Raw genomic sequence first — 55186 nt, 5'->3', positions numbered from 1 at the left:
GCCCGGCATCGCGCTCAGGACCCTTGGCCACCGCCATCAGCGAGACCTCGGTCAGCCCGAGATTCTGGAAGATCTCCCGGACCGCGTTGAGCTGGCCGCGGCCGCCGTCGATGATGACGAGGTCGGGCCATTGCGGGAACGAATCGTCATCCGCTTTCGTCTTGGCTGCGGCCTCGCCCTCCGGCGGCTTCAGCAACCGCTTGAAGCGGCGTTCCAGCACCTCGCGCATCATTCCGTAATCGTCGCCCGGCGTCAGCCCTTCGGACTTGATGTTGAACTTGCGGTACTGGTTCTTCATGAACCCGTCGGGTCCCGCCACGATCATCGCGCCGACCGCGTTGGTGCCCTGGATGTGGCTGTTGTCGTAGACCTCGATCCGCTTGGGTGTGTGCGGCAGGCCGAGCGTCGAGACCATGCCCTCCAGCAGCCGGCTTTGCGTCGCGGTATCGGCGAGCTTGCGCCCGAGCGCCTCGCGCGCGTTGGTGAGCGCGTGGCCGATCAGCTCCTTCTTCTCGCCGCGCTTCGGCACGGAGACCTCGACCTTGGATCCGGCCTTGACCGACAGCGCGTCGGCGAGCAACGCGCTTTCCTCGATCTCGTGCGACAGCAGGATCAGCTTCGGCGGCGGCTTGTCGTCGTAGAATTGCGCGAGGAACGAGGACAGCACTTCTTCGGGCGTGAAGCTCTTCTCGGCCTTCGGGAAATAGGCGCGGTTGCCCCAGTTCTGGCCGGTGCGGAAGAAGAACACCTCGACGCAGGAATAGCCGCCCTCCTGGTGGATCGCGAACACATCGGCCTCTTCGACCGTGCGCGGATTGATGCCCTGCTGCGACTGGATTGCCGACAGCGCCGCGAGACGGTCGCGGTACAGCGCCGCGGTTTCGAACTCGAGCTCGCCGGAGGCCTTCTCCATCTCGGCCGCGAGCAGCTCCTTCACGGCGTGGCTGCGGCCGGAGAGGAATTCGGTCGCCTCGCGCACCAGTTCGCTGTAGCCGGGGAAGTCGATCTCGCGCGTGCAGGGGCCGGCGCAGCGCTTGATCTGATAGAGCAGGCAGGGCCGGCTGCGGCTTTCGAAGAAGCCGTCGGTGCAGGAGCGGATCAGAAACGCGCGCTGCAGCGCCGTGATGGTGCGGTTGACTGCGCCTGCGTTGGCGAACGGGCCGAAATAGCGCCCGGGCCGCGACTGCGCGCCGCGATGCTTGAGGATCTGCGGCGCCCAATGGTCGCCGGTGATCAGAATGTAGGGAAACGACTTGTCGTCGCGCAGCTGCACATTGAAGCGCGGACGGAGCTGCTTGATCAGATTGGCTTCGAGCAGCAGCGCCTCGGTCTCGGTCATGGTCGAGACGATCTCGACCTGCGTGGTCGCCGCGATCATGCGCAGGATCCGCGCCGGCAGCGGCGCGTTGGCCCGCGCGTAGGACGACAGCCGCTTTTTGACGTTCTTCGCCTTGCCGACATAGAGCACGTCGTTGGCAGCGTTGAGCATGCGGTAGACGCCGGGCGAGGTCGGGGCGAGGCGGACCGCGTTCTCGATCGCGGCATGCCCGACCGAGAGCGTGCCCTCGGCGACCGCCTCGGCGGCGTCCTCCGAAGTCTCGGGCAGGCGCGCCTCGTCCTCCTCCTCGGCGGCGGAGGTTTCGGGATCGACGTCACTTGTATCGAGCGTCAGATCGTCCTGCGGCAGGTCGGACTTCGAACCGCGCCGTGGTTTGGGGGCAGCCTTGGAGTCAACCTTGGAGTCAACCTTGGGGGCCGGCGTCGGGCGCTCGGGAGAATCGTGAACCATGGGCCGTAAACTAAGTGCTTGGGCGAGCGGTCGCCAGCGTTGACGGCACCTACAAAAAGCACCTCGATTGCAGGAGGTTACCGGCCCCGCACGGGCGCCGGGAAGGGGTGCGTAACACCTTGTTAAGACTGATGAGCGGGCCGGTAACCGGGCTTAACAGCCCTTTAACTTAAAACTCTCGATAAACCTTAGCGAAAAAAGTGGAATTCCGTAACCACGCCGGCCCTCGCCGGCGGGCTGCGGCAGTTGCGTTCTGGAGAGTACCAATGACCCGGTTTGTTGCGCGTGCGCTGGCACTGATCGTTGCAGGCTGGACGACCTCGGCCGCGTCGGCCGACCTCAATTACGGATCGCCCTATACCGTCTATCAGCCGCTCAATGCCTATAGCTGGGCGGGCCCCTATCTCGGCGGCAATGTCGGCTATGGCTGGGGCTCGGTGGAGAACAACCCGACCAAGCCGTCCGGTTTCGTCGGCGGTGTACAGGCCGGCTACAACTTCCAGAACGGCTCCCCCTGGGTGTTCGGTATCGAGGCCGATATCCAGGGCACCACAGCCGACGACCGGTTCGCGCCGTGGAAGTTCTCCAACCCGTGGTTCGGCACGGTGCGCGGCCGCGCCGGCTATGCGGTCAATAACGTGCTGTTCTACGCGACCGGCGGTCTCGCCTTCGGCGAACTGCGCGGCGAGACGTTCGGCATCACGGAGAGCCACACCAATGCGGGCTTCACCGTCGGTGCCGGCGCCGAAATGGGCTTTGCCCCGCACTGGAGCGCCAAGATCGAGTATCTCTACGTCGACCTTGCCAACAGCAATTTCACGATCACCGGTGGTGTGTCGAACGGCTACAGCTTCAGCCTGGTTCGCGCCGGCATCAACTATCACTTCTGAGAACAAGAAAACGTCGACCATCAACTCCCGGCCGCGCCTAGCGCGGCCGGGTTTTTCTTTGTGTTGATGATCTCAACGTCGCGCATGCGACATGCATGCCGCGGCGTGCGCGAATCCAATCGGTGGGCCGCACGTGTGGGATATGCGGCTCCGCCGGTCGCGTCCGCATCATGCAGGTGGTCATCCAGCGAGCGCCAGCCACGCGCTCGGCAGCCAACTCACACGCAACGCCTCATTCGGTGTTCATTCCGAGCCGCGCATCGCGAGCGCTCGTCATGAGACCACCAGGTTGACCGCCTTCGGGCCCTTGCCCTTCTTGTCGGGCTCAACCTCGAACGTAATGCGTTGTCCTTCAGTCAGGTCCTTCAATCCTGCACGCTCGACAGCTGTGATGTGAACGAACACATCGCGGCCGCCATCATCAGGCTTGATGAAGCCGTAGCCACGCTCTCCGTTGAAGAACTTGACTGTCCCAGTCATGGCCATCGGGAAACTCCTCCCCCGTATTGCTCCACCGCTACGCGCACGCCGCGTAGCGGTTGACCGACATTCGCTTGTCGGAAGCTTGGCCACCTGAACAGGCCGGCGTCACGCCGCCGGTCTGCCTGGATTTATTTCGGCCTTGTCACTCCGCCGCAACCATTCGCGGAAGCGGAACGTAAAGCCAGTCGTAACAGGATGAGCATAATACGGTTCCGCGCAAATTGCCTATGCTCAAAATTGAACTTTTCAGTAGGAGGTTGTCGATCATGGTTTAGGCGTCTCGAGTCTGAAGCGTCCCGCGCCGCCTTGACCGAGCGGCTTCTCGAGTTCGGGCAGGATGACCTTCAACTCATTCGCCAGCGTCCACGGCGGATTCACCAGCAAAAGCCCTGTGGAAACGAGGCCTGCGCCTGCTTCTTGCGGTGCCACACTGAATTCCAATCGCAGGCATTTGCCGGCGGGCCGGCTGCTTGCTGCTGCAGCAGCCACACTGCGCGTTAGCTCATCGGTGGCTCTCCGGGTTTTTACGGGGTACCACAAAAGATACGAGCCGGTCGGCCACTTCGCGTACGCTTCCGTGAAAGCACTGGCCAGCCGCTCGAACTCGTCCTTCGCTTCGAACGGCGGATCGATCAGCACCAGGCCGCGCCGTTCGTTCGGCGGCACGAATGCGGGCAGCGCCATCCAGCCGTCGAGATCGACGACGCGCGCTTGCGCGTCGCGTCGCAGCGCGTCGATCAGTTGTTTGCGCGCCGACGGTTCGATCTCGCAGGCGGTGAGGCGATCTTGCGGACGCAGCAGCGCCCGCGCGATCAACGGCGAACCAGGATAGGCTTTCAGCTCGCCTTTCGGATTGAATGCTCTGACGATGTCGAGATAGGGCGCGATCAGCGGCAATGCCTGGTCGGAGAGCCGCGCCTGCATCAGCCGCGCGATGCCGGTGAGCCATTCGCCGCCGCGCTGCGCTTCGCTCGACGTCAAATCATAGAGACCGGCGCCGGCATGGGTGTCGATGACGCGGAACGGCGCCGGCTTGTCCTGCAGATAGGTGAGCATGCGCACCAGCACGATGTGCTTGATGACGTCGGCAAAGCTGCCGGCATGAAAGGCGTGACGGTAGTTCATGTGATGATCGTGCTGCGCTCCCAAAGGGTGCGCATGTTGTACTCGTCATGCCCGGGCTTGTCCCGGCCTTCGCTAAAGCTTCGGCGGGGGTAACGTCCGAGCTCGGCGAAGCCTTGGCGTAGCCGGGGCTCCCGGGCATCTGCGCCTTATCTTGCTTGTTTCGCGATGGCGCAGGTGGCCGGGACATGCTGCGCGACGACGCGCAGCGCGGGTCTGCCGGCCATGACCCAGAGTTTCAGCCGCCGCGAACCGGCGGCATCAGCACCTGATCGCGGCGGCAGGCGCGGCGGTCGATTTCCTCGCAGGAGCGGAATTCCAGATCCTTGCTGAGGCAGATCCGCACCTCGCTGAGCCGCTTGCTGTCGCAGGTCACCGAGATCGCGGAGTTGCTGAGGCCCGGATTGACCTTGATGAATGCCGTCTCCAGCTCGTCGGGCGCGACCGTCTTCGGCTCCGACAATTGCAGGAATTCCTCGGGGATCTTCACCGTGGCGCGGGCCTTGCGGATGGCTTCGAAATAGGCGCGCTCGCCGAGACCGGAGCAGGTGCCGTGCTTGTCCCACTCGTTGTAGATCAGCCCGGGCGCCGGCATCAGGTCGAGCATCGAGCTCATGATGCTGCGGGCGAGTCGCGGCGAAGGCCGCTGGCAGTATTCCGGAAAGCCCCGCTCATATTGCGGCCACAGGCCGTGCACCACGAAGGAATATGGCCGTCCGCCGCATTGCGCCTGCGTGCCGCGGCCGTTGTTGCCGCGCTCGCTCGCCGCCTCGCAGAACGAGGGCGACCACGACAGCGACAGCACATAGAAATCGAACTCGCCGGGCGCATTCTGGCGGCGATCCTGGGCCGACGCCCCGACCGCACCGCACAGAATAATGGCAACCGAAATCAAAAATCGGGAAATCGTGTCCAACCGAGGCATCAAACGCTCCCTCACTCGACCGCCCAGAGCCTAGCAGGCCGCGAGAACATTTCAAGAACAAAAAGCCGCCGTCCAAATGGCGGCGGCTCCTGCTTTAGCAATCTGGTCGGAGATCAGGGCCGCGCGGCCTTGCAGGACGGGTTATAGGTCCAGTTGCGGTCGAGCCCCGCGACGCACCATTCGACGCCCTGATTGATGCTGGCAAAGCCGCCGTCCTCGATGATCGAATAGTGCACCTTGCGCACTTTGCCGTCGCTCAGCATCGCCTCGCCCGTGCAATAACGGCGCGGGATATTGTCGGACTGCCAGGGGCGGAAGGCGGTTTCGTGAATCCCGTTGAAGCCGGTGATCACGAGCGGCGAATTCCAGAAGGTGGCTTCCTTTTCCTGGAATTGCGTGCTGATGACCGTCAGGGCCTTCTCGCATGGGGCCACATTGCCGTCATAGCGCGGGCCGGACAGCCAGAAGTTCATTTCGAGCGGATTGGCGGCTTGGGCCGTACCCCCGAAAGCCAGCAGGCCGACCACGAGTGCGGCGCCGAGGCCGAGCTTGCGGCCGAGTTTATTGCGGGAGTTGAACAGGTTGCGCATGGGAATCCACCCGATTATCCGATGCCGCGGACGGTGCCGCGAAGCCCCGGCAAGGTCAAGTGCAGGGCGGCAACACCTGCGGAGAAGTCCACTTTGGGGAGCCGGCTCGTTCTTTTCACGGTCGCCGGCGCACTCTATGTTGGCTCGAAGCGAAATGGAGTCTGCGATGCGAAGGAAATTGGCCGCGTGCCTGGTTGCCGTTTGCGGGATGCTGGCCGTTGTGCCGGCGCGGGCGGATTGGATGCAGCCGGTACCGCCGTTCAAGGGCAATGATACCGGCGGTATCATCGCCTATACGCTGGCGACCCAGAGCGACGCCCGGCAACTCGCAGTCGATCACTGCGCCTCCTACGGCAAGGTGGTTAAGTTCCTTGCGATGCAGAACTATCCGGGCGGCTACATCTCTTTCGCCTGTCGCTGGGTGCCCTATGGCGCAGCCCAGAGGCCGCTGCGCACGCTCTACTGAGCGCGCACCGGATCTTTCGATCGTTCAGCCGGGAGCCGACCGCATGACCCGACAGCTTGCCTTGCTTGGTTCGGCTGTGTGCCTTGTCCTGTCCGCTGGCGCCGCAAGTGCCGTCGACCTGCCGATCCGCAAGGCCGGTCTGTGGGAGATGAAGATGGTGCGCACCGGCGGGCCGATGCCCGAAATCACCATGCAGCACTGCACCGACGAGACCACCGACAAGGAGATGAGCGCGGCGGCCTCGCCGATGGCCAAGGAAGTCTGCTCGAAGCAGGATATCAAGAAGACCGCGACCGGCTATGTCAGCGACAGCGTCTGCAGCGTCGCCGGCATGACGATGCAGAGCCATGCCGAGATCGTCGGCGATTTCAATTCCGCCTACACGGTGAAGAGCACCTCGCATGCCGAGGGCGGCGCGGCCGGCTCGCGCGACACCACGATGACCATCGAGGCGAAATGGCTCGGCGCCTGCAAGAGCGACCAGAAGGCCGGCGACATCATCATGCCCGGCGGCATGAAGATGAACGTCAAGGACATGGAAAAGCTGAAGGGCCTCATGCCCAAGCAGAAGTAGCGCGCAGCGCATCCGGCTGTTGCCGGGCGCCCGAATGCATCGCCTCGCATGCTGAGAGGCTGCGCAGCTTGCACCACCATCACTTCGAGTAGCTCGCGACAAAATTGCAAAGCAATCTTGCGCTGAGGCGATGTGAAATCCATCCGATCCCTCCCCGTCATCTCCGCGCAAAGGCGAAGCCTTTGCGCGGAGATGACGGTTCACCGCGTTCGTGCGCTCCTTGGCGCGCGATGACGTCGACGGATGCAACATCATCGAATGATCGCCGCGTGCTCCCGCGTTCGAGACTCTCTGCGAGAGACGACGCGCATCGCATTCGCATTCGTTGTGTCGAAAGCCTGACGCGCCAACATGTCGTTTTGAATCGTTCCAGCGTTGCGCATCTTGAATCACTCCAGTGTTGCGCTTCGTTTCTGCTTCCATCGATTCTATTTTGCGCGTGTGGAATTTCGATCATCCCGCCGATAGAAGTCCGCCCCAATCGATGCCGGCCTTGTCGCAAACGCGGCTCGATCGATGTCGGCGTAAGGCAATGTGGGGATTTGTTCGGTGGGAATGGCTTCGTTGCGGAGCAAGCGCGGCTTGCTCGCATCAACGGCTGCGATCAATGCGGCGCTACTCGGTTCGGTCATACTTGTGTCAATGGGTGCAGACGTCGCCAGCGCTCAGGCGCAGACAAGTCCTCCGCAGAGCAATGTCAGCGAACTTCCCGCAGTGACGGTGGATGAACCTGGCGCCGCAAGGAAGCGCGGTGCCGTCGTTTCAAGCCAGAACACCAGGACTTCGCGCGCGGTCGCGGCGAACCGGCGCCGCAGTGCCGCGGCGCCCGCCCGGAGCCAGGCTCCGCGGTCGCAAGGCACAGGAGGCGCGATCGGTACGACCACGGGGTACGTCGCAACCGCGAGCACGGCCGGCACCAAGACCAGCACAGCGCTGATCGAAACGCCGCAATCGCTCTCGGTCGTGACGCAAAAGGAGCTAAGGGATCGCAACGTTCAGACGCTCAAGGACGCCGTCAGCTACACGCCCGGCGTGACGACCACGGCGTTCGGCTATGATCCAAGGTTCGATAGTTTCTACATCCGTGGCTTCGACGCGACCTATACAGGGATCTATCGCGACGGCCTGCGCCAGGGCGGCGGCAACTTCGCAATTCCCAAGATCGAACCTTACGGTCTCGACAGCGTGTCGATCCTCCGCGGACCAGCCTCGGGCCTCTATGGCCTCGGCTCTCCGGGAGGCATCGTGGATGTCACGACCAAGCGGCCGCCTTTGACGGCATTCGGTGAGGTGCAGCTGCAGGGCGGCACCTACGACCGTTACCAGGGCAGTTTCGATGTCGGTGGTCCGGTGCCCGGCAGCGATCAGCTGTACTACCGGCTGACGGGCCTGCTTCGCGACGCAAAGACCTGGTACCCCGGCAACGACGACGATCGCGCCTATATCGCGCCGGCGCTGACCTGGCGGCCGGACGCCGACACGTCCTTCACCATCCTCAGCGAATATCAAAAGAGCCGAACCGCCGCCAGCATCGGCAATTTCCGCACGCCTGACGGACAGTTGACCAACATCTATTCGAATGATCCGGCGTTCAGCGCCATGGATCAGAAGCAATATCGCATCGGCTACGCGTTCGAGCACAATGTCGACGACGTGTGGACGGTGCGGCAGAACTTCCGCTTCTATCAGGTCGACGTCGACGCGAAATACACCCAGATCGATTCAATCGACAGCAGCACCAATCTGGCGTCGCGGTCCGCGTGGCGGATCCTGGACAGCTTCAACATGGTGACGCTCGACAATCAGGCCGAGGCCAAGTTCATGCTCGGCGCGATCAAGAATACCGTGCTGTTCGGCGTCGACTACGGTCACTCCTACTACAACGACAAGATCGGTTACGGCCCGGCGCCCGATCTCAATCTCCTGAGCATGAACTACGGCGCCCAGGCCATCGCGACGCCGGCATTCTCGATCTTCAACAAGCAGTCGACCGACGAGGTCGGTGTCTATGCGCAGGAGCAGGCCAAGCTCGGAGGCTTTATTCTGACGCTCAACGGCCGCCAGAGCTGGGTGTCGCAGACCACGACCGCGGGTCTCGACGGCGTGCCGTCAACGCAGAAGGCGACCGCCTTCACGGGCCGTGCGGGCCTGAGCTACGTCTTCGACAACGGCATTGCGCCCTATATCAGCTACGCGACGGCATTCGCCCCGCAGGTCGGCGTCGACGCATCCGGACTGCCGTTCAGGCCGACCACCGGCGAGCAGAAGGAAGTGGGCATCAAGTACCAGATGCCGAACGTTCCGGTGCTGTTGACCGCCGCGGTGTTCGACATCACGCAGGACAATGTGCTGCGTACCGATCCGAACAACATGGCATTCCAGGCAGCGACCGGGCAGGTCGAATCCAAGGGTGTGGAGCTCGAGGCGAAGCTCGCGCTCAAGCAGGGATTTGATCTCACCGCCGCCTACACCCATCTCAACGTCGTGATCACGCAGGGCAATCCCGATACGACCGGCAATGAGCTCTCCGGCATTCCGGGGAATTCCTTCGCCGCCTTCGGCAAGTATACGTTCCAGTCCGGCGTGCCCGTCGAAGGCCTCGGGCTTGGTCTCGGCGTGCGTTATATCGGCACGAACTTCGGCAACGACCAGAACACGTTCCAGAACGCTGCGACGACGTTGTTCGATGCGGTGATCGATTACGATCTGGGCAAGCTGGACCGGCGCTTCCTCGGCGCCACGATGCGCGTCAACGCGACCAATCTGTTCGACACGCACTACCAGACCTGCCAGTCCGGTTACTGTTATGCCGGCGAACGGCGGCAGGTCATCGGCACCTTGTCCTACCGCTGGTAGGTTACACCGGCACCCGCACGACGGCGCGCAGGCCGCCCATCGGGCTTTCGCTGAGCATGATGTCTCCGCCATGCGAGCGGGCGATGTCGCGGGCGATCGCAAGCCCGAGCCCGGTGCCGCCTTCGTCCTGGTTGCGGGCATCGTCGAGCCGCAGGAACGGCTTGAACACTTCCTCGCGCATGTCGGCGGGGATGCCCGGCCCGTCGTCGTCGACCGTGACGTTGAGATAGCGATGGTCGCGATGGCCGGTGATCGAGATCGTGTTGGCGTGGCGCGCGGCGTTGGAGACGAGGTTGGCGAGACAGCGCTTGAACGAGGCCGGCTTCACCGTGACGACGGGCAGGCCGTGGAACGCAACGGTCGCGGTGTGGCCGTGGCGCTCGGCGTCGCTGCGCAATTCCTCCAGCGCCAACGCCATGTCGGTCGGCTGCGCGACCTCGCCGGAATCGCCGCGCGCGAAGGCGAGATAATCCTCCAGCATCATCGACATCTCGTCGACGTCCTTGCGCATCGCCTCGATCTCGGGGCCTTCGCCGATCAGGGCAAGCTCGAGCTTGAACCGGGTCAGGATGGTGCGCAGATCGTGCGATACGCCGGCGAGCATCGCGGTGCGCTGCTCGATCGAACGTTCGACGCGCGCCTTCATCTCGATGAAGGCCTGCGCCGCGCGCCGCACCTCGCGCGCGCCGCGCGGCCGGAAGTTCGGTGCCTCGCGGCCCTTGCCGAAACTTTCGGCGGCGTCGGCGAGCCGCAGGATCGGCTTGATCTGATTGCGCAGGAACAGCACGGCGACGATCAGGAGGATCGTCGAGGTGCCGAGCATCCAGAAGATGAAGATCTCCGAATTGGAGGCGTAGGCCGCGCTGCGCTGGGCGAAGATCCGCATCACCGAATCGTCGAGCTGCACGCGGATCTCGACCAAATTGGATTTACCGACGGTGTCGATCCAGAACGGGCGGCTGATCTGGCGGCCGAGCTGCACCGACAGCGTCTGGTCGAGCAGCGAGAAGAACGGCTTCGGCCCCGGCGGCGGCATGTCGCCGGCGGGAAGGAAGTCGACCACCAGCTGCAGTTTCTGGGCGATGCGGCGAAGCTGCGCGCGGTCCTTGTCCTGCGGGTAGCTCTTGTAGACGTCGATCAGCGCGGCGATATCGGACACCACCGCGGCCGACAGGCGCCGCGTCACCGTGTTCCAGTGCCGCTCCATGAACACGAACGCCACCACGGTCTGCAGGATCACCATCGGCACGATCATAATCAACAGCGCGCGGGCATAGAGGCCGGTCGGCATCCAGCTCTTGAACGCGTTGCCCATCCAGCCGTTCGCCTTCGAGACGCGCTGCGAGGCGTTGCGGATCAGGGTCAGGCCGGAGTCGAGCGTGCTCATGTTCGATACTTATAGAGCGATGGGATTTCGTAGCCCGGATGAGCGAAGCGATATCCGGGGCTTGCTAACCCCGCATATCGCTTCGCTCATGCGGGCTACTTTCTGGGTCATGCTCAGGGCGAAGCCACCAGGCGATAGCCGATGCCGCGCACCGCCTGCAGAAACAGCGGATTGGCAGGATCGTGCTCGATCTTGCGGCGCAGGCGGTTGATCTGCACGTCGACCGCGCGTTCGTTGACGGTACCGCCGGAGGTCAGCTCGGCGCGCGGCACGGTCTCGCCGGGCGCGCTGGCGAGGATGCGCAGCATCTCGCGCTCGCGATCGGTGAGATGGATGATCTCCTCGCCCTGACGCAGTTCGCTGCGCTCGATGTGGAAAATATAGGGGCCGAACGCGATCTGCTCGACGACCGCGACCTGCGGCGGCGCGGTGCGCTTGAGGATATTGCCGATCCGGAGTACCAGCTCGCGCGGCTCGAATGGCTTGGCGACATAATCGTCGGCGCCGATCTGCAGGCCCTCGATGCGGGCTTCCGCCTCGTGGCGGGCGGTCAGCATGATGATCGGCACCGTCGAGGAGCTGCGGATGAAGCGGGCGAGGTCGAAGCCGTTCTCGCCGGGCATCATCACGTCGAGGATCAGCAGGTCGAAATGCAGCCCGAGCAGCTTGGCGCGCGCATCGGTGGCGCTCATTGCCGTCGTGACCCGGTAGCCTTCGCCTGAGAGAAAGCGCGACAACAGGTCGCGAATGCGGCGGTCGTCGTCGACCAGCAGAAGATGCGGCGCGTCGTCGGCCGGCTCGACCGGCGCGCGCATCATGGTTGCAGCCTGCACCAGCTCACTCCCTCGTTTTTCTGCCGCCGCCGAAGATCGCTTCGAGCACCTTGTCGGGATCGTCGCGGTCGATCATCGCGCGGAGGAATTGGCGAACCGTCTCGACGCCGGCCGGATCGATGCCGGCGACCGCGCGGTTGATGCGGTCGGTCTGCAGCCCCGCGAGCTTGGCGACCAGCGCCTCGCCCTTCGGTGTGGCGTAGAGCAGGCGCTGCCGGCGGTCGTTGTTGCCGGTCTTCTGCACGATATAGCCCTCGTCCAGGAGCTGCTTGAGCACGCGCCCGAGCGACTGCTTGGTGATGCGCAGGACGTCGAGCAGGTCGGCGACCTTCAGCCCCGGATAGCGGGTAACGAAGTGGATGACGCGGTGGTGGGCGCGGCCGAAGCCGAACGCCTCCAGCTCCTGGTCGGCATCGCCGACAAAGTCGCGGTAGGCGAAGAACAACAGCTCGATGATATCCCAGCGCAGGTCGCGCGCCCCCGCCGCCGGGGCGTTGTCGTCTCCCTGCGAATCGGGCTTGGCAGCCATGCCTGAGAAATTTATGTCAGTCATATTGACGTATCTTGGGTTCAATGTTACAAAACTGCCTGTCACGACGAAACATTAGGTCGTCTTGTCCTCGACAGCGTTTAAGGCGGCCTGAACGAGCCTGTGAGGCGGTTTGGGCCGCAAATTGGACTACCGTGCGATTGTCGAGCGGCATTTCGGCAAACATACTGGACTTCAGCATTCCGCAAAAGCATGTCTAAACGGCATGTTGGCGATGGAAGCCGGCGGCGCGGCCGGCGGTGGTGAAGTTCGGGCCAGCCGAGCCTGATGGCTCCGGGGGAAACAGGCCGGCGCCGGGTATCGCGCCGGTTCCGACAGCGGAAAGCAAGAAAAATGACTTTGAAATTTGACATCCAGCCTTCGCCGAATGCGACATCCGACAAGGATCGCGCGGCGAAGCTCGTGGACCCCGGCTTCGGCCGGGTCTTTACCGATCACATGGCGATCGTCCGCTACAGCCAGGGCAAGGGCTGGCACAGCGCCCGCATCGAGGCCCGCGCCAATTTTCCGCTCGATCCGGCCGGCGCGGTGCTGCACTACGCCCAGGAAATTTTCGAAGGCCTCAAGGCCTACAAGCGCGACGACGGCGGCGTGAACCTGTTTCGGCCGGACGCCAACGCCCGCCGCTTCCATGATTCGGCCGAGCGCATGGCGATGGCGCCGTTGCCCGAGGATTTGTTCATCGATGCGGTCGAGCAGTTGGTGCGGATCGATCGCGCCTGGATCCCGGGCGGCGAGGGCAGTCTCTATCTGCGGCCCTTCATGATCGCGAGCGAGGTCTTCCTCGGCGTGAAGCCGTCGGCCGAATACATCTTCTCGGTCATCGCCTCGCCGGTCGGTTCCTATTTCAAGGGCGGCCCTGCGCCGGTGTCGATCTGGGTGTCGGAGAATTACACGCGCGCCGCAATCGGCGGCACCGGCGCCGTCAAATGCGGCGGCAACTACGCCGCCAGCCTGCGCGCGCAGGCCGAGGCGATCGAACGGGGCTGCGACCAGGTCGTGTTCCTCGATGCGGTCGAGCGCCGCTACATCGAGGAGCTCGGCGGCATGAACGTGTTCTTCGCGTTCGACGACGGCTCGCTGCTGACGCCGCCGCTCGGCACCATCCTGCCCGGCATCACCCGCGACTCGATCATCGCGCTTGCCAAGGATGCCGGCACGCGTGTGCGCGAGGAGCCCTATACGATCCAGCAATGGCGCGCTGACGCCGCCAGCGGCAAGCTGAAGGAGGCGTTCGCCTGCGGCACCGCGGCCGTCATTTCGCCGATCGGCAAGGTGTGCTCGGCGAGCGGCGATTTCCAGATCAGCGGCGGCGTGGCCGGCCCGGTCGCCATGGGCCTGCGCAAGAAGCTGGTCGACATCCAGTACGGTCGCACCAACGACCCGCATAACTGGATCAGGAACGTCGCCTGACGCGCGGGCTGTACGGTAGGCACTCTCTCTCGCTCCCTCGCCCCGCTCTTGCGGGGAGAGGGTGGGGTGAGGGGCTGCTTGCGCAAACATGGTAAGAGCACGGCTCGCGGAGAGTCCCCCTCACCCGGAATTCAAGCTACGCTTGAATTCCGACCTCTCCCCGCAAGCGGGGCGAGGTAAGAGCGGCCGGATACCTTGCTCCGCGCCGCCTCGGCTGGTAACCCGGCGTATCTTTGTAAGCTACCGCGGCTTACAGACCTTGCAGCGCATGACATGGCCGAGAAACCCAAAAAACCCCAGAAACTGAAGGCGCGCCTGCCGCGCGGGCTGGAAGATCGCGGCCCGGCCGCGATCAATGCCACGCGGGCGATGGTCGAGAAGATCCGCGCCGTCTACGAGCTCTACGGCTTCGAGCCGGTGGAGACGCCGGCGATGGAATACACCGACGCGCTCGGCAAGTTCCTGCCCGACCAGGACCGGCCCAATGAGGGCGTGTTCTCGTTCCAGGACGATGACGAGCAGTGGATATCGCTGCGCTACGACCTCACCGCGCCGCTGGCGCGCTATGTCGCGGAAAACTTCGACGCGCTGCCGAAGCCTTATCGGTCGTATCGGTTCGGCTATGTCTTCCGCAACGAGAAGCCCGGTCCCGGCCGCTTCCGCCAGTTCATGCAGTTCGACGCCGACACGGTCGGCTCGGCGACGCCGGCGGCCGACGCCGAGATTTGCATGATGGCGGCCGACACGATGGAAGCGCTCGGCATTCCGCGCGGCTCCTATGTCGTGAAGGTGAACAACCGCAAGGTGCTCGACGGCGTGCTCGAGGCGATCGGCCTCGGCGGTGAGGAGAATGCGGGCCGCCGTCTCACGGTGCTGCGCGCGATCGACAAGCTGGACAAATTTCCCGCCGACGAGGTTCGCAAGCTGCTTGGTCCCGGACGATGGGATGGCGGCGAAGAAGGCAAGGGCGACTTTACCAAGGGCGCCGACCTGAGCCCCGCGGATGCCGATATCGTCCTGGCCGTCACGCAGCAGCGCGACGATTGGCGAGAGGCGATTGCTGCGGCGGAGACCTATCTGGCGAAGAGCGAAGTTGGTCAGGCCGGCGTGAGCGAGCTCGAGGAGATCGCCAAGCTGGTCGCGGCGTCCGGCTATGGCGCGGATCGCATCCGCATCGATCCCACCGTTGTTCGCGGCCTCGAATACTACACCGGCCCGGTCTACGAGGTTGAGCTGCTGCTCGACACCAAGGACGAGAAGGGGCGCCCGGTGCGATTCGGCTCGGTCGGTGGCGGTGGCCGCTATGACGGCCTGGTCTCGCGCTTCCGCGGCGAGCCGGTGCCGGCAACGGGCTTCTCGATCGGGGTGTCGCGCCTGCAGGCGGCGCTGACGATGCTCGGCGAGCTCGACACGCGGGCCGAGTTCGGCCCTGTCGTCGTCACCGTGTTCGACCGCGATCGTGTCGCCGACTACCAGAAGATGGTCGCGCAGTTGCGCCAGGCCGGCATCCGCGCCGAGCTCTATCTCGGCAATCCGAAGAACATGGGCAACCAGCTCAAATATGCCGATCGCCGCAACTCGCCCTGCGTGATCATCCAGGGCTCGGACGAGAAGGCGCGCGGCGAGGTGCAGATCAAGGATTTGATCGAAGGCGCCAAGGCCGCAGCTGCGATCGCCTCCAACCAGGAATGGCGTGAGACGCGTCCGGCGCAGTTCTCCTGCGCGGAGGCCGATCTGGTCGCCAGGGTCCGCGAGGTCCTGGCGCGGCATGACGTGGCGTGGGGATAGCCATTCGCTTGTGACGTCATGCCCGGCCTTGTGCCGGGCATCCACCTCTTGTTTGATGCGCGGCGACGTGAATGGCCGGGAGGAGCCCGGCCATGGCGACAACAAGAGGGAGAGCAACAATGCCTGAGATCACCGTGAGCATGGCCGCCGGCCGCACCGACGAGCAGAAGCTCGGCATGATGCGCGACATCACCCAGGCACTGGTGAAGAATCTCGGCGTCGATGCCGACGCGGTCGTGATCCAGATCAACGAAGCGCCGCTGCATCACAAGATGAAGGGCGGCAAGTCGTTCGTCGAGCGCGCGGCTGCGGCGAAGAAGTGACGCGCGAAAGCGCGTCATCCCGGGGCGCGCATTAGCGCGAGCCGGGGATCTCGATCAAAATCTCCAGATTCCGGGTTCACGCTTCGCGTGCCCCGGAATGACGAGCAAGGCATCCATGGACGCACGCGACTTCATCAGGATCGGCATGAGCGCCGAGCGCATGCTCGTGGTGCCGCCGGAGCGCACCGTCGGGCATTTCGTGCCGGGCATGCCGATGGTCTATGCGACGCCGATGATGATCCTCGAAATGGAGATGGCGTCGGGCGATGCCATTCGCGCCGCGCTGCAGCCCGGCTGGGTCACGGTCGGGACCGAGGTCGATATCCGCCATCTCGCCGCCGCGCTGGTCGGCGCCACCGTGCGGACGACCTCAAAAGTGATCGCGGTCGAGCGCCGCGTGATCCGCTTCGAGGTCGAGGCCTTTGAGGGCACGCGCAAGCTCGGCGAAGGCCGCCACGCCCGCGGTCTGATCAATGTCGAAAGCTTCAACAAGCGGCTGGCCGGGACGTCGGGTTCGGCGCAGTAGGCGGCCTGTGTCGTTGGTCCGGCGAACTCGTCATGCGCGGGCCTGACCCGCGCATCCATCAAGGAAGAAAGCGTCCTTGTTCGATGGATTGCCGGGTCAAGCCCGGCAATGACGGTGCATGCGCTACTTCGCCAATTCCCTTGAGCGCCTTGCCGCGGCGGCAATCGCGCGGGTCATCAGTGGCTGCATGCCGTCATTGGCCATCAGCACCTCGAGCGCCGCGGCGGTGGTGCCGCCGGGCGAGGTGACGTTCTGCCGCAGGGTCGCCGACGGCAGATCCGAGCGATGCAGCAACTCGCCGGAGCCGGCGACGGTCGCCCGCGCCAGCGTGGTCGCAAGCTGCTCGGGCAGGCCGGCCGCAACGCCGGCGCGCGCCAGCTCCTCGGCGAGCAGGAACACATAGGCAGGGCCCGAGCCGGAGACCGCGGTCACCGCGTCCATCAGGTTCTCATCGTCGACCCATTCGACGAGCCCGGTCGCTTTCAGCAACGCATCGGTCATCGCGCGCTGCGCGGCGGTGACGTGCTTCGACGGTACAGCGACGGTGATGCCGCGGCCGATCGCCGCCGGCGTGTTCGGCATCGCGCGCACCACCGCGCCGCCGACAACCTCTTCCAGCGCTGACATGGTCGTGCCGGCCATGATCGAGACGACGAGTGTCGAGGGACCGACGAAGGATTTCAGTGCGGCGCCGGCGTCGCGGAACGATTGCGGCTTCACCGCGACGACAAGCGTGTCGACCGTGCCGAGATCCTTCGCCTGCGGATTGAGCCGCACGCCCTTTGCGGCAAGCGCGGAAATCTCCGGCGAGAGATGCGGGTCGATCACCGCGACGCGCTCGGGTGCAAGGCCCTGCGCGAGCCAGCCGGTCAGCATGGCGCCGCCCATCTTGCCCGCGCCCGCGAGCGCGATGGTGCCGGAAGTATTCGTCAGTGCGCTGCTGGATGTGCTCACAGGTGACTCCGCAAACTCTCACGTCGTCCCGGCGAAGGCCGGGACCCATAACCACAGGCGGTTCTAGTGAGGCACGCGATCAGCCACAAGCAGTTTGCTTAAGCCCAGGGGCCGCGGAGTATGGGTCCCGGCCTTCGCCGGGACGACGCCGAGCGTGTGGGAGCGCTGGAGCGAAATCCTTACGCCTCGCCCTCGGTATCGAACATCGCCGCGGCCATCGCCTCGGCGGTCGACTTGCCGGCCCACACCACGAACTGGAACGCCGGGTAGTAGCGCTCGCAGGCGTGGATCGCGTTGACCACCATGGCCTCGCACTGCGCGGTGGAGGCGGTGAGGCCGCCGGGCAGCACCAGCGCCTGACGATGCATCACCATGCCGGTGTGGGTCCACAGATCGAAATGGCCGACCCACAATTGTTCGTTGATCGCAGCGACCAGCCGCTGCACCTCGGCGCGGCGCGCCTGCGGCATCTTCATGTCGAAGGCGCAGGCGAGATGCAGCGCCTCGATCTCGCCCATCCAGGTGAACGAGAGCTGATAATCGATCCAGTCTCCCTTGGAGACGATCGTCACCTCGTCTTCGCCGGAACGCTCGAACGCCCAGTTGTTGTCGGTGGCGATATCTTCGACCACCGCAAGCGGGTTATTCCGGGAATCGATAATGCTTTCGAGGAGGGACATGCCGTCTCGGACCTTGTTCTTATGATCGCTTGATACGCACACGGAAGCCGGCACTTGCGACATACTGCGTCGTGGCCGAGTGCAGTTCCTGATGCGGGCTTCCGGATGCCCCTGGACCTGACGCCGATGAAGTGATGTGATTTGCGGAATCCGCGCAACCGCACGCCGAGTCCGTCCACAGCCAAAGCGCGCATCGTCCACAGCTGATCTCCGCCACATCTGTGATTTTGAGAACAAATCGGAATCTAAGCGTTCGCGTAACGCTTTGTTAACCATTTGCCGGCGCTTCGCCGCGCCCGTGAATCAGCCGTCGGGCCCTCGCATCAACCTTGCAGAGCCGCAACGCGCTCATGGGGACATGCCGTTTCCCCATGCCAAAGGCCTTGCCCGGCTGTCGCGCTTTGGTCATATTTCGTCTCAGGCACGTCCATCCCGGGCGTGCCGAGTTCTCAGGGCGGGGTGAAAATCCCCACCGGCGGTAAGGGTGATGAGCCCAAGCCCGCGAGCGCCTTCCTCCGCGAAGCCGGGAGAAGGGTCAGCAGATTCGGTGCAATTCCGAAGCCGACGGTTACAGTCCGGATGAAAGAGAACGGTTGCGGCAGCCAACGCGATTTTCGCGTGGGCTCGTGTCGTTGTCCGTGTGCCCTGATTCTGGTCCTGAAAGAGGAAAGCCATGAATCAGATGTTGCAAGACCAAGACGTTCAAGCTTCTCAAGTCCAAACCCCCCAGGCAGAAAGCGCTCCCGATACGCCGGCCATTCCGCCGACGCCGGAGCATCCGCACTTCGCAAAGCCGCAGCGTGTTGCCTTCGTACAGTCGTCCTGGCATCGGGACGTGGTGGAAGAGTGCCGCATCTCCTTCCTGAAGGAGATCGAGGCGAGGCACATCACCAATGTCGATGTGTTCGAGGTGCCGGGCTCGTTCGAGATCCCGCTGCATGCCCAGCTGCTGGCGAAGACCCGCCGCTACACCGCGATCGTCGCGGCCGGGCTCGTCGTCGATGGCGGCATCTACCGCCACGAATTCGTCGCCGACACCGTGATCAAGGCGTTGATGGATGTGCAATTGCGCACCGAGGTGCCGGTGTTCTCGGCGGTGCTGACGCCGCAGCAATTCCACGAGACCGAGGTGCATTACGAGTTCTTCCGCAAGCACTTCGTCATCAAGGGGATCGAGGTCGCGGAAGCCTGCGCCAACACGCTGCTCAGCCTCGAGCGTCTGCGCGGCCAGGTCGCGGCGGGGATTCCCGGCTAGCATCGGCGGAAAAGCGATTCCGGCATGCGTGCCGGGATCGCTCTCGCCCGCGGCGCGTTCGGTTATGCTTGCGGCATAAAACCAAAACGCGCGGGAGGCGCCCCATGACCGAACAACATTCCTCCGACTGGCTCGGCCTGTCGGGCCGCGTTGCCGTCGTCACCGGCGGAGGCGGCGGTATCGGCCGCGCTACCGCGGTCAGTTTCGCGCGGGCCGGCGCCAGGGTCGCCGCGCTCGATCGCGACGAGCGCTCCCTCGCGGAGACCAAGGCAAAGCTTGGCGAGTTCGGCGACGGTCATCTCGTCGCGACCTGCGACACGACCAGCGAGGACAATGTCGCGGCAGCCGCCGACGCCGTCGCGCGCACGCTCGGCGCTTGCGACATCCTCGTCAACACCGCGGCGGTGCTGCGCCCGGGCGGGCTCGACACGCTGCCGCTCGCGGAGTGGAATGCGGTGCTGGCGGTCAATCTCACCGGCTATTTCATCTGCGCCCAGGCGTTCGGCCACCAGATGCGCAAGGCCGGACGCGGCAGCCTCATCCACGTCGCCTCGATCGCTGCCAGCAATGCGCAGGGGCAGAGCGGCGCCTACAGCGTCAGCAAGGCCGCGGTCGTCATGCTCTCGCAGCAACTCGCCGCCGAATGGGGGCCGCATGGCATCCGCAGCAATGTGGTGAGCCCCGGCCTTGTCGTGACGCCGATGAGCCAGGCCTTCTACGACACGCCAGGGGTCACCGAGCGGCGCACCGTCGTGGTGCCGATGCGCCGGATCGGCGCACCGCAGGACATGGCGGACGCGACCCTGTTCCTAGCCAGCGACCGCTCGTCATACGTCAATGGTGAGGAGATCATCGTCGATGGCGGCTATGCGCGGACGCTGATGAGCCACGTTCCACGGCCGGGGTTCTAACGCGTCTGGCGCCACATACTTGGTGTCGTCCCTGCGAAGGTGTTTGGTCCCTGCAGATTGGTTGGATGGAATCGGTGTAGAACGAGGCGTGGCCTTTGTTAGGGAGCGCCTCGTGTCATGGAACTGAGCTTGCACGCGAACGCCACGACGACGCCGAAGACGCGTGCCTACATCCAGCGCAGCAGGAAGTCGGTCGCCCAATTGGCGGCCGAGCTGGGGGTCAGCGAGACCACAATCTATCGCTGGCGCGGTCGCAGCACGGTCGAGGATCGCTCGCATCGGCCGAAGCACCTCACGACCAGCCTGTCCGCCCTTGAGGAACGGGCAGTGTGTGAGCTGCGGACATCGCTCCAATTGCCGCTGGACGACATCGTCGAGGTGATGCGGCGATGCATCAACGCCAAGCTGTCCCGTAGTGCGATCCACCGCTGCCTGCAGCGCAATGGCATCAGCCGGCTTGCCAAGCCTGACAAGCCCAAAGCCGGCGTCTTCGAGAATGCCAGTATCGGCTTCATCCATATCGACGTGAAGTATCTGCCGGCACTGCAGCGCCGCACCAGCTATGCCTTTGTCGCCATCGACCGCGCCACCCGCTACGTCTTCGTCGAGGTCCATTCCAGGCGGGACGGAGCGACCGCGACCGGTTTCCTTAAGCGCTTCCTGGCTGATTTTCCGCACCAGGTTCACACTATCCTCACCGACAACGGTGCCGAGTTCACCGACCGCTTCGCCGTCGACAAGAAGAACAAACCGGTCGGGAAGCCTTCCGGCGACCACCCCTTTGATCGGCTCTGCCGACAGTGCGGCATCCAGCATCGCCTGACCAAGCCCTACCATCCGCAGACCAACGGCCTCGTCGAACGCTTCAACCGGCGCATCGCCGAAGCCATTGGCCGCGAAACACAAACGGGGCAGCGCGCGCCGTACCTTTGTCAACCACGCCGACCGCGACACCTTCATCGCCAAGTTCGTCCACGACTACAATCGGACCCGCCTCAAATGCCTCGGCTACCTGGCGCCAATCCAGGCCCTCGCCAATCACACGGGACCGAACACGAAAGCAGGGACCCATAACCACGAATGTTTGTTGTCACGAAAGCTGGGGCCACAGTGGCTCTCCACAATGGAGGCCTGTGGTTATGGGTCCCGGCTTTCGCCGGGACGACAGTGGGGCTTAATCGAACAGGCTGGAAACCGACTCTTCCGCCGCGGTGCGGCCGATCGCTTCGGCAATCAGTCCGGCGATCGAGATCTGGCGGATGTTCGGTGCCTTGTTGACGGCTTCCGTCGGCAGGATCGAGTCGGTGATGACCAGTTCCTTCAGACGCGACGAGGCGATGCGCGCGGCGGCGCCGCCGGACAGCACGCCGTGGGTGATGTAGGCCGAGACTTCCTTGGCGCCGTGCGCGATCAGCGCCTCGGCCGCATTCACCAGAGTGCCGCCGGAATCGACGATGTCGTCGACCAGGATGCAGTTGTAGCCGGCGACGTCGCCGATCACGTTCATCACCTCGGACTCGCCGGGGCGCTCGCGGCGCTTGTCGACGATGGCGAGCGGGGTGTTGATGCGCTTGGCGAGGCCGCGGGCACGCGCCACGCCGCCGACGTCGGGCGACACCACCATCACCTTGGCGAGGTCGAACTTTTCTTTGATGTCGCGCACCATCAGGGGCGCCGCGAACAGGTTGTCGGTCGGGATGTCGAAGAAGCCCTGGATCTGGCCGGCATGCAGGTCGAGCGTCATGACGCGGTCGACGCCGGCGTGCGAGATCAGGTTGGCGACCAGCTTGGCCGAGATCGGCGTACGCGAGCCGGACCTGCGATCCTGCCTGGCATAACCGAAATAGGGCACCACCGCGGTGATGCGGCGCGCCGAGGAGCGGCGCAGCGCGTCGGTGATGATCAACAGTTCCATCAGATTGTCGTTGGCCGGAAACGACGTCGACTGCAGGATGAACATGTCCGAGCCGCGGACGTTCTCCTGGATCTCGACGAAGATCTCCATGTCGGCGAAGCGCCGGACCACGGCCTTGGTCAGTTCGATGCCAAGTCCCTTGGCGATGTCCTGCGCCAGCGCAGGATTGGAGTTGCCGGCGACGAGTTTGATTGATCCGTTCTTTGCCGACATCGATGCTTCCCCCCGCGCCTTGCTGGATACGACGTTCAGCATCTCAAGTCCTTACAGAACCGGCGGGTTTTCGGTGCGCGAGGGAATATCAGGCAGGCGCATCCGATGGCAACCCATTAGCCGGGCTTGGCCGCCGTTTTCCTGGGCAAAAAACGCATTTCCCCGGGCGATAACGGGGTTTAGTCGGCGGAATAGCCGAGCGCCACGGTCTCGGGCGCGGCGGCGGCCGGGGCGCTTGCCACCGTGGGCCCGCGGAGGTCCGGTGCCGGGGCGGGCGCGGGGCCGTCCGCCGGGCCGCCATTGATCATGCCGGACAGGCCGCTGAGGCCGGCCTGGGCGATCTTGCGCAGCACCAGGTCGTCGGCGGCGGCCCACGCGTCGCGGCCGGCCTTGCCGGCGGGCTCCTCGCCGGAGAGCCGCAGCGCGCGTTGCTGGTTGCTGTCGTAGACGTCCCACACCCACGCGATCATGGTGCGGCCGCGCACCACCTGAGCCGACAGATAGCTGCGCACGCGATAGGCGGCAGCGCCCTGGCGCGACACGATCGACAGGCTGCGCAGCTTGGACTCGCTGTCGAGCACGCCGACCATGCGGTCGAACACCTGGGGCGGCGGGCCGTCGATCGATTCGAACGCAACCGTTGCGCCGCTGCTTGCCGGCGTGGCCATGGCGTAGGAATCGGCCACGTTGCCGCCGGCCGCGCAGCCGCCAAGCGCGCACGCGATCGCGAGCCACGAGCATGCGATCGCGGCACGCACGGCTGTCCCAGTTTGAAACTGGCGGTTCGACGCTTCCCTCATTGCGTCCTGCGATATCGTTAAAACGGCTTAACGTCTAGGGCAGGACGGCCACAGCACTTAACCGATCCGGGCGGCGCGCCGCGAGGTTTCGGATTTCCCTGCTCAGTCAGAGAGATGGTGCCGCATGGCTGCAGTGATCCAGGCCCATTCGCGGTTCGGGCTCGCGTCCGGCGATTGCCCGCGCATGATGGCGACGAGCTCCCAATAGCGCGCCGCACGGGCGTCGTGCAGGGCATATTTGCCGCGGATCCAGTTGCGGAATTCCAGATCAGGTTTTCGCTTCAGCAATCGCGCCGATGTTTCCAGCCAGTCGCGGGCCAGCGCCTGGCCCACCTCCGACGTCGGGCCGAGGTCGGTCGCGATAATCTCCTTGGCTCTCGCCAGCACGGTTTCGTTGGCCGCTTGCCAGGCGGTGAGATCCAGCACGTGGTGATTCCAGACGTCCTCCGCGTTGGCGCGGATGTTGGCGACGAGGGAAGGGTCGTTGAGCATCTCCGAAAGCTCGATCCAGGCATCGCACTGCTCGGGCGTCGGCTCGTCGGGCAATTCGGGCACGCTGGTCTCGATCATCTGCCGGATCCATTTCCGGTCGATGTTGATACCGTCGGACACCTTCTCGAAAAAGCGTTCGACGACGTTGCGGCGCTCGGCGCGGGACAGCTGCGTCATGGTCAAAAATCTCCTCAAGTCTGCTTCGGTGAGTTGCGGTGAACGCAACGCAGCCCGCAGGGCCGAGGCGACGCGGCGCTGTGCCGCGATCTCCGCTTCCAGCGTCTCGAGGCGAAGCTGCAGCGCCTCGACCAGCGAGAGTTCCTTGGTCAGGACCTCGCGGATAGCATCGAGACCGAGCCCCGCATCGCGCAGACAGCGGATCAGGTCGAGGCGAACCAGTTCGTCGTCGGTGAAGACGCGATAGCCGCTCGCGGTGCGGCCGGCCGGCGGCAGCACCCCCTGGTCCGAATAGAAGCGGAGCTTGCGGACGGAAATTCCGCTGAGCCGTGCCGCCTCGCCGATGCTGTAGGTGCGTTGTGTCATGCGCCGCTTGTCCGGTCTCCAGCAGGTGGAGAGTCAAGACGCTTGTCGCACAAAAATCGCCAGATTTTATCTTGACGCGTTTTCTTCACCGCGAACCGGTATCCACTTCGCGGGAAAACGCGTTGGATGCCCGGCGTCAGCCTTCCAGCGCGATGGCGTGAACGAGTCGGCCGTAATCGGCTTCCTTGCGGTGCACGGAGCGGCGGTAGCTGAAGCAGCGCTCGTCGGAATAGGTGTCGATGCCGAGATCGTCGATCATCAGCACGCCGGCATTTTCCAGCCGCATGCGGATGAAGCCGGCAAGATCGAACATCGCGTGTCCGTCGCGTTCGGCGGGCATGAAGAACATGCCGTTCTCCGCATCGGCCTCGATGAAGCGTTCGACGAATTCGTTGCCAACCTCGTAGGATTCCTTGCGGATCAGCGGGCCGATGGCGGCGACGATGCCGCCGCGCTCGGCGCCGAGCTTCTCCATCGCGTCGATGGTCGATTCCAGCACGCCGGTCAGCGCGCCCTTCCAGCCGGCATGCGCCGCGCCGATCACCCGCGCATTGGGATCGACGAACAGGATCGGGCCGCAGTCGGCCGTCGTGACCGATATCGCAAGGCCCTCGGTGCGGGTGACGAGCGCGTCCGCCTTCGGGCGCGCGGCGCCATTCCATGGACCGGTCACGGCCACGACGTCAGGCGAGTGAACCTGATGCACGCTGACGAGGTGATCGAGCGGCACGCCGAGCTGCGCCGCCATCCGCCGCCGGTTCTCCGCGACCTTGGCTGGATCGTCACGCGAGCCGAGCCCGCCATTCAGCGCGGCATAGATGCCCTCCGACACGCCGCCCTCGCGCGAGAAGAAGGCATGGCGCAGGCCCGGAATGGCCGACAGCAGCGGTGATCCCAATGTCATTGTTCGGTCTCGTCAGGCTGATCGCTCAATCCGGCGATCGAGGTGAGGCGCGGGTCGGAGATGGCCATGACCTTGAACATCGAGCCCATCCCGCCGCGCCCGGAATCGGTCAGGCGCTTCAGCGCACCGGCAACGTCGGCGGAGACTTCGGGGCTTGCCTTCGCCATCAGCCCGGCCGCACGGGCCTCGACGCCGAGACGCTTGAGGAAGTCACCCTGCGTCGCCGGTCCGTGGACGCGCGCGCCGACATCCTCGGCGGCCCGCGCCAGGGCCTGGAAATCGACATGCGCGGTCACGTCGGCCTGTCCGGGGTTCTTCAGCGGGTCGGCGAAGCTGTGGCGCGCGATCGCCTGGAAGGTGTCGCCGGCGTCGCTGCGCAGATGGCCGTAATCGATGATCAGCGCGGCGCCGTCCTGGTCGCGCAGCCGCGTGGCGAGCTTCATGATCTCGTTGTCGGGCCGCCATTCGAACACTGCCCCGAGTGGCGCGGCGCGCACCAGCGGCGGCAGCAGCACCTCGAAATGCGGTGTCGGCTCGGGCGCGGGCGCGAAATACAGGTTGCCATTGGCATCCATCCCGACCGTCCGCTCGTGCCAGCCGGTCTCGCGGCGGACCATCTGGTGGATCGGCAGCACGTCGAAATATTCGTTGGCGAGGATCACCGCCGGTCCCTCGGGCACGTCGTCGATGTTGTCGTGCCAGGTGATGTTGCGCACGCCCGTCAGCGTGGCGTACTGCTTCTCGCGCAGCACCGGGTTGACCTCGACGAGGTGGATGCTGAGCGACTGGTAGAGCGGCGGCAGCACGCGCAGCGCACGCAGCGCGTCGGACATCATGGTGCCGCGGCCGGGCCCGAGCTCGATCAGGCGGAACGTCTCCGGCGAGCCGATCGCGCGCCAGATCGAGGCGCTCCACAGCCCGAGCAGTTCGCCGAACATCTGGCTGACCTCGGGCGCCGTGGTGAAATCGCCCTCGCGGCCGAGCGGATCACGCGACAGATAGTAGCCGTACCGCGGATGCATCAGGCACAATTCCATGTAGCGCCAGACCGGCATCGGCCCGGACAGCTTGATCAGCTTCCTGATCTCATCCAGCAGCGGGGAGGGTTCGTTCACGGCCTTCCTTGGATTGCACTTGCTTTAGATTGAACTTGTTCAGGTTGAACTCGGTGCCGGACCGTTCGCCCTGCGGCGGACGGCGGCCGTGATGATGATAACGCCCACGATGATCATTGGCACCGACAGCAGCATGCCCATGGTTAGTCCGCCCCACAGGAATCCGAGTTGCGGGTCGGGCTCCCTGAAGTGCTCGCCGATGATTCGGGCAACGCCATAGATCGTGATGAAGCTGCCGAGGATCAGGCCGGGACGCTTGAGCGCACCCATCCGGATCATGATCGCCAGCGCCGCGAACAGCACGATGCCCTCGAGCCCGGCCTCGTAGAGCTGGCTCGGATGCCGCGGCAGCGGCCCGCCATTAGGGAAGATCATGGCCCAGGGCAGGCTCGGATCGGCGTGACGGCCCCATAATTCGCTGTTGATGAAATTGGCAAGCCGGCCGAGGAACAGCCCGATCGGCGCGACCGCGGTGGTGATGTCACCGAGCGACAGGATCGGGATGTTGTTGCGGCGGGCAAACAGCATCACCGCGGCGACGCAGCCGAGGAAGCCGCCGTGGAACGACATGCCGCCCTTCCACAATTCGAGGATTTCGGCCGGATGCGCGATGAAGAAGGGCAAATTGTAGAACAGCACATAGCCGGTGCGGCCGCCGACGATGATGCCGATGGTGACCCAGAGGATGAAATCGTCGAGCTGCGGCAGCGTGATCGGCGCCGGGCCGCCCCACAGCCGCTCCTTCTTGATCAGCGAGCGAGCGTAGATCCAGCCCAGCACGATGCCGACGATGTAGGCAAGCGCATACCAGCGGATCACGATCGGCCCGAGCGAGAGCGCGACGGGATTGAACACCGGAAAGTCGATCAGCAGGAACGGCATCGTGCGTCTTGAGGCTCAGCCCACGAGGTTGCGCCGGTAAAGCGCGAGGAGCCGCTCCCAATGGCGTTCGGCGGCGTCGCGGTCATAGACCGGACGCTTGGGGAACGCAAAGCCGTGATGCGTGCCGGGATAGATCTCGACCTCGTTGTTCGATCCCTTCATGCCGGCCTTCACCTGCTCGATGATGTCCTGTGGCGCGTAGATATCGGTCTCGGCGCAGGCGAAATAGAGTTCGGCCTTTGTCTTTTGCGCGGCAAGATGCGGACTGTCGGGCTGGTCGGTCGCCAGATGCGTGCCGTAGACCGAGGCGGCGGCCTTCACGCGATCGCCGAAATGCGTCGCCGCGTTCACCGCATAGCGGCCGCTCATGCAATAGCCGACAGTGCCGATGATCCTGGTGTTGGCGGCCTTCTGCGTCTCGGCATAGGCGAGCAGGCCCTTGGTGTCTTCCATCACCAGCGGGATGTTGAGCGAGTGCATCAGCTCGAACATGCGCTTGCGCTCGGGCGATTCCGGATCGGGATTGATCGGGCCGAGCTCCATCACGCCGGCGCGGTAATACATATTGGGCAGCATCACATAATAGCCTGACGTGCCGAGCCGGCGCGCCATGTCGCGCAGCTCCTCGCGGATCGCCGGCGCGTCCATGTAGAAGATGACGACGGGGAAGGGGCCGCCGCGCTCGGGATGGGTGATGAAGGTGGTGGTCTTGCCGTCCTTGGTCGGGATCTCGACGGTCTGGTCGATCATGGCGTTTCTGCTCGCGTTATATGTGCGATTTCTGTTGTGAGTTCATACGATTGCAAGGAAACCGGAGCATGACAAGGCAAGCCTCGGGAGGCCTGCCATTCGCGGCGGACTTGAACCGGATGGCTGAGATCGCCATTGTCTTTGGCGCGAGGCAGTGAACGCGGAGAGTTTTGCGAAATGACCCAGACCAGCAACCGGTTTTTCGATGAGATCGGCCGTCTGATGAACGATGCCGCGGGCGCCGCCCAGGGCGTCAAGCGCGAGGTCGACACGGTCATGCGCAACCAGGCGGAACGGATCTTGCGCGACCTCGACGTGGTCAAGCGCGAGGAATTCGACGCGGTCAAGGACATGGCCCGCCTGGCGCGCGAGGAGAACGAGGCGCTGAAGGCGAGGATCGCGGCGCTGGAGGCCAAGCTCGGCGGTACGGTCGGCTGATACGGCCCGGAGCGCAGCCCCGTAGCGGATGGAGCGAAGCGCAATCCGGGGCCGGCCCGCGGAGGCAGTGGTCCCGGATTTCGCTTCGCTCCATCCGGGCTACGATCCTCGCTCGGTAACCCAAGAAAAATCCCTTCATTTCCTTGTCATTTCGGCCCTTTGGGGCTAAAAGCCCGCCACGTCCGCGGCCCCCGCACCCCTGGAGGCTTGCTGTGGACCTGAGCATGGGCCGCGCTGCGGCCTTTAACTTTTTAAATACAAGGACTTAACGCTATGGCGACCGTCAAGGAATTGAAGGCGACCGCGCGTCCGAAGAGCGGCAAGGGGGCCGCCCGGGCAGAGCGTCGCGCCGGGAGAGTTCCCGGAGTGATCTACGGAGACAACCAGCCCCCCGTCACCATCTCGGTCGACGACCGTGAACTGCGCCAGCGCATCCTGGCGGGCCGGTTCCTCACCACGCTGTTCGACATCGATCTCGAGGGCAAGAAGCATCGCGTGATTCCGCGCGACTACCACCTCGACCCGGTGAAGGACTTCCCGGTCCATGTCGACTTCATGCGGCTCGGCGAAGGCGCCACCATCCGCGTCAGCGTGCCGCTGCACGTCGTGAACGCCGAAACCGCCCCCGGCGTCAAGCGCGGCGGCACCGTGAACATCGTCACCCACGCGCTCGAGCTCGAATGCGCGGTCGACAACATTCCGCAATACATCGAAGCCGACGTCGGCAGCCTCGAGATCAGCCACTCGCTGCATCTCACCGACATCAAGCTGCCCAAGGGCGTGAAGTCGCTGACCCGCGAGGACGCGACCCTGGTCACCCTCGTGCCGCCGTCCGGCTACGCCGAAGAGCAGAAGGCCGCGGCTGCGGCTGCTGCCGGTGGCGCTGCTCCGGCCGCGGGTGCTGCAGCTCCGGCCGCTGCGGCGGTTCCGGCTGCGGGTGCTGCGGCTCCGGCCGCGGGTGCCAAGGCTCCCGCCGGTGGCGACAAGAAGAAGTAATCGATCAGGTCGGCGCGCGATCGTCTGATGGCGCGCCGACGCGGGATGCCGCGCCATGCGCCTCTTTGTCGGTCTCGGTAATCCCGGCGCGAAATACGCCAGCAACCGGCACAATATCGGTTTCCTGGCGGTCGATGAGATTGCACGGCGTCATGGTTTCGGACCATGGCGCCGTCGCTTTCAGGGCGAGACCTCCGAGGGCGTCGTCGATCGCGAGAAGGTCGTGCTGCTGAAGCCGACCACCTACATGAACGAGTCCGGGCGCGCGGTGCAGGAAGCGGCGAACTTCTTCAAGCTCGCGCCCTCCGACATCATCGTGTTCCAGGACGAGCTCGAACTGCCGCCCGCCAAGGTGCGGGTCAAGATCGGCGGCGGGATCGCCGGCCACAACGGCCTGCGCTCGATCTCCGCGCATATCGGCAACGAGTATCGGCGGGTGCGGCTCGGGATCGGTCATCCCGGCGTCAAGGAGCTCGTGCACAGCCACGTGCTGTCGGACTTCGCCAAGAGCGACCGGGCGTGGGTGGAGGCCTTGTGCCAGGCCGTCGCCGACAATGCCGGCCTGCTGGCTGCGGGGCACGACGCGTCGTTCGCCAACAAGGTGCATCTGACGATGCAGGCCAAAGGATTTTTCGACAAGGGTGAGAACGGCGGCGAGAAGCCGGCCTGATCTCCCTTTCGTCATCGGCACGAGCCCGCCATGACGAACCAGAGATTATTGAGGAAGACATGGGATTCAAATGCGGGATCGTCGGGCTGCCTAACGTCGGCAAGTCGACGCTGTTCAATGCGCTGACCGAGACGGCGGCCGCCCAGGCGGCGAACTATCCGTTCTGCACCATCGAGCCGAATGTCGGCGAGGTTGCGGTGCCCGATCCGCGGCTGGAGAAGCTCGCGGCGGTCGCGAAGTCGGCGCAGATCATTCCGACCCGGCTGACCTTCGTCGACATCGCGGGCCTCGTCCGCGGCGCGTCGCAGGGCGAAGGTCTCGGCAACCAGTTCCTCGCCAACATCCGCGAGGTCGACGCCATCGCCCATGTGGTGCGCTGCTTCGAGGATTCCGACATCACCCATGTCGAAGGCAAGATCGCGCCGCTCGCCGACGTCGAGACCATCGAGACCGAGCTGATGCTGTCCGATCTCGACAGCCTCGAGAAGCGCGTCGACAACCTCTCGAAGAAGGCCAAGGGCAACGACAAGGAAGCCAAGGAGCAGCTCGAGCTGGTCAACCGCGCGCTGGTGTTGCTGCGCGACGGCAAGCCTGCCCGCGGACTGGAACGCAAGCCGGAGGAGGAGCGTGCGTTCCGCATGCTCGGGCTCTTGACCTCGAAGCCCGTGCTCTACGTCTGCAACGTCGAGGAAGGCTCGGCCAAGGACGGCAACAATTTCTCCAAGGCAGTGTTCGAGCGCGCCAAGGAGGAGGGCGCGGTCGCGGTCGTGATCTCGGCCAAGATCGAATCCGAAATCGCGACGTTGTCGCGTGAGGAACGCACTGACTTCCTGGAGACGCTGGGTCTGGAAGAGGCCGGCCTCGATCGGCTGATCCGCGCCGGCTACCGGCTGCTCGATCTCATCACCTATTTCACCGTCGGCCCGAAGGAAGCCCGCGCCTGGACCATCGACCGCGGCACCAAGGCGCCCGCTGCCGCCGGCGTGATCCATACCGATTTCGAGAAGGGCTTCATCCGTGCCGAGACCATCGCCTATGCCGACTACATCGCCGGCAACGGCGAAGCCGGCGCGCGCGATGCCGGCAAGCTGCGGCTTGAAGGCAAGGAGTACGTCGTCGCCGACGGCGACGTCATGCATTTCAGATTCAATACCTGAGCATCGATTTCGAGAGAGCTTTTTCCCCACGTCGTCCCGGCGAAGGCCGGGACGACGCTGAATGTGCGGGTGCCGCTCTTTCCCACGTCGTCCCGGGCAAGCGAAGCGCGACCCGGGACCCATAACCACAGGGTCGCGTTGTTGAAGCGAGCTGTGGCCTAGCTCGCTCCATCCCGGCGTCCTGTGATTATGGGTCCCTGCTTTCGCAGGGACGACATCGAGTATGGGGTGGCGCTTAGATCACCTATCCGCACGGCCGATCACGTCCATCAACTCGGCGATCTTGCGCCGCTGGTCGGCCTTGTCGCCGGACGAGATCGCATGCTCGACGCAATGCGCCACATGATCGCGCAGCACCTCTTCCTCGACGCGGCGCAGCGCCGCGCGCGCGGCCGCGATCTGCGTCACCACGTCGATGCAATAGCGGTCGTCCTCGACCATGGCGGCCAATCCGCGGATCTGACCTTCGATCCGTTTGAGCCGTTTTAAGCAGGATGTCTTGACCTCGTCTCTCATAGGTCTCATATACCCCCCTAGGGTATCTAAATCAAGAGGTCGGATTACCGGCCGGGAAGAGTTTCGTGGCACACGCAAAGCACGACCATTCGCACGCGGATCATCACCACAATGGCGCGGCCGCGCATTCCTGCTGCGGCGGCAAGCATGATCACGACACGCCGCCGGCCGAGACGGCGTTCGCGATCGATCCGGTCTGCGGCATGAAGGTCGACCCGGCGACCGCCAAGCATCGCTTCAGCTACCAGGGCGAGGAGTACCTGTTCTGCAGCGGCCGCTGCCGCGAGCGTTTCGAGGCCGACCCTCAGAAGTATCTCAAGCCGCGTGAAGAGGAGCCGCCGGCGCCCGCGGGCACCATCTACACCTGCCCGATGCATCCCGAGGTGCGCCAGGTCGGCCCCGGCAGCTGCCCGATCTGCGGCATGGCGCTGGAGCCCGAGCAGGTCTCGCTCGACGACGGTCCCGATCCTGAACTGATCGACATGACGCGGCGGTTCTGGATCGGTCTCGCGCTGACCGTGCCGGTGTTCGTGCTCGAGATGGGCAGCCATCTCGGATTGATGCAGCTGGTGCCGCAGCACTGGTCGAACTGGGTCTCACTCGTGCTGGCGACGCCGGTCGTGCTGTGGGCCGGCGCGCCGTTCTTCGTGCGCGGCTGGCAGTCGCTGGTCACCCGCAATCTCAACATGTTCACGCTGATCGCGATGGGCACCGGCGTTGCCTATGTCTACAGCGTGGTCGCGACGCTGGCGCCGCAGCTATTCCCGCCCGCGTTCCGCGACATGCATGGCGCGGTCGCGGTGTATTTCGAGGCGGCGGCGGTGATCACGGTGCTGGTGCTGCTTGGCCAGGTGCTGGAATTGCGCGCCCGCGCGCAGACCTCGGGCGCGATCCGCGCGCTGCTCGCTCTCGCGCCGAAGACCGCGCGGCGCATCACCGATCATGGCGACGAGGACATCGACATCGATGCGATCAAGGTCGGCGACCGCCTTCGCGTGCGGCCGGGCGAGAAGGTTCCGGTCGACGGCGTCGTCGTCGAGGGCAGTGCGGTCATTGATGAGTCCATGGTCACAGGCGAGTCGATGCCGGTCACGAAGGCCGAAGGCGCGAGCGTGATCGGCGGTACGGTCAACCAGAGCGGCGGCCTCGTGATGCGCGCCGAGAAGATCGGCCGCGACACCATGCTGTCGCGGATCGTCGACATGGTGGCGAAGGCGCAGCGCTCACGCGCGCCGATTCAGCGGCTCGCCGATCGCGTCGCCGGCTGGTTCGTGCCGGCGGTGATCGCCGCTGCCGTGCTCGCCTTCATCGCCTGGACGGTGTTCGGCCCTGAGCCGCGCCTGACCTTCGCGCTGGTCGCCGCCGTCACGGTGCTGATCATCGCCTGTCCGTGCGCGCTGGGATTGGCGACGCCGATGTCGATCATGGTCGGCGTCGGCCGCGGCGCGCATTCCGGCATCCTGATCCGCGACGCGCAGGCGCTGGAGCGGATGGAGGCGATCGACACGCTGGTCATCGACAAGACCGGAACGCTCACCGAAGGCAAGCCGAAGGTCGTGCGCGTCATTGCCGCCGAAGGATTCGACGAGAGCGATCTGCTGCGCGTTGCCGCCAGTGTCGAGCAGGGCAGCGAGCACCCGCTGGCGCAGGCGATTATCGCCGCCGCCGGGGAGCGCAAGCTCGCATCGTCCGCCGTCAGCAATTTCGCCTCGCCCTCCGGCAAGGGCGCGACCGGCACGGTCGGGGGCAGGCAGGTTGCGCTCGGCAACGCGGTGCTGATGGCCGAGCTGAAGATCGCGACGGCAGCGCTCGACGAGGCGGCCGAGGCCGCACGGCGGGACGGCGCGACGGCGATCTATGTCGCGGTCGACGGCCGCATCGCCGGGGTGATCGCGATTGCCGATCCGGTGAAGCCGTCCGCGACCAGCGCGCTGCAGGCACTGCGTGCCGAGGGCCTGCGCATCGTGATGCTGACCGGCGACAACGAGACCACCGCGCGGGCGGTGGCAAAGACGCTCGGCATCGGCGACGTCGAGGCCGGCGTTCTGCCGGAGCGCAAGAGCGAGGTCGTGCAGCGGCTGCGCGGCGAGGGGCGCACCGTCGCGATGGCCGGCGACGGCGTCAATGACGCACCGGCGCTCGCCGCCGCCGATGTCGGCATCGCGATGGGCGGCGGCACCGACGTCGCGATCGAGAGCGCCGGCGTCACGCTGCTCACCGGCGACCTGATGGGCCTGGTGCGCGCGCGGCGGCTGTCGGTCGCGACCATGCGCAACATCCGCCAGAACCTGGCGTTCGCGTTCGTCTACAACGCCGCCGGCGTGCCAATCGCAGCCGGCGTGCTGTATCCGCTGTTCGGCATCCTGCTGTCGCCGATGGTCGGCGCCGCCGCGATGGCGCTGTCTTCGGTCAGCGTGATCGGCAATGCGCTGCGGCTTTCGCAGGTGAAGCTGGACTAGGCGTCTCTTACCTCGCCCCGCTTGCGGGGAGAGGTCGGATCGCATCGCAAAATGCGATCCGGGTGAGGGGGACTCTCCACGAGTCTGTCTCTCGCCTTTTGTGCGGAAGCAGCCCCTCACCCCAGCCCTCTCCCCGTAAGAACGGGGAGAGGGAGCGGAGCGATCACGCTGGCAGCAGCAGCTGCGCGCGGCGCTCCATCTCGGCGTCGAGCCAGGTTGCGAGATCCTCGCTGACCGCGACCATTGGCAGCCGCACCTCGGGGCTGTCGATCAGCCCCTGCCGCCACAGCCAGTGCTTGGCCGGCGCGGGGCTCGGTTCGGCGAACAGCAGCCTCGTCAGGCCGACGACGCTCTGCCAGGCGGCCAGCGCCGCGTCGCGCTGGCCCTGCTGCAGCAGCGTGCGGATCGCAGCGAAGGTGTTTGTTTCCAGATGTGCGGACAGCAGGATCGCGCCGTCGGCGCCGTCCGAGAGCGCATCGAAGGTTTGCGCGTCCTCGCCGGTCAGCACGCGAAAGCCGGCCGGCCGGCGGTTGAGGAAGTCGATCGACTGCGCGCGGTCGGCGCAGCAATCCTTCATGCCGGCGATGTTCGGATGGTCCGCGAGCGCCAGCAGCGTCTCGTTGGTCAGGTTCACCGCCGTGCGATAGGGAATGTTGTAAAGCACGATCGGCCACGACGCGTGATCAGCGAGCGCGTTGAAGTGCTGCACGAGCCCGCGCTGCGAGGGCCTGATGTAATAGGGGCTGGCGATCAGATAGCCGTTGATCGGCCAGTCGGCCGTATCATCCAGCGCTTCCTTCATCCGGGCGGTCGAGGCGCCGGAGAGCCCGAGACAGACCGGCAAATGGCGGGAGCTGGCACTGAGCTCGTCGAGCACGACGCTCACCAGCCCCTCCAGTTCGTCCACGCTGAGCGCCATGCCCTCGCCGGAGGTTGCGCCGAGAATGAACCCGTCGACGGGGCCATCGGCGTAGTGCCGTACGAGACGCCGCAGCGACGTGACGTCGAGCTCGCCGTTACGGAATGGCGTGATCAAAGGCAGCCAGAGGCCCTGCAATTGCTGATGTAGATCGGTCATGTTCCATCTCCTTAAGAAGGCAAAGCCGGAGACGGGACCAACAAAAAACCCCGTCCAGGCGGCGGGGTTTCGGGATCGGTCTGAATGCGAAGGTGATCTTATCGCGCGCGATCTCGTGTCCCCGGGAGGGGAGCTTTTTTCGACGACAGAACGGCGCACGAAGTCGTGATCATGGGATAATGATGCTGCGCTGCGAGGTTGTTGTCAATGCACATGCTGACCGGCGCGTGCGGCGCGTTTTGCGCATGCCATGGAGGTGAAAAGGCACGGCGATGAAAAAAAGCCGGGCTCGAGTGAGCCCGGCTTAAGGTATTGGCCACGTGAGGCCGACACAATCACCTTCCAAGAGGGATTACTGAACTTCCGCGCCACTGGAGGAGGGGGACATATGCGCGACGCGAACGCTCAGCGTGTAAGCACTATGATCCCCATCGACGGCTTGCAGCAACTATCCAGGTCGCATGTCAGTCATGCGGAGACCGGGGGCAGCACGGATATCCCTATAAAGCAGCCCTATAAGGGCGGCTTAATCACGACGGCCAGCGCTGCGCCTTGCTGACCACGAAGTCGCGGAACACCTGCACCCGGGCCACCGTCTTCAGCTCTTCCGGATAGACGAAGTAGGTGTCGAGCGCGATCGAGTCGGACTCGCCGAACAGCTGCACGAGGTTGTTCTGTTCGACCAGATAGTCCGGCAGCGCGGCGATGCCGAGGCCCTGCTGGCAGGCGCGCACGAGGCCGAGGATGTTGTTGACCTTGAAGTAGGGCTCGCGCGGACCGGAGCCGTTGCGGCCGGCATCGATCAGCCAGCTGCGGTTCTGCAGATGCGCCGGCACCTGCGAGTCGCCGAGCATGATGATGCGGTGCGAGTCGAGATCATCGAGCGTGCGCGGCGTGCCGAAGCGCTTGATGTATTCCGGCGAGCAGTAGGCATGGAAGCCGATCGAGAACAGCTTGCGCTGGATCAGGTCCGGCTGGGTCGGCTTGCGGGTGCGGATCGCGACGTCGGCCTCGCGCATCGAGAGGTCGAGATCCTCGTCGGTGACGATCAGCGAAATCCGGATGTCGGGATAGAGCGCGGTGAACTCGTCGAGCCGCGGGATCAGCCAGTTGATGCCGAGCGCCGGGGGCGTCGTGATCTTGAGGTCGCCGCTCGGCCGCTCGCGGCTGTCGGTGAGCTTTGCGCGGGCCGCCTGCAGCTGCATGAACACGTCATGCGCGGTGCGGAACAGGAGGTCGCCCTGCTCGGTGAGGATCAGGCCGCGGGCGTGGCGGTGAAACAACGACACCGAGAGCTCCTGCTCCAGCGCGCTGACCTGGCGGGAGACTGCCGATTGCGACAGGCCAAGCTGTTCGCCGGCATGCGTGAAGCTGCCCGCCTCCGCCGCTGCGTGAAAGACCTTCAGCTTGTCCCAATCCATATCCGTAAATCCGTCGCGAGATCGTGCCATGATTATTCCGCCGCTGCGCGATCGCTCGCGCGAAGAGCCAGGAAGCGTTCCGCCTCGAGCGCAGCCATGCAGCCGAGGCCGGCGGCGGTGACCGCCTGCCGGAAGGTTTCATCCGCCACGTCGCCCGCGGCGAACAGGCCGGGCATCGAGGTCGCGGTGGAGTTCGGCGCAACCTCGACGTAGCCCGACGGTTTCAGCTTGATCTGGCCTTTGACGAGCTCCGTCGCCGGCGCATGGCCGATCGCGATGAAGACGCCGTCGGTTTTGAGGTTCGTGAGCGCGCCGGTCTTGACGTTCTTCAGCCGCACATGGGTGACCTTGTTCGGGTTCTCCGATCCGCAGATTTCGTCGATCGCCGAATCCCACACCACCTTGATCTTGGGATTCTTGAACAGCCGCTCCTGCAGGATGCGCTCGGCGCGGAAATGATCGCGGCGATGCACGATGGTGACCTGGGAGGCGTGATTGGTCAGGTACAGCGCTTCCTCGACGGCGGTGTTGCCGCCCCCGACCACCACGACGTCCTTGCCGCGGTAGAAGAAGCCGTCGCAGGTCGCGCAGGCCGACACCCCGCCGCCCTGGAACTTTGCTTCCGAGGGCAGTCCGAGCCAGCGCGCCTGGGCGCCGGTGGCGAGGATCACGGTCTCGGCGAGATAGACGTCGCCGGAATCGCAGGTCAGGCGAAACGGGCGCTGGCCGAGTTCCAGCTTGTTGACGAGATCGGTGACGATCTTGGTGCCGACATGGGCCGCCTGCTTCTCCATCTGCTCCATCAGCCAGGGGCCCTGGATCACATCGGCGAAGCCGGGATAGTTCTCGACGTCGGTGGTGATGGTGAGTTGCCCGCCCGGCTGGATGCCCTGGATCAGCACCGGCTCGAGCATCGCGCGTGCCGCGTAGATCGCTGCGGTGTAACCGGCGGGGCCGGACCCGATGATGACGACCTTGGCGTGGACAGGCGCGGGCATTAGCTGATCCCTCTCTGCTGGGGACTTTGACGGGGACTTGTGTGGGAAGCACCCCGGAAGCAGGTCACGGCGGTGCTGAAAGTGTCAAATCCAAGTCTAAGATATCTGGGAAGCTATGCAAGATTTGCAATCCATGGCAGCGATTTTTCCCCGGAACTGAAGTCACATTCGCGAAATCGTGCGCTGCACGCGCAATAAAATTGCGCAATGCCAGCGGGCTGCGCTATGAGAGTTGCCGGCGGACCCGCCAAGCCTTCCAAACCCCTAGGGAACTGTAGTCGCGTGTCGAAGAACCTTGACGAGATCGACCTCAAAATCCTCGCCGAGATCCAGGCCGATGGCCGAATCACCAATGTGGAACTGGCCAAACGCGTCGGTATCTCGCCGCCGCCCTGCCTGCGCAGGGTCCGGGCGCTGGAGGAGGAAGGCTACATCCAGGGATACCGCGGCCTGCTCGATCCGCGCCGCCTCGGCTACGACGTCACGGTGTTCGCCTCGGTGCATCTGTCGAGCCAGGCTGACGCCGATCTCCGCGCCTTCGAGAATTTCGTGCGCGCCGAGCCGCTGGTGCGGGAATGCTGGATGCTGTCGGGCGAAGTCGACTTCATCCTCAAATGCGTCGCGCCCGACATGGCGACGTTCCAGGATTTCGTCACCCACCTGACGGCGGCGCCGCATGTGCGCAACGTCAGGACGTCACTGGTGCTGCACAATTCGAAATATGAGGCCGCGGTGCCGCTGGGATTGAAGGCGGTCGGCTAGAGCGCCGTGCGCGTCATTCCGGGGCGATGCGTTAGCATCGAGCCCGGAATCTCGAGATTCCGGGTCTGACGCTAACGCGCCATCCCGGAATGACGTCGTCAATGAGTGGGAAGCGCCTAGCGCTGCTACCTCTTCCCCATCGCAGCGTCGACGCTGATCGGACCCGGACCCGAGGTCGCGAGGTAGAGGCAGGCGAAGCAGAACGCGATCGCCAGACTGCCGTTATTGAGCAGCGGGTAGAACCCTTTTGGGAAATGGCCGATGAAGTAAGCGAAGGCCATTTCACCCGCCAGGATAAAGGCTACGATCCGCGAGAACAGGCCAATCATCAGGAGCCCGCCGAGCACCAATTCGAGGGCGCCGGCCGCGCCGATCAATGAGAACAGCTCGACCTTCTCGAACATTGTCCCGGGTGGGAATTTGAAAATTTTGGCAACGCCGAACTGAAACAGCAGCAGTCCGGTGATGAACCGGAACAGGCTGAGCGCCACCGGCTGGAGCTTGGAGAACATCTGGTCCATTGTCATTTACCCCCTGTTTGACACACTGGAACGTTGCAAGATGCAGAAACACACGGTGTCCGCCACCGGAGTGTGATGTCAACACCTTGCGCCTGGAATCATTCCTCGCGCGATGGCAGTTGCGAGAGAACGCGGCAGTGACACGGTGACGCGCAGCGATGCGTGTTGCGACGCAATCGTCAGCCCGAACTCCGTCCCCCGACATGATTATACTGCATAAACATGTCACGGCCTCACTGGCATGGCGTGCAGCGGCTCTCCATTCACATTGCTGTCAGACCGGGGAGAAACGCGGGGCATAAAAAAAGCCGCGTGCGGGACGCGGCTTTTCTGCACCAGTCACGTGAAGGTAACTACCGCCACTCGACCTTGGTGATCTCGTAGGCCTTGGCGCCGCCCGGCGCCATCACCTCGACGGTGGTCCCCTTCTTCTTGCCGATCAGCGCGCGCGCGAGCGGCGAGGTGATGGAGATGCGGCCCTTCTTGGCGTCGGCCTCGACTTCGCCGACGATCTGCCACACCGCCTTCTTCTCGGTGTCCTCATCGATCAGCGTCACGGTCGCGCCGAACTTGATGGTGTCGCCTGACAGTTTCGAAATGTCGATGATGTCGGCGCGCGCGAGCTTGTCCTCGAGCTCGGCGATGCGGCCCTCGTTGTGCGACTGCTCTTCCTTGGCGGCGTGATACTCGGCGTTCTCCGAGAGGTCGCCGTGCGAGCGCGCCTCCGCGATGTGTTCGATGATGCGCGGACGATCCACCGATTGGCGATGCTTCAACTCGTCCGTCAGCGCGGCGTATCCGCCCGCGGTCATCGGAACCTTATCCATCATCTTCGTCCTTCATCGCGCGCGCCCGGCGGCCGTGCACGAATATCCAGTTCAGCTAACGCAGGAATCAGGGCGCCAACGCGCCCGGAAGCCCAGTGATATTCGGCCCCGCTAAGGGCCGTGACAACATCCAATCGCGCGGTGAGTTCCAGCCATTCGGCTAATTGACCGCTTCGGGCCTTCAGCCCGGGCAGCGGTCAGCTTTCGGAAAAGTAACTCTGAAGCGTGCGGACCTCAAGGTCCCCGGCCCGATAGGCCCGGATTCCCCGTGCGGCCGCCACCGCGCCCGAAAGAGTGGTGTAATATGGCACTTTATGCAAGAGGGCAGCCCGCCGCAGCGAGCGGCTGTCGGCCAGCGCCTGCGGACCTTCGGTGGTATTGAAGACCAGCTGGACGTCGCCATTGGTGATGGCGTCGACGATGTGCGGACGGCCTTCGAGCACCTTGTTCACCTTTTCCGTCGGCACGCCGTTGTCGCTGAGGTAGCGCTGCGTGCCCGAGGTTGCCATCACCTTGAAGCCGAGCGAGTGCAACAGCCGCACCGCATCCGCGATGCGCATCTTGTCGTCGCCGCGCACCGAGACGAACACCGTGCCCTGCCGCGGCACGCGCGTGCCGCCGCCGAGCTGGCTCTTCGCGAACGCGACCTCGAAGGAGCGGTCGATGCCCATCACTTCGCCGGTCGAACGCATCTCCGGTCCGAGCACAGTATCGACGCCGGGGAAACGCGCGAACGGGAATACCGATTCCTTCACGCCGACATGGCCGAGCTTCTTCTTCTTCAGCTTGAAGTCGGCGAGCTTTTCGCCGGCCATGATCCGCGCCGCGATCTTGGCGACCGGCGTGCCGATCACCTTGGCGACGAACGGCACGGTGCGGGATGCGCGCGGGTTGACCTCGAGCACGTAGATCTCGCCGTCCTTGATGGCGTATTGCACGTTCATCAGGCCGACCACGTCGAGCCCGAGCGCGAGCTCGCGGGTCTGCCGCTCCAGCTCCTCGATGGTCTTGGCGTCGAGCGAATGCGGCGGCAGCGAGCAGGCGGAGTCGCCGGAATGGATGCCGGCTTCCTCGATGTGCTCCATGATGCCGACGATGAAGGTGTCCTTGCCGTCGCAGAGGCAGTCGACGTCGACTTCGGTTGCGTCGGACAGATAGCGGTCGAACAGCAGCGGGTTCTTGCCGAGCACGGTGTTGATTTGCCCGGTCTTGTCGTTCGGGTAGCGCGCCTTGATGTCGGCGGGCACCAGCTCGGGCAGCGTTCCCAGCAGGTAGTCGTTGAGCTGGTTCTCCTCGCGGATGATCTGCATCGCGCGGCCGCCGAGCACGTAGGACGGACGCACCACCAGCGGCAGGTCGAGATCGGCGGCGACGAGGCGGGCCTGCTCGACCGAATAGGCGATGCCGTTCTTCGGCTGCTTGAGACGCAGCTTGTCGAGCACGCGCTTGAAGCGGTCGCGGTCCTCGGCGAGGTCGATCGCGTCGGGCGAGGTGCCGAGGATCGGCACTTCGGCGGCTTCGAGCGCGCGGGCAAGCTTCAGCGGGGTCTGGCCGCCGAACTGCACGATCACGCCGTGCAGCGTGCCGTACTTGCGCTCGGTCGCGATGATCTCGAGCACGTCCTCGGCGGTCAGCGGCTCGAAATACAGCCGGTCGGCGGTGTCGTAGTCGGTCGACACCGTTTCCGGGTTGCAGTTGACCATGATGGTCTCGTAACCGGCGTCCTCGAGCGCGAAGCAGGCGTGGCAGCAGCAATAGTCGAACTCGATGCCCTGGCCGATGCGGTTCGGGCCGCCGCCGAGGATGATCACCTTCTTGCGGTCCGACGGCGCGCTCTCGTCGGCAAATTCGCCGGCGAACGGCCGCTCATAGGTCGAATACATGTAGGCGGTCGGTGAAGCGAACTCCGCCGCGCAGGTGTCGATGCGCTTGAATACCGGGCGCACCCCGAGCGCGTGGCGCTTGGCGGTGACGTCGGCCTCGGTGGTCTCCGTGAGCACGGCGAGCCGTGCGTCGGAGAAGCCCATCGCCTTCAGCATCCGCATGGCGAACGCATTGGTCGGCAGGCCGCTGCTGCGGATCTTGCCTTCCATCTCGACGATGGCGCGCAGCTCCGCGAGGAACCAGGGATCGATCTTGCAGGAATTGAAGATATCCTCGTTGGACCAGCCGAGCCGCATCGCCTGCGCGACCTGCAGCAGGCGGTTCGGCGTCGGCGTGCCGAGCGCCGCGCGGATCGCGTTCTTGTCGTCGCTGCGGCCGAGGCCCTCGATGTCGATCTCGTCGAGGCCGGTCAGCCCGGTCTCGAGCCCGCGCAGGGCCTTCTGCAGGCTCTCCTGGAAAGTGCGACCGATCGCCATCACCTCGCCGACCGACTTCATCGAGGTGGTCAGCGTGGAGGAGGCGCCGGGGAATTTCTCGAACGCAAAGCGCGGAATCTTGGTGACGACGTAGTCAATCGTCGGCTCGAACGAGGCCGGCGTCGCGCCGCCGGTGATGTCGTTGGCGATCTCGTCGAGCGTGTAGCCGATCGCAAGCTTGGCGGCGACCTTGGCGATCGGAAAGCCGGTGGCCTTGGAGGCCAGCGCCGACGAGCGCGACACGCGGGGATTCATCTCGATCACGACCATGCGGCCGTCGTCCGGATTGATGCCGAACTGCACGTTGGAGCCGCCGGTCTCGACGCCGATCTCGCGCAGCACCGCAATCGATGCGTCGCGCATGATCTGGTATTCCTTGTCGGTGAGCGTCAGTGCCGGCGCCACCGTGATCGAATCGCCGGTGTGCACGCCCATCGGATCGACGTTCTCGATTGAGCAGATGATGATGCAATTGTCCTTCTTGTCGCGCACCACCTCCATCTCGAACTCTTTCCAGCCGAGGACGGATTCCTCGATCAGCACCTCGTTGGTCGGCGAGGCATCGAGGCCGCGCTCGATGATGTCGAGATATTCTTCCTTGTTGTAGGCGATGCCGCCGCCGGTGCCGCCGAGCGTGAAGGAGGGGCGGATGATCGCGGGCAGGCCGATGTCGGACAGCGCCATCAGCGCTTCGGCCAAGGCCTGCTGCTGGTAGCGCTTGCGCCGCTCGTTCTCGCCACCTTCCCACTGCCGTTCGAAGGCTTCGAGCTCGGGGCCGGACAGCTTGGCCTGATCGGCGAGGTATTTGTCGCGGTCGGACTTCTTCAGCGCCGACGCATTGGCGAGCCGCGACCTCGGCGTCTGCAGCCCGATCTTCTCCATGGCGTCGCGGAACAACTGGCGGTCTTCGGCCTTGTCGATGGCGTCGGCGGTGGCGCCGATCATCTCGACGTCGAACTTCTCCAGCGTACCCTGCTTGCGCAGCGACAGCGCGCAGTTCAGCGCGGTCTGGCCGCCCATGGTCGGCAGCAGCGCGAAGCCGCCGGGCACGACGTGGCGTTCCTTTTCGATGATCTTGGCGACGATTTCGGGCGTGATCGGCTCGATATAGGTCGCATCCGCCAGCTCCGGGTCGGTCATGATCGTCGCCGGGTTGGAATTGACCAGGACGATCCGATAGCCCTCTTCCTTGAGCGTCTTGCAGGCCTGCGTGCCGGAATAGTCGAACTCGCAGGCTTGGCCGATCACGATGGGACCGGCGCCGATGATCAGGATGGTGGAGATGTCGGTTCTTTTGGGCATCAGCTCTCGCGGACTGGAATTTAGGCACAAAAAAAGGGCGCGCTTCCCGCGCGTCCCTCGAGCCATGCGCTACATGTTGTAGCACTGGAAGCGCGATCCCTCGCGCGCGGGTGGTCTTTAGACCAGTTTCCGTACCCGCGAAACCCCCAAAAACGCGCAATCAACCGCGATTCTGGGGGAAAATCCGCATTCGGCGTATGCCCGGTTGGGGGGTGAGGGATTGGGAGGGGCTACCGGCCCGGCTTCGCCCTGCGGGCTACGCCGCGGCAGCCTTCGCTACGAGAAGGCCTGCCGAGCCGAAGCTGCGTCAGCAGCGAAGGCTGGAGGCCCGGCCTGGATTTGAACCAGGATAAACAGTGTTGCACCACTGCCGCGTCGAAGCTTCCGCCACCGGGCCGAGTGGATCATTGCTGATTATTTCAGAGGCCGCCACGTTTACTGGTGGGTAACGTTAATAGCTGGCGCAACCCAGGATCAGTGGTGCGCCACGAACGTCATCCGCCACGGATTGTGCCCGATGTTGCGCGGCGCGCGTCGGGCGCTGAACCCCGCGGCGCCGAGCTTGGCGATCATCTCGTCCTCGCGGTAGCGCTGCAGTCCGATCCGGGTGCGCAGCTGGCGGTAGTCGGACAGCGCGGTTGAAGCCAGCCCGACCAGCGCATCGCGCAGGAAACCGTGGGTCGCCGCGAAGCGCAGCAGGGCCGCGACGTCCCTCGCCATCCCGACTTCAGGCCGCAGGATATCGCCGAGCACGAACCGGCCCGAGGGCTTCAGCAGGCGGTGGATCACGTCGAACGCGGAATCGAGCTCCTGCGGCGTCATGTATTGCGCCACCGAGTTCATCACCACGAGGTCGATCGAGTCCGCGTCCATGTGCTTCAGGTCATCGAGCGAGCGGACACGGATGCGGGTGTCGGGCGCAAAGCGCGCGACCAGACGGCCGCGTACGCCGGGCGCCGGCTCCGCCAGATAGAGCTGGGCGCAGGCATTGGCGACCTTCGCCGCCGACAGCGCCTCGCCGCAGGCATAGTCGAGCACCACGGCATCCGGCGAAGCGATGTAGCCGATGATGTCGTTTGCGATGATCTGGAAATGCAGGTCACGGTGCAGTCGGCTCGCATAGATCGTATGCGTGGAATCGTAATAATCGATCCATTCATCCATCGCGTTTGGTATCCGGCAGAACGGGTTCCTGGCCTCAGGAACGGGTGGGCTGATGATGCGTTAGCGGTCCGGCGGCCAATGTTCAATGCGCCGAAATACGGGTTCCTAACAGGAAGGTCCAACGTGAGCAAAGCCAAGACTGACAAGATCTCGCCCGATCTCGACACGCCGAGCGACCTGCCGCAGGCTGCGGTGGACACGATCTCGGCCTCGCTCAACACGCTTCTGGCCGACGCCTTCGCGCTCTATTTGAAAACCAAGAATTTCCATTGGCACGTCAGCGGCCGGCATTTCCATGATTACCATTTGTTGCTGGACGAGCAGTCGGAGGCGATCTTCGCGACCACCGACCAGCTCGCCGAGCGGGTGCGCAAGCTTGGCGGCGCGACGCTGAAGTCGATCGGCGATATCGCCAAGCATCAGACCATCAAGGACAATGACGACGATTATGTGCCGCCGCGCGAAATGCTGCGCGAGTTGATGGAAGACAACAAGCACATGGCGGCTGCGATGCGCAAGGCGCACAAGCTGGCTGACGACCAGGAGGACTCCGGCACCGCAGGCCTGCTCGAAACCTTCATCGACGAAACCGAGCGCCGCACCTGGTTCCTGTTCGAGGCCAGCCGCCAGGAAGGCAGCAACGCGGCGTAAGCTGCGTTGCCGCACCCGCGAGGAAGCAATCCAGAGCTGCTTTGCTCCGGACTGCTTCGCGAAGCTTGCGGTCTGGCCCCCCGGCTGCGGTCAGTGCGGTTGAAGCCTACTGAGCTGACAGACCCACCGCTGTCTCCAATCGCACGATCGGCGGAGGATTCCACTTTCCGGTCAGCGCCTCCGATTTCGGACCGTAAAGGCGCATGGTCAGGTTGAAAGCGCCCTTCGGCGCCGGGAGCCAGTTGGCTTGTTTGTCCGCGCCCGGACTTTCGTTCTGGAAGTAGAGATCGAGCGAGCCGTCCGGGTTGTATTTGAACGGCATCCAGCTGGACACAGCGAAGCGGTTCAGCACGTTGCCGACCTGGAATCCTTCCTGGTCGTAAAGCGTGATCGACCAGAAGGCATTGACCGGCGGGGCCGCGCCCTTCTCAAAGGTGATCGTATACTTGTTGGCGCCGTCGAGCGGTTTGCCGGTATTGTCGGCGAGATTGAGCGGATAAATCGCGTCCTCCGGCAGGTTGGCGCCAAGCCCGAGCTGCGCGACGATCGCACGCTTCAAATAGTAGTTGCCGTAAACGCCCATCGTGTCGGTGTTCATCGACCAGCCGTTCGCAACGCGCGCCAGCGTCGGCACCTTCCATGCCATCAGCTTCTGCCCGTCCTGCGGCGCCGTCTCCAGCGCCCGTTGCAGGACCGGGTCCACCTTGCTGATTTCGAAGCTCTTGCCGGGCTCGATGCCGATCCTCTTCATCTGCGCGATGATTGGTTCATCGGTGATGTGCGGCGGGTGAAGCTTGAGCAGCTCGGCGGCCTGCGCGAAGTAGACGCCGGCCGACATCGTGTCGACCTGCACCTTGGGCGCCGTCTTCATGTCGACGCTGGGATCGATCCTGACCTCGGTCGGCTTCTGAGTCTTGCCGAACTCGGAAAGAGGCGTGACCTTGTAGCCGGCCTGTATCTTGTGGACCGCATCGTAGTCCGGCGGGCCGTCCGTCTTGGTGCGGCCAATGACCCAGACGTAAGGCGTCGGCGCGTCGATGCGCTGGGTATCCTTCGGAAGCTTGAACTCCTCCGCAAACCTGTCGCGCAGATCAGGCCGCCATCCCGGAGCCGTCACCAGAAAGGTCCCCGCTTTGGTGCCCGTGGTGCGCCAGCCGGGCGAGGCGAACACATCCGACCACATGTCCAGCATCGGCAGCAAATAGAAGCGTCCATCGGTATCGGGAACGGAGACGACAACCGGCTCCTTGGTCATGTCCAGCCATGAAACGGAATAGAGCGTATCGAAGTTGGACCGCACCACGCCCTTGAAATTCGCCGGTGGGTATTCGGGCACGTTGACGAAGGTATTCATCGGGCCCTTGAAGTTATCCTTGCCGGGCTCGACGTTGGTGAACTGCTTTCGCGTGATGTCCATCGTCAGGAGCGGGTAGAAGTAAATATAGGCGTCCACCGCGATCGCGTGTGCCTCCTGCTCGTTGATTGCCGGCGCCGTCTGGGCCAGCGCTGCAGGCGCGGTAGCCGCGCCAATGCAGAGCGACAATGTCAGCGTCAGAATTCCTCGAAACATGTCGAATTCTCCTCTCCTGATCTCTGTTGCGGTTGCTTGTGGGAAGCGCGGAGCATCTGATGCCGTCAGGTGATGTGTATGACCTCCATTGCTCCTGCAAAAAGAGCAGCAGCGGACGCGGAAGCTCTGTCACTCCCGCAGATGAATCGCGCGCTTTAAGGTGTCATTGGCGGCATAAATCGCCGCAGCGATGCTGACTTAAATCAAGGAGCTTGGAAATGTGAAGCCGGCAGGCTTGATTGAAATGGCCTGCAATTCCGATGATCGATTCAGGTTGCCTGTATCCGGTCACCTCTCGCGAGGGGGCAGGGCAAGAGCAACCCGTTCGACCATCCTAGATCTTATCGCTTCCACAGCCGCACCAGCGGCCCGTCCTTGCCTATCACCGGATCGGTCGCGGGGGTCGCAACCTGTGGGATCGTCTTCAGCGCCTTGGCGTGGTTCTCCGGCGTCAGCCGCTGCAGATCCATCGGCGGGCCCGGCGGATAGGCGCCGATGACGCAGAAATCGTCGCTCGCCGACAGGCATTGATGCCCGGTGCCGGCCGGCAGGATCGCAACGTCGCCGGCCGCGATCTCGATTGCTCGCCCGCGCTCGCCGCCAAACTGCACGCGCGCGCGGCCGCGCGCGACGCCCAGCACCTCGTGCACGGTGGCGTGGTAATGCGCGAAGTCGTAGACGCCGTTGCGCCACATCGCGCCCCAGCCGTTCTCGCCGAACAGCTGCTCGATGGTGGCCTCAGGATTCTTGCTGACGTCGACGGCGGCCTTGTAGACCAGGAACGGCATCGGATTGTTCGGCACCAGGCCGTCGTCCCGGAAGACGATGGTCTGGGGTTCGATATCGGTACGGACGACCGACATGGTGGCTCTCCAGCGCTGCGAGGTGGTCTCCAGACCATCAAACCGTCGGTCCGCAAACCGTTCCAGCTAGATTTTGAACTTCAACACGTCTTCCCTGAACCTGAGCCCGTGCCCGGGCCGCTCCGGCGCGGTGATCATGCCGTTGGCGATTTCGGGCGGGTCGACCCAGAGATCGTCGATCAGCGCCATGTTCTCGCACCAGATCCCGTTCGGAATCGAAGCCAAGAGGTGCACATTGAGTTCGGGAAACAGATGCGGCGCGATCGTGATGCCGAACGTGTCCGCAAGCGCCGCGATCTTGCGCAGGTCGGTCATGCCGCCGCGCATCGGGTCGGGTTGCAGGATCGGCAGGCAGGGATTGAGAAAGAACGGCCGCAGATCGTAGCGCGTGAAATGCGTCTCGCCGCCGACGACGCGCATGTCCAGCGCCGCCGCGATCCGCTGATAGCCGGCGAAATCATCGGCCGGCACCGGCTCCTCAAGCCAGTAGATATCGTACTTCTCGAACTTGCGTCCCATCTCGATCGCGACATCGGCGCTCCAGCCCATGTTGACGTCGATCATGATGTCGATGTCGGGCCCGAGCGCCTCGCGCATGCGGCGCACATTGTCGAGGTCCTGCGCCGGCGTGTGGACGTGCGCGACCTGCATCTTGATCGCCTTGTAGCCCTGCTTCACGAAATGCAGCGCCTTCTCGATCATCCCGTCGCCGCCGGCGCCCCGGAAGCAGCCGGAACCATAGATCGGGATTTCCGAGCGATAGTGCCCCCACAGCCGGTGCAGCGGCAGGCCGGCCCGTTTCCCGACCGCGTCCCACAGCGCGATGTCGAGCGCCGACATGGCCATCGCGGCGATGCCGCCGCGGCCATAGGTCATCGTCGCCGTCCACAGATCGCGCCAGATCGCCTCGATCGCGGTGGCGTCCTTGCCGATGACGCGCGGGATGATGCATTCCTCGAGACAGGCCGCGATCGACTTCATCGCCGGCTTGAACACGAACAGATAGCCCATGCCGGTAACGCCGCCGGACGTTTCGACGTCGCAGATCAGAATGTCGCGCGTCGCGCCGAGCGCCGCGCCTTTCAGCCAGGGATCGTCGGCCCAGGGCAGCCGCAGCATCGTCACGCGGATGTCGCGGATGGTCATGTCTGAATGGGCTGAAATCATCGGCGTTTCCTTTCCAGGCCGGATCATGTTTGCCTGATCTCGGACAGCGAAACTCAATCACAGAGCGCAGGCCGCGATCCAGCGCGCTTCGTCATGGCTCCAATGCGCCAAGATCTGGCGCCAAGATCTGGCGCCAAGACGCGATTGCCTTCAGGTCGTCTTGGGCAACTCGAACACCAGGCAGGTCGTGGTGGCATGGGCGAGCAGCTTGCCATTGTCGTCGGTAATCCGCGCTTCCGCCGTCGCAACCCGGCGGCCGGCGTTGAGCACATGGCCCTCGGTGCGGATTTTGCCGGTGTCCTGGCTCATGCCGCGGACGAAGGAGATCTTGAACTCCAGCGTGGTGTAGCCAAAGCCTTGCGGCAGCGTGGTCTGCACCGCAAGCCCCATCGCGGAATCCAAGAGGATCGCGGCGTAGCCGCCATGCACCGAGCCGATCGGGTTGTAGTGGCGCAGGCCCGGGACGCTGTGGATCACCACATGGCCGGTCTCGGCGGTGCAGTCGAACGGCTCGACATTCTCCATGATCGGCGGCTCCGGCAGGGTCCGGGCGAAGATGCCGCGCACGAAGTCGAGCCCCGGCATCGACGTCATCACCGCCGTCGAGGAGACGCCGTAGACGGGCTTCGGGGTGGCGGGGGCGGTCATTGAGAAAAATCTCCGTCATTGCGAGCGAAGCGAAGCAATCCATCGCTCCAGGCTGGGATAGATGGATTGCTTCGTCGCTGCGCTCCTCGCAATGACGGGTGTGTCTACGCGGCCTGCTTGTTCTTCCGCATCAGATCGGCGAAGCGCTGGAACAGATAGTGCGAGTCGCGCGGGCCGGGCGAGGCTTCCGGGTGGTACTGCACCGAGAACACCGGCTTGCCCTCAAGCGCGATGCCGCAATTGGAGCCGTCGAACAGCGAGATATGGGTCTGGGTCGCGCCTTTCGGCAGCGTCGCCTGGTCCACGGCAAAGCCGTGGTTCATCGAGGTGATCTCGACCTTGCCGGTGGTCTCGTCCTTGACCGGATGGTTGGCGCCGTGATGGCCCTGATGCATCTTCATGGTCTTGGCCCCGACGGCAAGGCCAAGCATCTGATGGCCGAGGCAGATGCCGAAGGTCGGCGTCCCCGACGCGATCACCTTCTGGATCACGGGCACGGCATATTTGCCGGTGGCGGCGGGATCGCCGGGGCCGTTCGACAGGAACACGCCGTCCGGCTTCATCGCCAGGATGTCTTCGGCGGCGGTCGTCGCCGGCACCACGGTCACCTTGGCGCCGACGCCGGCGAGCAGGCGCAGGATGTTGCGCTTGATGCCGTAATCGATCGCGACCACGTTGAATTCCGGCGCGGTTTGCTGGCCGAAACCGTTGCCCCACACCCAGGGCGTCTCGTCCCAGGTGAAGCGCTGGCCGGAGGTGACCATCGGCACCAGGTCCATGCCCTCGAGGCCGGGCCATTCGCGGGCTTCTTCCTTCAGGCCGTGCAGGTCGAACTCGCCGTTTCTGGCGTGCACGATCACCGCATTGGGCATGCCCTTGGAGCGGATCAGCGCGGTCAGCGCGCGGGTGTCGATACCGGAGAGGCCGATGATGCCGCGCGCCTTCAACCACAGGTCGAGATGGCGGGTGGCGCGGTAATTCGAGGGATCTGATATCGCCGAGCGCAGGATCACGCCGCGCGCGCCGGGCGTCGCCGCCATGTTCACCGTCTCGATGTCTTCCTCGTTGGTACCGACATTGCCGATATGCGGGAAGGTGAAGGTGATGATCTGGCCGGCATAGGACGGATCGGTGAGGATCTCCTCATAGCCGGTCATCGCGGTGTTGAAGCAGACCTCGCCGACGGCGTGGCCTTCCGCGCCGAGACCGAAGCCTTCCAGCACGGTACCATCGGCGAGCACAAGGAGCGCGGTCGGTTTATGGTCCGGCCAGGCGGGAGCGTTTTCGGATGTTGTCATGAGCCCTTTAAATAGACGCCGCACCCGGCGGCGTCAAAGCGAAAGGGCACGGATTCACACGGCAATACCGGCCGATTTGACAGGCCCGAACGGCCTTTTAATCTAAAGTTCCCTGAAGCGGCCGTTTGCTTGCCGAAAATGACCCCTCCGGAGCTCCCGCATGGATAATACGATGCCGATCCTGCTCGTCCCGGGCCTCATCTGCTCGCCGCGGATTTTCGCCCCCGTCATTCCGGCGCTGTGGCGATGCGGGCCGGTGACGGTCGCCAACCATATCAGGGACGACAATATGGGGGCCATCGCCCGCCGGATCCTGGCCGAGGCGCCGCCGCGCTTTGCGCTCGCCGGGCACTCGATGGGCGGCTACATCGCCTTCGAGATCATGCGGCAGGCGCCGGACCGGGTTGCGAAGCTGGCGCTGATGAGCACCCAGGCGCGGGCCGATACGCCGGAAGCGACCGCGCGTCGCCGCGGCATGATCGAGCGTGCCAGAAGCGGCCAATATCGCAGCGTGGTCGATGAGCTGTTTCCGGGCTTCGTGCATCCGTCGCGGCAGGGCGATGCAAGCCTGCGCCGGATCGTCGACGACATGAGCGAGGACATCGGCGCCGAGGCTTTCATCCGCCAGCAGAACGCGGTGCTCAGCCGGCCGGATTCGCGGCCGAGCATGGCCTGGATCAAGTGCCCGACCTTGGTGCTGACGTCGGATACCGACAACACCGTGCCAAATTCGCTGTCGGACGAGATGGCCAACGGCATTCCCGGCGCAAAACTTGTAGTGCTCGCCAATTGCGGTCACCTGCCGCAGCTGGAACTGCCGCAGGCCTGCGCCGATGCGCTGGTCGAATGGCTGAGGAACTAGGTTGTTCTGCCGGTGCAAACTGCCTAGATGAGGGGATTGCTGGCTCAAGGACAACGAAATGCTGCGCGACGACATCAATACTGCGGTCAAGGAAGCGATGAAGGCGAAGGACGAGCGCAAGCTGTCCACGCTGCGCATGGTCAATTCGACCATCAAGAACGCCGACATCGACGCGCGCGGGCAGGGCAAGCCGCCCCTCTCCGATGCCGACCTGCTCGGCCTGCTGCAGAAGATGATCAAGCAGCGCCAGGAGTCGGTCGAGCTCTATGACAAGGGCGGCCGCGCCGAGCTCGCGGCCCAGGAGCGCGAGGAGATCGCCGTGATCTCGGCGTACCTGCCGAAGCAGATGTCCGATGACGACGTGAAGGCCGCGATCTCGGCGATCATCGCCGAGACGGGTGCCGCCGGCATCAAGGACATGGGCAAGGTGATCGGCGCGTTGAAGGCGAAATACGCCGGCCAGATGGATTTCGGCAAGGCCAGCGGCCTGGTGAAGGCGGCGCTGACGGGCTAGCCGTTCGTCCGGGCTGGCTTGCGGCGCAAAGTGCCGCGGACCGAATTGCGGGAACCTTTCTGCTGACGGAGCATCTGACGGGCATGACCTCGCGATGACTCCGCAAAGGAAAGGCCCCGATGAACCCGATTGTGCATGCGCTGGATCGTGCAAGAGCCGCTCAAACCGAATCCGACAAGCCGACCCGGGCCGAAGTCGAGGCAGCAGTCCGCACCATCATCCGCTGGACTGGTGACGATCCCGAGCGGGATGGTTTGCTTGAAACTCCGGCGCGTGTGACGCGTTCGTTCGAGGAATTCTTTGCGGGTTACGACCAACGTCCCGCGGAGATCCTGGAAAAGACCTTCGAGGAGATCGAAGGCTACGACGAAATGATTGCCCTGCGGGGCATCCGCTTCGAGAGCCATTGCGAGCATCATATGGCGCCGATCATCGGTCAGGCCTGGGTTGCCTACATCCCGAACGGCCGCGTGGTCGGCATCAGCAAGCTGGCGCGGGTGGTCGACATCTATGCCAGGCGTTTGCAGATCCAGGAGAAGATGACGGCGCAGATCGCCAACACCATCAACGACGTCTTGAAGCCTCAGGGCGTAGGCGTCATCATCAAGGCGTCGCATCACTGCATGACGACCCGCGGCGTGCACAAGCCGGATACCGATCTCGTGACCAGCCGCATGCTGGGTTGCTTTCGCGACAATGCGCTAACCCGCCAGGAATTCCTCGGCATAGCGGTTTAGAGCGTCACAGGGCGATGGAGGAATGATATGGCCGATCAGCAAGCTCCTTCCGGTCCGGATCTGACACAAGGCGTTGCCCTCTCCGACTTCACGGGCGCGATGTTGCTCGGCCATGTCGGCGACGAGGACGTGCTGCTGGTGCGCTCGGGGGCGGATATCTTCGCCATCGACGCGCATTGCAGCCATTACCACGGCCCGCTCGCCGAAGGCCTCCTTGAGGGCGAGACCGTCCATTGCCCCTGGCATCACGCCTGCTTCGATATTCGCACCGGTGAAGCGACCGCCGCGCCCGCCTTCAACGCGCTCGCTGTCTGGAAGGTCGAGCGGGAGGGCGATCGCATCATCGTGCGCGAGAAGCGCGCGCAGCCGAAACTCCGCGTCAAGGGCCCGGTCGATGCGCCCGGCAGCATCGTGATTGTCGGCGGCGGCGGGGCGGGGTTTGCCGCCGCCGAGATGCTGCGACGGCAGGACTATCGCGGCAGCATCGTCATGCTGAGCGGCGAGGCCGCGCCGCCGGTGGATCGTCCGAACCTGTCAAAGGACTTCCTCGCTGGCAGCGCGCCGGAAGACTGGCTGCCGCTGAAGCCGGACGATTTTTATCGTGACGCGGCGATCGATCTGAAACTCAGGACCGAGGTCAAGTCGATCGATACCGGCCGCCGCAACGTCGTGCTCGCCGGCGGCGAAACGCTCGCCTATGACCGGCTGCTGCTGGCGACCGGCGCGGAGCCGGTGCGGCTGCCGATCCCGGGCGCGGACCAGCCCCACGTTCATGTGCTACGCACCGTCGACGATTGCCGGGCCATCATCGCCGCGGCCAGCGGAGCGCGCCGCGCGGTGGTGATCGGTGCAAGCTTCATCGGTCTCGAGGTGGCGGCCTCGCTCCGCGCGCGCCAGATCGAGGTTCACGTGGTCGGGCTGGAACAGCGGCCGATGGAGCGCATACTCGGGCCGGAGATGGGCGATTTCGTCCGTGCGCTGCACGAAGAGCATGGTGTTGTATTCCACCTCGGCGACACGGTGACCGCGATCGAGGGCAAGCGAGCCCGCCTGAAGAGCGGGCCTGTGCTCGATGCCGATCTCGTCGTGGTCGGTGTCGGCGTGAAGCCGCGGCTGGCGCTGGCGGAAGCGGCCGGGCTCGCCATCGACCGCGGCGTGACAGTCGACGCCTATCTCGAGACCAGCGTTCCCGGCATCTACGCGGCCGGCGATATCGCGCGCTGGCCCGATCCGCACAGCGGCGAGACGATCCGGGTCGAGCATTGGGTGGTGGCGGAGCGCCAGGGCCAGACCGCCGCGCGGAATATGCTTGGGCAGCGCGAGGTGTTCGACGCGGTGCCGTTCTTCTGGAGCCAGCATTACGACGTGCCGATCAACTATGTCGGCCATGCCGAGCAGTGGGACGAGATCGCGGTGGACGGCAGCATTGCCGGCAGGGATTGCGTGCTGCGCTACAAGCGCGGCGGGCGCGTGCTCGCGGTCGCGTCGATCTATCGCGACCTCGATAGCCTCAAGGCCGAGGTCGCAATGGAGCGGGCGTCAGCCTGACGGCTTTCTCCTCAAGGATGTTCGTAGCCCGGATGCAGTGAAGCGAAATCCGGGGGAGTCTGTCCACTCGATGAGAACCCCGGATTGCGCGGAGCCTGTCATCGGGCGCGCGTTCGCGCGACCGCTCCATCCGGGGGTCTTTATCCGGGCATCACATTCTTCGTCAGCCCGGGCTTGTCCCGGGCATCGACGTCTCTACAATCTGCCGCAGCAAATGCGGATGGCAGGGGAAAGGCCCGGCCATGACGAGGGACGGAAGCAACACACACCATGCTCAAGGAAGCCGCTACTTACGACGAACTCTATCGCAACTTCCGCTGGGACGTTCCCGCGCGCTTCAACATGGCGACCGCGTGTTGCGACCGCCATGCCGACGGCACCGGGCGGCTCGCGCTGGTCTATGTCGACGAGGATGGCGGCACCACGCGCACCTCGTTCGACGAGGTCGCGGACGCCTCGCGCCGTTTCGCCAATGTGCTGACCAACGACGGGCTGGTGCGCGGCGACCGCGTCGCGGTGTTCCTGTCGCAATCGCTCGAACTGCCGGTCGCGCATCTCGCGGCGTTTCGCGCAGCGATGATCTCGATCCCGCTGTTCGCGCTGTTCGGCGAGGATGCGCTCGAATTCCGCCTGTCGAATTCTGCTGCCAAGGCCGTGATCACCGATGAAGCAGGCTGGGAGAAGATCGCGAAAGTCCGCGATCGTCTGCCCGAGTTGAAGAGCGTCTATA

General features: G+C 64.6%; 52 protein-coding genes, 1 tRNA gene, 1 pseudogene and 1 riboswitch (2 of these 55 cut by a window edge). Of the genes and pseudogenes, 23 read left to right on the top strand and 31 right to left on the bottom strand.

Annotation, left to right across the window (positions count from 1 at the left end; translation table 11 throughout):
* Window positions 1–1789 carry the 5' portion of an excinuclease ABC subunit UvrC gene (uvrC, locus tag J2R80_RS42735; RefSeq protein ID WP_076825541.1) on the bottom strand. It extends 323 nt beyond the left edge of the window, so the window shows 1789 of its 2112 coding nt (coding positions 1–1789); it begins with the start codon at window positions 1787–1789; its stop codon lies off the left edge, out of view.
* Between the two features lie 266 nt (window positions 1790–2055).
* On the opposite strand from uvrC, the gene J2R80_RS42730 reads away from it, so the two are divergent.
* Window positions 2056–2679 (top strand): outer membrane protein, encoded by a 624-nt coding sequence (locus J2R80_RS42730; RefSeq protein ID WP_016844476.1) that lies wholly within the window; start codon window positions 2056–2058, stop codon window positions 2677–2679.
* A 273-nt stretch (window positions 2680–2952) separates the two neighbouring features.
* Here J2R80_RS42730 and J2R80_RS42725 read toward each other — a convergent pair whose 3' ends face one another.
* From J2R80_RS42725 to J2R80_RS42710, 4 genes are all read right to left on the bottom strand, one after another.
* Window positions 2953–3165, bottom strand: coding sequence for a cold-shock protein (locus J2R80_RS42725; RefSeq protein ID WP_016844477.1), 213 nt, complete (start codon window positions 3163–3165; stop codon window positions 2953–2955).
* A 261-nt stretch (window positions 3166–3426) separates the two neighbouring features.
* The gene (locus J2R80_RS42720) at window positions 3427–4287 is read right to left on the bottom strand and encodes a 23S rRNA (adenine(2030)-N(6))-methyltransferase RlmJ (protein ID WP_076825539.1); all 861 of its coding nucleotides are present in this window, start codon (window positions 4285–4287) and stop codon (window positions 3427–3429) included.
* A 235-nt stretch (window positions 4288–4522) separates the two neighbouring features.
* Window positions 4523–5209 carry a ribonuclease T2 gene (locus J2R80_RS42715; protein ID WP_076825537.1) on the bottom strand — a complete coding sequence of 229 codons (687 nt, stop codon included), beginning with the start codon at window positions 5207–5209 and terminating at the stop codon, window positions 4523–4525.
* A gap of 113 nt (window positions 5210–5322) precedes the next feature.
* The gene (locus tag J2R80_RS42710) at window positions 5323–5799 is read right to left on the bottom strand and encodes a hypothetical protein (protein ID WP_057016620.1); all 477 of its coding nucleotides are present in this window, start codon (window positions 5797–5799) and stop codon (window positions 5323–5325) included.
* 166 nt (window positions 5800–5965) lie between these two features.
* Between J2R80_RS42710 and J2R80_RS42705 the strand changes: the two genes are divergently transcribed.
* The 3 genes from J2R80_RS42705 to J2R80_RS42695 all read left to right on the top strand — a co-directional run bounded on the left by J2R80_RS42705 (window position 5966) and on the right by J2R80_RS42695 (window position 9695).
* Complete coding sequence (locus J2R80_RS42705) at window positions 5966–6265, top strand: hypothetical protein (protein WP_028341043.1); 300 nt, start codon at window positions 5966–5968, stop codon at window positions 6263–6265.
* Between the two features lie 43 nt (window positions 6266–6308).
* Entirely contained in the window at window positions 6309–6839 is a 531-nt protein-coding gene (locus J2R80_RS42700) for a DUF3617 family protein (RefSeq protein WP_057016619.1), read from the top strand.
* 720 nt (window positions 6840–7559) lie between these two features.
* Window positions 7560–9695 carry a TonB-dependent siderophore receptor gene (locus tag J2R80_RS42695; RefSeq protein WP_244558687.1) on the top strand — a complete coding sequence of 712 codons (2136 nt, stop codon included), beginning with the start codon at window positions 7560–7562 and terminating at the stop codon, window positions 9693–9695.
* A gap of 1 nt (window position 9696) precedes the next feature.
* Here the strand turns inward: J2R80_RS42695 and J2R80_RS42690 are convergent, their stop codons facing one another.
* From J2R80_RS42690 to J2R80_RS42680, 3 genes are all read right to left on the bottom strand, one after another.
* Complete coding sequence (locus J2R80_RS42690) at window positions 9697–11082, bottom strand: ATP-binding protein (RefSeq protein ID WP_057016618.1); 1386 nt, start codon at window positions 11080–11082, stop codon at window positions 9697–9699.
* A 113-nt stretch (window positions 11083–11195) separates the two neighbouring features.
* Window positions 11196–11900 (bottom strand): response regulator, encoded by a 705-nt coding sequence (locus J2R80_RS42685; protein ID WP_038377300.1) that lies wholly within the window; start codon window positions 11898–11900, stop codon window positions 11196–11198.
* A gap of 19 nt (window positions 11901–11919) precedes the next feature.
* Complete coding sequence (locus J2R80_RS42680; protein ID WP_038375766.1) at window positions 11920–12468, bottom strand: MarR family winged helix-turn-helix transcriptional regulator; 549 nt, start codon at window positions 12466–12468, stop codon at window positions 11920–11922.
* A gap of 330 nt (window positions 12469–12798) precedes the next feature.
* Here J2R80_RS42680 and J2R80_RS42675 point away from each other — a divergent pair, with 330 nt between their 5' ends.
* The 4 genes from J2R80_RS42675 (at window position 12799) to J2R80_RS42660 (ending at window position 16515) form a co-directional block, all read left to right on the top strand.
* Window positions 12799–13878: a branched-chain amino acid aminotransferase gene (locus tag J2R80_RS42675; RefSeq protein WP_076825532.1), complete on the top strand. Its 1080-nt coding sequence runs from the start codon at window positions 12799–12801 to the stop codon at window positions 13876–13878.
* Between the two features lie 273 nt (window positions 13879–14151).
* Window positions 14152–15666, top strand: a complete 1515-nt coding sequence (gene hisS, locus J2R80_RS42670; RefSeq protein ID WP_076825529.1) for a histidine--tRNA ligase — start codon at window positions 14152–14154, stop codon at window positions 15664–15666.
* Between the two features lie 119 nt (window positions 15667–15785).
* Window positions 15786–15989 (top strand): tautomerase family protein, encoded by a 204-nt coding sequence (locus tag J2R80_RS42665; RefSeq protein WP_018269806.1) that lies wholly within the window; start codon window positions 15786–15788, stop codon window positions 15987–15989.
* 115 nt (window positions 15990–16104) lie between these two features.
* Window positions 16105–16515, top strand: a complete 411-nt coding sequence (locus J2R80_RS42660) for a thioesterase family protein (protein ID WP_057016658.1) — start codon at window positions 16105–16107, stop codon at window positions 16513–16515.
* 123 nt (window positions 16516–16638) lie between these two features.
* Here the strand turns inward: J2R80_RS42660 and proC are convergent, their stop codons facing one another.
* Entirely contained in the window at window positions 16639–17469 is an 831-nt protein-coding gene (gene proC, locus J2R80_RS42655) for a pyrroline-5-carboxylate reductase (RefSeq protein ID WP_076825528.1), read from the bottom strand.
* 179 nt (window positions 17470–17648) lie between these two features.
* Window positions 17649–18149, bottom strand: a complete 501-nt coding sequence (locus J2R80_RS42650) for a YbjN domain-containing protein (RefSeq protein ID WP_016844492.1) — start codon at window positions 18147–18149, stop codon at window positions 17649–17651.
* A gap of 441 nt (window positions 18150–18590) precedes the next feature.
* Window positions 18591–18744: riboswitch (FMN riboswitch) on the top strand.
* A gap of 78 nt (window positions 18745–18822) precedes the next feature.
* On the opposite strand from J2R80_RS42650, the gene J2R80_RS42645 reads away from it, so the two are divergent.
* The 3 genes from J2R80_RS42645 to J2R80_RS42635 all read left to right on the top strand — a co-directional run bounded on the left by J2R80_RS42645 (window position 18823) and on the right by J2R80_RS42635 (window position 21389).
* Complete coding sequence (locus J2R80_RS42645; RefSeq protein WP_057016614.1) at window positions 18823–19404, top strand: 6,7-dimethyl-8-ribityllumazine synthase; 582 nt, start codon at window positions 18823–18825, stop codon at window positions 19402–19404.
* A 104-nt stretch (window positions 19405–19508) separates the two neighbouring features.
* Window positions 19509–20315: an SDR family NAD(P)-dependent oxidoreductase gene (locus J2R80_RS42640; protein ID WP_253640919.1), complete on the top strand. Its 807-nt coding sequence runs from the start codon at window positions 19509–19511 to the stop codon at window positions 20313–20315.
* 117 nt (window positions 20316–20432) lie between these two features.
* Entirely contained in the window at window positions 20433–21389 is a 957-nt protein-coding gene (locus J2R80_RS42635) for a DDE-type integrase/transposase/recombinase (protein ID WP_141342031.1), read from the top strand.
* Window positions 21390–21489: 100 nt separating this feature from the next.
* Here J2R80_RS42635 and J2R80_RS42630 read toward each other — a convergent pair whose 3' ends face one another.
* The 7 genes from J2R80_RS42630 to J2R80_RS42600 all read right to left on the bottom strand — a co-directional run bounded on the left by J2R80_RS42630 (window position 21490) and on the right by J2R80_RS42600 (window position 27929).
* The gene (locus J2R80_RS42630) at window positions 21490–22443 is read right to left on the bottom strand and encodes a ribose-phosphate pyrophosphokinase (RefSeq protein WP_028344316.1); all 954 of its coding nucleotides are present in this window, start codon (window positions 22441–22443) and stop codon (window positions 21490–21492) included.
* Between the two features lie 179 nt (window positions 22444–22622).
* Entirely contained in the window at window positions 22623–23243 is a 621-nt protein-coding gene (locus tag J2R80_RS42625) for a hypothetical protein (RefSeq protein ID WP_076825524.1), read from the bottom strand.
* Between the two features lie 102 nt (window positions 23244–23345).
* Entirely contained in the window at window positions 23346–24278 is a 933-nt protein-coding gene (locus J2R80_RS42620; protein WP_076825522.1) for a MerR family transcriptional regulator, read from the bottom strand.
* Between the two features lie 136 nt (window positions 24279–24414).
* Window positions 24415–25182 carry a peptidoglycan editing factor PgeF gene (pgeF, locus tag J2R80_RS42615; RefSeq protein WP_076825521.1) on the bottom strand — a complete coding sequence of 256 codons (768 nt, stop codon included), beginning with the start codon at window positions 25180–25182 and terminating at the stop codon, window positions 24415–24417.
* Window positions 25179–26237, bottom strand: a complete 1059-nt coding sequence (locus J2R80_RS42610; protein ID WP_076825587.1) for a class I SAM-dependent methyltransferase — start codon at window positions 26235–26237, stop codon at window positions 25179–25181. Before J2R80_RS42610 ends, pgeF begins: the two co-directional genes overlap by 4 nt.
* 99 nt (window positions 26238–26336) lie before the next feature.
* The gene (gene lgt, locus J2R80_RS42605; protein WP_057016609.1) at window positions 26337–27179 is read right to left on the bottom strand and encodes a prolipoprotein diacylglyceryl transferase; all 843 of its coding nucleotides are present in this window, start codon (window positions 27177–27179) and stop codon (window positions 26337–26339) included.
* A gap of 15 nt (window positions 27180–27194) precedes the next feature.
* Window positions 27195–27929, bottom strand: coding sequence for a dienelactone hydrolase family protein (locus tag J2R80_RS42600; protein WP_057016608.1), 735 nt, complete (start codon window positions 27927–27929; stop codon window positions 27195–27197).
* A gap of 177 nt (window positions 27930–28106) precedes the next feature.
* On the opposite strand from J2R80_RS42600, the gene J2R80_RS42595 reads away from it, so the two are divergent.
* The 4 genes from J2R80_RS42595 to ychF all read left to right on the top strand — a co-directional run bounded on the left by J2R80_RS42595 (window position 28107) and on the right by ychF (window position 31190).
* Window positions 28107–28367 carry an accessory factor UbiK family protein gene (locus tag J2R80_RS42595; protein ID WP_028333099.1) on the top strand — a complete coding sequence of 87 codons (261 nt, stop codon included), beginning with the start codon at window positions 28107–28109 and terminating at the stop codon, window positions 28365–28367.
* A 273-nt stretch (window positions 28368–28640) separates the two neighbouring features.
* Window positions 28641–29363, top strand: coding sequence for a 50S ribosomal protein L25/general stress protein Ctc (locus J2R80_RS42590; protein WP_141340935.1), 723 nt, complete (start codon window positions 28641–28643; stop codon window positions 29361–29363).
* Between the two features lie 55 nt (window positions 29364–29418).
* Entirely contained in the window at window positions 29419–30033 is a 615-nt protein-coding gene (pth, locus tag J2R80_RS42585) for an aminoacyl-tRNA hydrolase (protein WP_076825517.1), read from the top strand.
* Between the two features lie 59 nt (window positions 30034–30092).
* Complete coding sequence (gene ychF / locus J2R80_RS42580) at window positions 30093–31190, top strand: redox-regulated ATPase YchF (RefSeq protein ID WP_076825515.1); 1098 nt, start codon at window positions 30093–30095, stop codon at window positions 31188–31190.
* Between the two features lie 240 nt (window positions 31191–31430).
* On the opposite strand, the gene J2R80_RS42575 is transcribed toward ychF, so the two are convergent.
* Window positions 31431–31706: a metal-sensitive transcriptional regulator gene (locus J2R80_RS42575; protein WP_018269815.1), complete on the bottom strand. Its 276-nt coding sequence runs from the start codon at window positions 31704–31706 to the stop codon at window positions 31431–31433.
* A 65-nt stretch (window positions 31707–31771) separates the two neighbouring features.
* Between J2R80_RS42575 and J2R80_RS42570 the strand changes: the two genes are divergently transcribed.
* Entirely contained in the window at window positions 31772–34165 is a 2394-nt protein-coding gene (locus tag J2R80_RS42570; protein ID WP_309143798.1) for a heavy metal translocating P-type ATPase, read from the top strand.
* A 163-nt stretch (window positions 34166–34328) separates the two neighbouring features.
* Here J2R80_RS42570 and J2R80_RS42565 read toward each other — a convergent pair whose 3' ends face one another.
* The 3 genes from J2R80_RS42565 to trxB all read right to left on the bottom strand — a co-directional run bounded on the left by J2R80_RS42565 (window position 34329) and on the right by trxB (window position 37662).
* Complete coding sequence (locus J2R80_RS42565; RefSeq protein ID WP_076827990.1) at window positions 34329–35243, bottom strand: 4-hydroxy-tetrahydrodipicolinate synthase; 915 nt, start codon at window positions 35241–35243, stop codon at window positions 34329–34331.
* A 530-nt stretch (window positions 35244–35773) separates the two neighbouring features.
* Window positions 35774–36694 (bottom strand): LysR family transcriptional regulator, encoded by a 921-nt coding sequence (locus J2R80_RS42560; RefSeq protein ID WP_026192264.1) that lies wholly within the window; start codon window positions 36692–36694, stop codon window positions 35774–35776.
* A gap of 2 nt (window positions 36695–36696) precedes the next feature.
* Window positions 36697–37662, bottom strand: coding sequence for a thioredoxin-disulfide reductase (gene trxB, locus J2R80_RS42555; protein ID WP_057017037.1), 966 nt, complete (start codon window positions 37660–37662; stop codon window positions 36697–36699).
* A 282-nt stretch (window positions 37663–37944) separates the two neighbouring features.
* Between trxB and J2R80_RS42550 the strand changes: the two genes are divergently transcribed.
* Complete coding sequence (locus J2R80_RS42550; protein WP_016845095.1) at window positions 37945–38424, top strand: Lrp/AsnC family transcriptional regulator; 480 nt, start codon at window positions 37945–37947, stop codon at window positions 38422–38424.
* Window positions 38425–38549: 125 nt separating this feature from the next.
* On the opposite strand, the gene J2R80_RS42545 is transcribed toward J2R80_RS42550, so the two are convergent.
* From J2R80_RS42545 to J2R80_RS42525, 5 genes are all read right to left on the bottom strand, one after another.
* Window positions 38550–38945, bottom strand: coding sequence for a DoxX family protein (locus J2R80_RS42545; protein WP_057017035.1), 396 nt, complete (start codon window positions 38943–38945; stop codon window positions 38550–38552).
* Between the two features lie 353 nt (window positions 38946–39298).
* Complete coding sequence (greA, locus tag J2R80_RS42540) at window positions 39299–39772, bottom strand: transcription elongation factor GreA (protein WP_018269816.1); 474 nt, start codon at window positions 39770–39772, stop codon at window positions 39299–39301.
* A 197-nt stretch (window positions 39773–39969) separates the two neighbouring features.
* On the bottom strand, window positions 39970–43434 hold the full coding sequence (carB, locus tag J2R80_RS42535) for a carbamoyl-phosphate synthase large subunit (RefSeq protein WP_076827988.1): 3465 nt from the start codon (window positions 43432–43434) through the stop codon (window positions 39970–39972).
* 321 nt (window positions 43435–43755) lie between these two features.
* Window positions 43756–43831 (bottom strand) — tRNA-OTHER (locus tag J2R80_RS42530).
* Between the two features lie 77 nt (window positions 43832–43908).
* Window positions 43909–44598, bottom strand: a complete 690-nt coding sequence (locus J2R80_RS42525) for a class I SAM-dependent methyltransferase (protein ID WP_057017034.1) — start codon at window positions 44596–44598, stop codon at window positions 43909–43911.
* Between the two features lie 123 nt (window positions 44599–44721).
* Between J2R80_RS42525 and J2R80_RS42520 the strand changes: the two genes are divergently transcribed.
* Window positions 44722–45249 carry a Dps family protein gene (locus tag J2R80_RS42520; RefSeq protein WP_057017033.1) on the top strand — a complete coding sequence of 176 codons (528 nt, stop codon included), beginning with the start codon at window positions 44722–44724 and terminating at the stop codon, window positions 45247–45249.
* A 106-nt stretch (window positions 45250–45355) separates the two neighbouring features.
* On the opposite strand, the gene J2R80_RS42515 is transcribed toward J2R80_RS42520, so the two are convergent.
* The 5 genes from J2R80_RS42515 to carA form a co-directional block, all read right to left on the bottom strand.
* Window positions 45356–46819, bottom strand: coding sequence for a DUF1254 domain-containing protein (locus J2R80_RS42515; protein WP_076827986.1), 1464 nt, complete (start codon window positions 46817–46819; stop codon window positions 45356–45358).
* Window positions 46820–47160: 341 nt separating this feature from the next.
* Entirely contained in the window at window positions 47161–47682 is a 522-nt protein-coding gene (locus J2R80_RS42510; RefSeq protein ID WP_076827984.1) for a cupin domain-containing protein, read from the bottom strand.
* A gap of 66 nt (window positions 47683–47748) precedes the next feature.
* Window positions 47749–48849 (bottom strand): mandelate racemase/muconate lactonizing enzyme family protein, encoded by a 1101-nt coding sequence (locus J2R80_RS42505; RefSeq protein WP_158074194.1) that lies wholly within the window; start codon window positions 48847–48849, stop codon window positions 47749–47751.
* Window positions 48850–48999: 150 nt separating this feature from the next.
* Entirely contained in the window at window positions 49000–49497 is a 498-nt protein-coding gene (locus J2R80_RS42500) for a PaaI family thioesterase (RefSeq protein ID WP_076827980.1), read from the bottom strand.
* 104 nt (window positions 49498–49601) lie between these two features.
* On the bottom strand, window positions 49602–50795 hold the full coding sequence (gene carA, locus J2R80_RS42495; RefSeq protein WP_076827979.1) for a glutamine-hydrolyzing carbamoyl-phosphate synthase small subunit: 1194 nt from the start codon (window positions 50793–50795) through the stop codon (window positions 49602–49604).
* A gap of 160 nt (window positions 50796–50955) precedes the next feature.
* Between carA and J2R80_RS42490 the strand changes: the two genes are divergently transcribed.
* From J2R80_RS42490 to J2R80_RS42470, 5 genes and pseudogenes are all read left to right on the top strand, one after another.
* Window positions 50956–51657, top strand: a complete 702-nt coding sequence (locus J2R80_RS42490) for an alpha/beta fold hydrolase (protein ID WP_141340933.1) — start codon at window positions 50956–50958, stop codon at window positions 51655–51657.
* A gap of 58 nt (window positions 51658–51715) precedes the next feature.
* The gene (locus J2R80_RS42485; RefSeq protein WP_028333117.1) at window positions 51716–52171 is read left to right on the top strand and encodes a GatB/YqeY domain-containing protein; all 456 of its coding nucleotides are present in this window, start codon (window positions 51716–51718) and stop codon (window positions 52169–52171) included.
* Window positions 52172–52290: 119 nt separating this feature from the next.
* Window positions 52291–52908, top strand: a complete 618-nt coding sequence (folE, locus tag J2R80_RS42480; RefSeq protein WP_028333118.1) for a GTP cyclohydrolase I FolE — start codon at window positions 52291–52293, stop codon at window positions 52906–52908.
* Window positions 52909–52935: 27 nt separating this feature from the next.
* Window positions 52936–54456: an FAD-dependent oxidoreductase gene (locus J2R80_RS42475; RefSeq protein WP_076827975.1), complete on the top strand. Its 1521-nt coding sequence runs from the start codon at window positions 52936–52938 to the stop codon at window positions 54454–54456.
* A 270-nt stretch (window positions 54457–54726) separates the two neighbouring features.
* Window positions 54727–55186: pseudogene (locus J2R80_RS42470) on the top strand (acyl-CoA synthetase) (it continues 1150 nt past the right edge of the window).

Source organism: Bradyrhizobium sp. USDA 4541, assembly GCF_024171085.1.
GTDB lineage: Bacteria > Pseudomonadota > Alphaproteobacteria > Rhizobiales > Xanthobacteraceae > Bradyrhizobium > Bradyrhizobium australafricanum.
Note: the sequence above shows the minus strand (reverse complement) of the source record. Positions and strands in the feature narration are given on the sequence as shown.

Excerpts from the sequence above, each read along its gene's own strand:
- J2R80_RS42730 (WP_016844476.1), top strand. The coding sequence starts at position 2,056 with ATGACCCGGTTTGTTGCGCGTGCGCTGGCACTGATCGTTGCAGGCTGG.
- J2R80_RS42725 (WP_016844477.1), bottom strand. The coding sequence starts at position 3,165 with ATGGCCATGACTGGGACAGTCAAGTTCTTCAACGGAGAGCGTGGCTAC.
- J2R80_RS42720 (WP_076825539.1), bottom strand. The coding sequence starts at position 4,287 with ATGAACTACCGTCACGCCTTTCATGCCGGCAGCTTTGCCGACGTCATC.
- J2R80_RS42715 (WP_076825537.1), bottom strand. The coding sequence starts at position 5,209 with ATGCCTCGGTTGGACACGATTTCCCGATTTTTGATTTCGGTTGCCATT.
- J2R80_RS42710 (WP_057016620.1), bottom strand. The coding sequence starts at position 5,799 with ATGCGCAACCTGTTCAACTCCCGCAATAAACTCGGCCGCAAGCTCGGC.
- J2R80_RS42705 (WP_028341043.1), top strand. The coding sequence starts at position 5,966 with ATGCGAAGGAAATTGGCCGCGTGCCTGGTTGCCGTTTGCGGGATGCTG.
- J2R80_RS42700 (WP_057016619.1), top strand. The coding sequence starts at position 6,309 with ATGACCCGACAGCTTGCCTTGCTTGGTTCGGCTGTGTGCCTTGTCCTG.
- J2R80_RS42690 (WP_057016618.1), bottom strand. The coding sequence starts at position 11,082 with ATGAGCACGCTCGACTCCGGCCTGACCCTGATCCGCAACGCCTCGCAG.
- J2R80_RS42685 (WP_038377300.1), bottom strand. The coding sequence starts at position 11,900 with ATGATGCGCGCGCCGGTCGAGCCGGCCGACGACGCGCCGCATCTTCTG.
- J2R80_RS42680 (WP_038375766.1), bottom strand. The coding sequence starts at position 12,468 with ATGACTGACATAAATTTCTCAGGCATGGCTGCCAAGCCCGATTCGCAG.
- J2R80_RS42675 (WP_076825532.1), top strand. The coding sequence starts at position 12,799 with ATGACTTTGAAATTTGACATCCAGCCTTCGCCGAATGCGACATCCGAC.
- hisS (WP_076825529.1), top strand. The coding sequence starts at position 14,152 with ATGGCCGAGAAACCCAAAAAACCCCAGAAACTGAAGGCGCGCCTGCCG.
- J2R80_RS42665 (WP_018269806.1), top strand. The coding sequence starts at position 15,786 with ATGCCTGAGATCACCGTGAGCATGGCCGCCGGCCGCACCGACGAGCAG.
- J2R80_RS42660 (WP_057016658.1), top strand. The coding sequence starts at position 16,105 with ATGGACGCACGCGACTTCATCAGGATCGGCATGAGCGCCGAGCGCATG.
- J2R80_RS42650 (WP_016844492.1), bottom strand. The coding sequence starts at position 18,149 with ATGTCCCTCCTCGAAAGCATTATCGATTCCCGGAATAACCCGCTTGCG.
- J2R80_RS42645 (WP_057016614.1), top strand. The coding sequence starts at position 18,823 with ATGAATCAGATGTTGCAAGACCAAGACGTTCAAGCTTCTCAAGTCCAA.
- J2R80_RS42640 (WP_253640919.1), top strand. The coding sequence starts at position 19,509 with ATGACCGAACAACATTCCTCCGACTGGCTCGGCCTGTCGGGCCGCGTT.
- J2R80_RS42635 (WP_141342031.1), top strand. The coding sequence starts at position 20,433 with ATGGAACTGAGCTTGCACGCGAACGCCACGACGACGCCGAAGACGCGT.
- J2R80_RS42630 (WP_028344316.1), bottom strand. The coding sequence starts at position 22,443 with ATGTCGGCAAAGAACGGATCAATCAAACTCGTCGCCGGCAACTCCAAT.
- J2R80_RS42625 (WP_076825524.1), bottom strand. The coding sequence starts at position 23,243 with ATGAGGGAAGCGTCGAACCGCCAGTTTCAAACTGGGACAGCCGTGCGT.
- J2R80_RS42620 (WP_076825522.1), bottom strand. The coding sequence starts at position 24,278 with ATGACACAACGCACCTACAGCATCGGCGAGGCGGCACGGCTCAGCGGA.
- pgeF (WP_076825521.1), bottom strand. The coding sequence starts at position 25,182 with ATGACATTGGGATCACCGCTGCTGTCGGCCATTCCGGGCCTGCGCCAT.
- J2R80_RS42610 (WP_076825587.1), bottom strand. The coding sequence starts at position 26,237 with ATGCCGGTCTGGCGCTACATGGAATTGTGCCTGATGCATCCGCGGTAC.
- lgt (WP_057016609.1), bottom strand. The coding sequence starts at position 27,179 with ATGCCGTTCCTGCTGATCGACTTTCCGGTGTTCAATCCCGTCGCGCTC.
- J2R80_RS42600 (WP_057016608.1), bottom strand. The coding sequence starts at position 27,929 with ATGATCGACCAGACCGTCGAGATCCCGACCAAGGACGGCAAGACCACC.
- J2R80_RS42595 (WP_028333099.1), top strand. The coding sequence starts at position 28,107 with ATGACCCAGACCAGCAACCGGTTTTTCGATGAGATCGGCCGTCTGATG.
- J2R80_RS42590 (WP_141340935.1), top strand. The coding sequence starts at position 28,641 with ATGGCGACCGTCAAGGAATTGAAGGCGACCGCGCGTCCGAAGAGCGGC.
- pth (WP_076825517.1), top strand. The coding sequence starts at position 29,419 with ATGCGCCTCTTTGTCGGTCTCGGTAATCCCGGCGCGAAATACGCCAGC.
- ychF (WP_076825515.1), top strand. The coding sequence starts at position 30,093 with ATGGGATTCAAATGCGGGATCGTCGGGCTGCCTAACGTCGGCAAGTCG.
- J2R80_RS42575 (WP_018269815.1), bottom strand. The coding sequence starts at position 31,706 with ATGAGAGACGAGGTCAAGACATCCTGCTTAAAACGGCTCAAACGGATC.
- J2R80_RS42565 (WP_076827990.1), bottom strand. The coding sequence starts at position 35,243 with ATGACCGATCTACATCAGCAATTGCAGGGCCTCTGGCTGCCTTTGATC.
- J2R80_RS42560 (WP_026192264.1), bottom strand. The coding sequence starts at position 36,694 with ATGGCACGATCTCGCGACGGATTTACGGATATGGATTGGGACAAGCTG.
- trxB (WP_057017037.1), bottom strand. The coding sequence starts at position 37,662 with ATGCCCGCGCCTGTCCACGCCAAGGTCGTCATCATCGGGTCCGGCCCC.
- J2R80_RS42545 (WP_057017035.1), bottom strand. The coding sequence starts at position 38,945 with ATGGACCAGATGTTCTCCAAGCTCCAGCCGGTGGCGCTCAGCCTGTTC.
- greA (WP_018269816.1), bottom strand. The coding sequence starts at position 39,772 with ATGGATAAGGTTCCGATGACCGCGGGCGGATACGCCGCGCTGACGGAC.
- carB (WP_076827988.1), bottom strand. The coding sequence starts at position 43,434 with ATGCCCAAAAGAACCGACATCTCCACCATCCTGATCATCGGCGCCGGT.
- J2R80_RS42525 (WP_057017034.1), bottom strand. The coding sequence starts at position 44,598 with ATGGATGAATGGATCGATTATTACGATTCCACGCATACGATCTATGCG.
- J2R80_RS42515 (WP_076827986.1), bottom strand. The coding sequence starts at position 46,819 with ATGTTTCGAGGAATTCTGACGCTGACATTGTCGCTCTGCATTGGCGCG.
- J2R80_RS42510 (WP_076827984.1), bottom strand. The coding sequence starts at position 47,682 with ATGTCGGTCGTCCGTACCGATATCGAACCCCAGACCATCGTCTTCCGG.
- J2R80_RS42505 (WP_158074194.1), bottom strand. The coding sequence starts at position 48,849 with ATGATTTCAGCCCATTCAGACATGACCATCCGCGACATCCGCGTGACG.
- J2R80_RS42500 (WP_076827980.1), bottom strand. The coding sequence starts at position 49,497 with ATGACCGCCCCCGCCACCCCGAAGCCCGTCTACGGCGTCTCCTCGACG.
- carA (WP_076827979.1), bottom strand. The coding sequence starts at position 50,795 with ATGACAACATCCGAAAACGCTCCCGCCTGGCCGGACCATAAACCGACC.
- J2R80_RS42490 (WP_141340933.1), top strand. The coding sequence starts at position 50,956 with ATGGATAATACGATGCCGATCCTGCTCGTCCCGGGCCTCATCTGCTCG.
- J2R80_RS42485 (WP_028333117.1), top strand. The coding sequence starts at position 51,716 with ATGCTGCGCGACGACATCAATACTGCGGTCAAGGAAGCGATGAAGGCG.
- folE (WP_028333118.1), top strand. The coding sequence starts at position 52,291 with ATGAACCCGATTGTGCATGCGCTGGATCGTGCAAGAGCCGCTCAAACC.
- J2R80_RS42475 (WP_076827975.1), top strand. The coding sequence starts at position 52,936 with ATGGCCGATCAGCAAGCTCCTTCCGGTCCGGATCTGACACAAGGCGTT.